36 protein-coding genes are annotated in these 43,758 nt (G+C 65.1%); 26 read left to right on the top strand and 10 right to left on the bottom strand.

Features of this window, described 5'->3' with window-relative positions; translation table 11 throughout:
* Nucleotides 1-198 precede the first annotated feature (198 nt).
* Both E3T34_RS04425 and E3T34_RS04430 read right to left on the bottom strand, forming a co-directional pair.
* Complete coding sequence (locus E3T34_RS04425; protein WP_134342287.1) at nt 199-1,629, bottom strand: FAD-binding oxidoreductase; 1,431 nt, start codon at nt 1,627-1,629, stop codon at nt 199-201.
* A gap of 83 nt (nt 1,630-1,712) precedes the next feature.
* Complete coding sequence (locus E3T34_RS04430; protein WP_104170391.1) at nt 1,713-3,203, bottom strand: helix-turn-helix transcriptional regulator; 1,491 nt, start codon at nt 3,201-3,203, stop codon at nt 1,713-1,715.
* Nucleotides 3,204-3,389: 186 nt separating this feature from the next.
* On the opposite strand from E3T34_RS04430, the gene aceB reads away from it, so the two are divergent.
* Nucleotides 3,390-5,072, top strand: a complete 1,683-nt coding sequence (aceB, locus tag E3T34_RS04435; RefSeq protein ID WP_134342288.1) for a malate synthase A — start codon at nt 3,390-3,392, stop codon at nt 5,070-5,072.
* A 109-nt stretch (nt 5,073-5,181) separates the two neighbouring features.
* The gene (locus E3T34_RS04440; RefSeq protein ID WP_134342289.1) at nt 5,182-5,745 is read left to right on the top strand and encodes an N-acetyltransferase; all 564 of its coding nucleotides are present in this window, start codon (nt 5,182-5,184) and stop codon (nt 5,743-5,745) included.
* On the opposite strand, the gene E3T34_RS04445 is transcribed toward E3T34_RS04440, so the two are convergent.
* The 3 genes from E3T34_RS04445 to E3T34_RS04455 form a co-directional block, all read right to left on the bottom strand.
* Nucleotides 5,742-7,169, bottom strand: a complete 1,428-nt coding sequence (locus tag E3T34_RS04445) for a deoxyribodipyrimidine photo-lyase (protein WP_134342290.1) — start codon at nt 7,167-7,169, stop codon at nt 5,742-5,744. The two genes, E3T34_RS04440 and E3T34_RS04445, sit on opposite strands and share 4 nt — an antisense overlap.
* On the bottom strand, nt 7,166-8,230 hold the full coding sequence (locus E3T34_RS04450) for an NADP-dependent oxidoreductase (protein WP_241977336.1): 1,065 nt from the start codon (nt 8,228-8,230) through the stop codon (nt 7,166-7,168). The genes E3T34_RS04445 and E3T34_RS04450 overlap by 4 nt, the downstream gene beginning before the upstream one ends.
* A gap of 418 nt (nt 8,231-8,648) precedes the next feature.
* Entirely contained in the window at nt 8,649-9,305 is a 657-nt protein-coding gene (locus tag E3T34_RS04455) for a YqaJ viral recombinase family protein (RefSeq protein WP_369827964.1), read from the bottom strand.
* Between the two features lie 196 nt (nt 9,306-9,501).
* Between E3T34_RS04455 and E3T34_RS04460 the strand changes: the two genes are divergently transcribed.
* The 4 genes from E3T34_RS04460 (at nt 9,502) to rplL (ending at nt 13,145) form a co-directional block, all read left to right on the top strand.
* Entirely contained in the window at nt 9,502-10,251 is a 750-nt protein-coding gene (locus tag E3T34_RS04460; RefSeq protein ID WP_104100770.1) for a response regulator transcription factor, read from the top strand.
* Nucleotides 10,248-11,756 (top strand): cell wall metabolism sensor histidine kinase WalK, encoded by a 1,509-nt coding sequence (locus tag E3T34_RS04465; RefSeq protein ID WP_241977337.1) that lies wholly within the window; start codon nt 10,248-10,250, stop codon nt 11,754-11,756. Before E3T34_RS04460 ends, E3T34_RS04465 begins: the two co-directional genes overlap by 4 nt.
* A gap of 437 nt (nt 11,757-12,193) precedes the next feature.
* A complete protein-coding gene (rplJ, locus tag E3T34_RS04470; RefSeq protein ID WP_104100771.1) occupies nt 12,194-12,709 on the top strand; it encodes a 50S ribosomal protein L10 in 516 nt (171 codons plus the stop codon).
* A gap of 52 nt (nt 12,710-12,761) precedes the next feature.
* Entirely contained in the window at nt 12,762-13,145 is a 384-nt protein-coding gene (gene rplL, locus E3T34_RS04475) for a 50S ribosomal protein L7/L12 (RefSeq protein WP_104100772.1), read from the top strand.
* Nucleotides 13,146-13,281: 136 nt separating this feature from the next.
* Here rplL and E3T34_RS04480 read toward each other — a convergent pair whose 3' ends face one another.
* Nucleotides 13,282-14,316, bottom strand: a complete 1,035-nt coding sequence (locus E3T34_RS04480; RefSeq protein WP_104100773.1) for a LacI family DNA-binding transcriptional regulator — start codon at nt 14,314-14,316, stop codon at nt 13,282-13,284.
* A 313-nt stretch (nt 14,317-14,629) separates the two neighbouring features.
* Here E3T34_RS04480 and E3T34_RS04485 point away from each other — a divergent pair, with 313 nt between their 5' ends.
* The 6 genes from E3T34_RS04485 to E3T34_RS04510 all read left to right on the top strand — a co-directional run bounded on the left by E3T34_RS04485 (nt 14,630) and on the right by E3T34_RS04510 (nt 22,817).
* The gene (locus E3T34_RS04485) at nt 14,630-15,946 is read left to right on the top strand and encodes an ABC transporter substrate-binding protein (protein WP_104100774.1); all 1,317 of its coding nucleotides are present in this window, start codon (nt 14,630-14,632) and stop codon (nt 15,944-15,946) included.
* Nucleotides 15,947-16,101: 155 nt separating this feature from the next.
* Nucleotides 16,102-17,235, top strand: coding sequence for a carbohydrate ABC transporter permease (locus tag E3T34_RS04490; RefSeq protein ID WP_134342291.1), 1,134 nt, complete (start codon nt 16,102-16,104; stop codon nt 17,233-17,235).
* Entirely contained in the window at nt 17,232-18,206 is a 975-nt protein-coding gene (locus E3T34_RS04495) for a carbohydrate ABC transporter permease (protein ID WP_104100776.1), read from the top strand. The genes E3T34_RS04490 and E3T34_RS04495 overlap by 4 nt, the downstream gene beginning before the upstream one ends.
* A gap of 102 nt (nt 18,207-18,308) precedes the next feature.
* Entirely contained in the window at nt 18,309-20,249 is a 1,941-nt protein-coding gene (locus E3T34_RS04500; protein WP_104100777.1) for an ABC transporter ATP-binding protein, read from the top strand.
* 10 nt (nt 20,250-20,259) lie between these two features.
* Nucleotides 20,260-21,624, top strand: a complete 1,365-nt coding sequence (locus E3T34_RS04505; RefSeq protein WP_134342292.1) for a cystathionine beta-synthase — start codon at nt 20,260-20,262, stop codon at nt 21,622-21,624.
* A 41-nt stretch (nt 21,625-21,665) separates the two neighbouring features.
* On the top strand, nt 21,666-22,817 hold the full coding sequence (locus E3T34_RS04510) for a cystathionine gamma-synthase (protein WP_134342293.1): 1,152 nt from the start codon (nt 21,666-21,668) through the stop codon (nt 22,815-22,817).
* Nucleotides 22,818-22,841: 24 nt separating this feature from the next.
* Here E3T34_RS04510 and E3T34_RS04515 read toward each other — a convergent pair whose 3' ends face one another.
* Together E3T34_RS04515 and E3T34_RS04520 are read right to left on the bottom strand one after the other, a co-directional pair.
* The gene (locus E3T34_RS04515) at nt 22,842-23,807 is read right to left on the bottom strand and encodes an aldose 1-epimerase family protein (RefSeq protein WP_134342294.1); all 966 of its coding nucleotides are present in this window, start codon (nt 23,805-23,807) and stop codon (nt 22,842-22,844) included.
* Nucleotides 23,804-24,718 (bottom strand): DeoR/GlpR family DNA-binding transcription regulator, encoded by a 915-nt coding sequence (locus tag E3T34_RS04520; RefSeq protein WP_134342295.1) that lies wholly within the window; start codon nt 24,716-24,718, stop codon nt 23,804-23,806. Before E3T34_RS04520 ends, E3T34_RS04515 begins: the two co-directional genes overlap by 4 nt.
* A gap of 85 nt (nt 24,719-24,803) precedes the next feature.
* Here E3T34_RS04520 and galT point away from each other — a divergent pair, with 85 nt between their 5' ends.
* From galT to mmsB, 9 genes are all read left to right on the top strand, one after another.
* Nucleotides 24,804-26,021, top strand: coding sequence for a galactose-1-phosphate uridylyltransferase (galT, locus tag E3T34_RS04525; RefSeq protein ID WP_134342296.1), 1,218 nt, complete (start codon nt 24,804-24,806; stop codon nt 26,019-26,021).
* Nucleotides 26,014-27,174, top strand: coding sequence for a galactokinase (gene galK, locus E3T34_RS04530; protein ID WP_134342297.1), 1,161 nt, complete (start codon nt 26,014-26,016; stop codon nt 27,172-27,174). The genes galT and galK overlap by 8 nt, the downstream gene beginning before the upstream one ends.
* Before the next feature lie 143 nt (nt 27,175-27,317).
* Nucleotides 27,318-28,337: a LacI family DNA-binding transcriptional regulator gene (locus E3T34_RS04535; protein WP_134342298.1), complete on the top strand. Its 1,020-nt coding sequence runs from the start codon at nt 27,318-27,320 to the stop codon at nt 28,335-28,337.
* Between the two features lie 262 nt (nt 28,338-28,599).
* Nucleotides 28,600-30,318 (top strand): ribulokinase, encoded by a 1,719-nt coding sequence (gene araB / locus E3T34_RS04540; protein ID WP_174843120.1) that lies wholly within the window; start codon nt 28,600-28,602, stop codon nt 30,316-30,318.
* The gene (locus E3T34_RS04545; RefSeq protein ID WP_134342299.1) at nt 30,315-31,025 is read left to right on the top strand and encodes an L-ribulose-5-phosphate 4-epimerase; all 711 of its coding nucleotides are present in this window, start codon (nt 30,315-30,317) and stop codon (nt 31,023-31,025) included. Before araB ends, E3T34_RS04545 begins: the two co-directional genes overlap by 4 nt.
* Nucleotides 31,025-32,542 (top strand): L-arabinose isomerase, encoded by a 1,518-nt coding sequence (gene araA, locus E3T34_RS04550; protein WP_134342300.1) that lies wholly within the window; start codon nt 31,025-31,027, stop codon nt 32,540-32,542. Before E3T34_RS04545 ends, araA begins: the two co-directional genes overlap by 1 nt.
* 113 nt (nt 32,543-32,655) lie before the next feature.
* Nucleotides 32,656-33,726, top strand: a complete 1,071-nt coding sequence (gene chvE / locus E3T34_RS04555; protein WP_194087713.1) for a multiple monosaccharide ABC transporter substrate-binding protein — start codon at nt 32,656-32,658, stop codon at nt 33,724-33,726.
* Nucleotides 33,727-33,889: 163 nt separating this feature from the next.
* Nucleotides 33,890-35,419: a multiple monosaccharide ABC transporter ATP-binding protein gene (gene mmsA / locus E3T34_RS04560; protein WP_134342302.1), complete on the top strand. Its 1,530-nt coding sequence runs from the start codon at nt 33,890-33,892 to the stop codon at nt 35,417-35,419.
* A 31-nt stretch (nt 35,420-35,450) separates the two neighbouring features.
* The gene (mmsB, locus tag E3T34_RS04565; protein ID WP_134342303.1) at nt 35,451-36,680 is read left to right on the top strand and encodes a multiple monosaccharide ABC transporter permease; all 1,230 of its coding nucleotides are present in this window, start codon (nt 35,451-35,453) and stop codon (nt 36,678-36,680) included.
* Nucleotides 36,681-36,757: 77 nt separating this feature from the next.
* On the opposite strand, the gene E3T34_RS04570 is transcribed toward mmsB, so the two are convergent.
* Nucleotides 36,758-37,567 (bottom strand): shikimate 5-dehydrogenase, encoded by an 810-nt coding sequence (locus E3T34_RS04570; RefSeq protein WP_134342304.1) that lies wholly within the window; start codon nt 37,565-37,567, stop codon nt 36,758-36,760.
* 454 nt (nt 37,568-38,021) lie between these two features.
* Between E3T34_RS04570 and nrdH the strand changes: the two genes are divergently transcribed.
* The 4 genes from nrdH (at nt 38,022) to nrdF (ending at nt 41,938) form a co-directional block, all read left to right on the top strand.
* Nucleotides 38,022-38,255: a glutaredoxin-like protein NrdH gene (nrdH, locus tag E3T34_RS04575; protein WP_035880942.1), complete on the top strand. Its 234-nt coding sequence runs from the start codon at nt 38,022-38,024 to the stop codon at nt 38,253-38,255.
* Between the two features lie 86 nt (nt 38,256-38,341).
* Nucleotides 38,342-38,746, top strand: coding sequence for a class Ib ribonucleoside-diphosphate reductase assembly flavoprotein NrdI (gene nrdI / locus E3T34_RS04580; protein WP_134342305.1), 405 nt, complete (start codon nt 38,342-38,344; stop codon nt 38,744-38,746).
* Nucleotides 38,747-38,751: 5 nt separating this feature from the next.
* A complete protein-coding gene (nrdE, locus tag E3T34_RS04585; RefSeq protein WP_134342310.1) occupies nt 38,752-40,884 on the top strand; it encodes a class 1b ribonucleoside-diphosphate reductase subunit alpha in 2,133 nt (710 codons plus the stop codon).
* 79 nt (nt 40,885-40,963) lie between these two features.
* On the top strand, nt 40,964-41,938 hold the full coding sequence (nrdF, locus tag E3T34_RS04590) for a class 1b ribonucleoside-diphosphate reductase subunit beta (RefSeq protein WP_104099273.1): 975 nt from the start codon (nt 40,964-40,966) through the stop codon (nt 41,936-41,938).
* 111 nt (nt 41,939-42,049) lie between these two features.
* Here nrdF and E3T34_RS04595 read toward each other — a convergent pair whose 3' ends face one another.
* Nucleotides 42,050-42,487 (bottom strand): DUF1801 domain-containing protein, encoded by a 438-nt coding sequence (locus tag E3T34_RS04595; protein ID WP_134342306.1) that lies wholly within the window; start codon nt 42,485-42,487, stop codon nt 42,050-42,052.
* A 198-nt stretch (nt 42,488-42,685) separates the two neighbouring features.
* Here E3T34_RS04595 and E3T34_RS04600 point away from each other — a divergent pair.
* Nucleotides 42,686-43,758: hypothetical protein (locus E3T34_RS04600; RefSeq protein ID WP_198412261.1), on the top strand; the 1,073-nt coding region annotated here is incomplete at its 3' end.

Genomic DNA, 43,758 nt, shown 5'->3' on the forward strand with positions numbered 1-43,758 from the left:
ATCACCCGACGCCCTCATCGCCCTGGCCATGCTCAGCCTCGGCGGCCACAAACCCGCACTCCCCGGCCGGGATTAACCCACGGAAGCAGCAGGAGAGCCCAAATCTCCGTCGAATTCGTTCGGGTCGCGGACGCTGCCAGGGTTCCGAGCGCTCCGAGCGCTATCGAGCGCGCCGAGCGCCCCGAGCGCTATCGAGCCCTACGAGTCGAAGCCGAGGCCCAGGGCGTCGAGCGTCTTCAGGATGATGTTGCGGCGGCCTCGGTTGTGGTCGGCGCGGTCGAGTGACCAGCGCGTGGTCTGGATGCCCATCGAAGCGAGGGGCTCCGGTGGGAACGGGAGTGGCCGCCCGCGCACCATCTCCAGCTGCGTGCGCTCGGTCCTGCGCTCCGCCAGTTGGTCGAGCATGACCTTCGCCGCGAAGTGCGTCGCGGCCACGCCCAGACCGGTGAACCCGGCGGCGTAGCTGATCCGTCCGCCGCGGGCCGTGCCATAGAACGCGCAGAACTGGGTCGACGTGTCGATGGCGCCGGCCCACTGGTGGCTGAAGCGCAGCCCGGCCAGCTGCGGAAATGTGGTGAAGAAGTGGCCGGCCAATTGTTGGAAGCTTTCCGGCCGGTTCTCATAGCCGCTCCGCACTCGGGCTCCGTAGTGGTAGATCGCGTCGTAGCCGCCGAAGAGTATGCGGTTGTCTGCGCTCAACCGGTAGTAGTGGAACTGGTTGGCCAGATCGCTCAGCCCCTGCCGCTTCTGCCAGCCGATGGCGGTGAGCTGATCGGGCGACAGCGGCTCGGTCATCAGCACGTAATCGTAGACCGGCACCGTGGACAGGCGGTTGCGGGCCAGCAGCGAAGGGAACACGTTGGTCGCCAGCGCGGTCTTCGTCGCCCGCACCACACCCGACTCGGTGCGGAGCCGGGTGCCCTGCGCCGGAGTGAGTCCCTGCGTGTCCAGGTTCTTCACCGGGGTGTGTTCGAAGATCTCAACCCCAAGTTCGGTGGCGACCCGGGCGAGCTCGGTAGCCAGCTTACCCGGGTGCACGAGCGCGTTGCTTCGCTTGTGCCAGATGCCGGCCAGGTACGTGGGGGAGCCGACCTCGGCGCGCAGGGCCGCGGCATCCAGGAACACGCTGTCGGTTCCGGTCGGTTCCTCGCGCAGCCAGTCGACCTGGTGCTCCTCGACGGCCAGGTCGATGGCGCCGGTGCGCTCGAAGTCGCACTTCAGCCCGAGCTCGGTGACGGCCCGCTCGATCTCGTCGAGGTTCTTGAGGCCGAGTTCGGTGAGCCGGTCGATCTCCGTCGGCCAGCGGCGTCGGCCGTTCTCCTCGCCGTGGGTCAGGCTGGCCTCGCAGAAACCGCCGTTGCGGCCCGACGCAGCCCAGCCGATCGTGCGCGCTTCGAGCAGCACCACGCGAGCGCCCGGGTTCTCCTGCTGAGCGAGCACGGCGGTCCAGAGTCCGAGGTAGCCGCCGCCGACGATGGCGAGATCACAGTCGAGGTCGGCCGTGAGGGTCGGGTAGCCGGTCTGCGGAGACACGTCGTCCAGCCAGAACGGCGCGGAGCGGGTGTCGGCGAGGGCGCCCGCGATGACGGATGCGGCGGGCCTGGCCCGCTCGAAAATGGTCGTGCCCACGGATCGTCCTTTGTTCGGCGCGGCTCTGCTACTCGTTCATCATCTCAGGCGCGGTCCCCGTCGGCCATGTGCCCGCCCCGCTCTCATCTCACCGGCGCGTGCGACTCCAGAAACTGGAACACCTCGGTCTGGTCGACGCCGGGAAAGGTGCCCGTGGGCAGGGCCGCGAGCAGGCTGGTGGGCGTGCGCGCGGCCGGCCAGGACTGCCCGGACCAGCGCTCCGAGAGCTCCTCGGGCGCGCGGCGGCAGCACGACTCGTCGGGACAGGTGGACACGGCCCGGTTGTTGGTTTCGCGGCCACGGAACCACTTCACGTGCGTGAACGGCACGCCCACACTGACGGAGTAGTCGCCCTCTTTGGCCTTCTCGATGCGCGAGGTGCACCAGAAGGTACCGCTCGGGGTGTCGGTGTACTGGTACCAGGGGCTGAACCGGTCGGCGACGTGGAAGACGGTGCGCGCGGTCCAGTTGCGGCAGACCGTCGAGCCCTCGACCGCGCCGAGCGCGTCGCTCGGGAAGCGCACCGAATCGTTTTCGTACGCCTTGATCATGGTGCCGGACTCGTGCACCTTCATGAAGTGCACCGGGATGTCGAGCCGCGCGGTGGCGAGGTTCGTGAACCGGTGCGCCGCCGTCTCATAGGACACCGCGAAGGCGTCCCGCAGATCCTCCATCGAGATACGTCGAAGGTTCTTCGCCTCGGTGAGGAGTTTCACGGTGTCTTTTTCGGGCAGCAGGATGGCCGCGGTCAGATAGTTGGTCTCTACCCGCTGAGACAGAAATTCCGCATAGTTTCCGGGCTCCTCGTGTTCGCAGAGCAGGGTGGCGAACGCTTGCAGAATGGGGGAGCGGGAGTCGCGGGACGCCGACTGCTCGGTGGGCAGGTAGATGCGCCGGTTGCGCTTGTCCGTCACCGAGCGGGTCGAGTTCGGAAGGTCGCCCACGTAGTGCAGCGAGTAGCCGAGATGGGTCGCCATGTCGGCCACCACCTGGTGGGAAACCGGCCCGCCGGTGTGGCCGACCGCGGCGAGCAGGCGCTGCGCCTGTGCCTCGAGCTCGGGAAAGTAATTGTCCCGGGCCCGCATGGTGGCTCGCAGCTCCACGTTCGCTCGCCGGGCCTCCTCCGGGGTCGCCGCCCGCTCCCGGTGCAGGCGCAGGATCTCGTTGTGCAGGCTGAGCAGTGTCTGCAATGTTTCGTCGCTCGTTCCCCGGCCAACACGGATATGCGGCAGTCCGAGGGCGGTAAACACCGGGCCCCGCTGAGCGCGCTCGACGGCGATTTCCAGCGCCGCCCGCTCGGACGGGGCATCCGTTTTCAATAGGTCGTCGACCGTGGTGCCGAGCGCGGTCGCGATGGTGCGCAGCATCGACAGGCGCGGCTCGCGCTTGCCGTTCTCGATCATCGACACCTGAGAGGGTGCCCGGTCGATGGCGGCCGCAAGGGCGTCCAGAGTCATGCGCCGGTTCGTGCGCAGTTCACGGATGCGCCGCCCCAGGGTGAGCGCATCGAGCCCTGCCTCCTCGGGAGGAGCCGCGGACAGGGAGGAGCGGAAGGCGGGATCGACGGTGACCATGCCCCATGCTCACATACTCCGGGGATAACTTCTCGTAGCCAGAAGAAATGCTGTTCTTCTGTTATGCCGGCGACGGCGTGACCGGGTCTCCTAGTCCACAGTGGGAGTCAGGCAAGCAATGGCGCTTTCCCCAGGCGGCGCCAGTCACGCAGCCCTCCCCGTTCAACTTCCGAAGGAGCTCAGCCCATGAACACCCCGCCCCTGGCGACATCCGACCAGGTCCAGGCCGCCAGTCTGACCACGAACACCGGCAGTTTTGCCACCATCGAACCGCACCTCGAGATCACCGGCGATCTCGGTCCGCGCTATGAGGAGATCCTCACGCCGGAGGCGCTGGTATTCCTGGCCGAGCTGCACGACCGGTTCGCCGGTCCGCGGCAGGACTTGCTGGCGACTCGACTGCGCAAGCGCGTGGATGCCTCCAATGGGCGCGACCCGGGATTCCTCACCGAGACCGCGCACATCCGTCGTGACCTCACCTGGACGGCTGCCGGTGCGGGTCCCGGGCTGGTCGACCGCCGGGTGGAGATCACCGGGCCGACCGACCGCAAGATGGCCATCAACGCGCTGAACTCGGGCGCGAAGGTCTGGCTGGCCGACCAGGAAGACGCCACCAGCCCCACCTGGGCGAACGTCGTCGAGGGCCAGCTGACCCTGTTCGACCAGGTGCGCGGTCAGCTGAGCTTCACCAGCCCGGAGGGCAAGCAATACGCCGTCACCGGCGACGCCACCGGCGCCACGCCCACCATCGTGATGCGCCCGCGCGGCTGGCAGCTGGTGGAGAAGAACCTGACGTTCGTCGATCGCGCGAACCGCCGGACGAACGCGTCCGGCAGCCTCGTCGACTTCGGGCTGTACTTCTTCCACAACGCGCAGCACCTGATCGAGGGCGGCAGCGGGCCGTACTTCTACCTGCCGAAGCTCGAGAGCCATGTCGAGGCCCGTCTCTGGGACGATATCTTCAGTCACTCGGAGGACCGCCTCGGCATCGAGTACGGCACCATCCGGGCCACCGTGTTGATCGAGACGATCCAGGCCGCCTTCGAGATGGAGGAGATCCTCTACGAGCTGCGTGACCATTGCGCAGGCCTGAACGCCGGACGTTGGGACTACATCTTCAGCATCATCAAGACGTTCCGCACCCGCGGGAGCCGGTTCGTCTTCCCCGACCGCAAGCAGATCACGATGACCGTGCCCTTCATGCGTGCCTACACCGAGCTGCTGGTGTCGACCTGCCACCGGCGCGGTGCGTATGCCGTCGGCGGAATGAGCGCGTTCATCCCGAACCGGCGCGACCCGGAGGTGACCCGGCGTGCCCTCGAGGCGGTGGCCGCCGATAAGAAGCGCGAGGCCACCGACGGCTTCGACGGCACCTGGGTGGCGCACCCGGACCTCATCCCGACGGCCCAGGCCGAGTTCGACCGCGTGCTCGGCGACCAGCCGAACCAGCTGCACCGCACCCGCGCCGAGGTGAGCGTCACGGCCGCCCAGCTGCTCGACGTGGAGTCCGTCGGCGGGCAGATCACCGAGGCCGGCGTTCACGACAACCTCACGATCGGGTTGCGCTACATCGAGTCCTGGCTGCGCGGCGTCGGCGCGGCGGCCATCGACAACCTGATGGAGGACGCCGCGACCGCGGAAATCTCCCGCTCACAGATCTGGCAGTGGATCCACCTGGGCTCGATCACCGCCGAGGGCATCCGGATCGACGGAACCTGGGTCGAGGAACAGCTCGTCGACGTTTACGAGGCACTCGAGCGCACGCCCGGAGACCGGTTCGACGACGCGCTCGAGGTGTTCCGGGCATGCGCGCTCGAGCCCGAGTTCCCGACGTTCCTCACCGTGGGAGCGTACGCCCGTTACCTGTAGCTCCTGGCCGCGTAAGCGCGCACTCAGCCCGTTCAGCACTACTGAGGGGGCATCGTGCGCGCTCTCGCATGCAGTGGTGGGCTGGTGGGGGCGTCGATAAGCTGGATCGGTGATCGAGATTCGCACGGCGACGGCGACGGATGCCGCGGCGCTGGCCGAGCTGGCCGTCGCCACCTTCGTGCTCGCCTGCCCGCCACACACCTCGGCCGAGGCCATCGCCGCGTTCCTGCGTGACGTGCTCGCGGAGGGCAACTTCGACGCCTACCTGGCCGACCCGGACCGGCTGATTCTCGTGGCCGAAGTGGCCGGGGAGGCCGGGGAGGCCGGGGCGGCCGGGGCGGCCGGGGTCATGCTCGGCTACACGATGCTCGTATTCGCCGAGCCGGCCGATGACGATGCGCGGGCGGCGGCCACGATCCGACCCACGGCGGAACTGAGCAAGTGCTACCTGCGCGCCGAGACGCACGGCCGCGGGGTGGCGGCGGCCCTGATGAACGCGACCCTGGACGCCGCCCGGGCGCGGGGCGCGGCCGGCAGCTGGCTGGGCGTGAACCAGGAGAACGCGCGGGCCATTCGCTTCTACGAGAAGAACGGGTTCGTCACGGTCGGCGAGAAGCGCTTCCTGGTGGGCGAACGGTACGAGGACGACTTCGTGCTGGAGCGGGCGCTCTAACCGGTGCCCTCCGCCCCGGCCGCGCGGGCCGCGATCGACTGCTCCTTCATCCCCTTGATCTGTTCGTAGGCGGCGAGGGCCGCCCGTCTCGTCTCGCCGAGGTCGACGATCGGGGCCGGGTAGGCATCCGTGCCGTATTCCGGCACGTTCTGACGGATATACTCCGCGTTTGGATCGAACTTCTTCGCCTGCAGCTCCGGGTTGAAGACCCGAAAGAAGGGGGCGGCGTCGGCGCCGGACCCGGCCACCCACTGCCAGCCGAACGGGTTGCTCGCGGCGTCGGCGTCGACGAGGGTGTCCCAGAACCACTGCTCTCCGAGCCGCCAGTCGATCAGCAGGTTCTTGATCAGGAACGATGCCGTCACCATGCGCACTCGATTGTGCATGCTGCCGGTGCGCCAGAGTTCTCGCATGCCGGCGTCGACGAGCGAGATCCCGGTGCGGCCGCGCTGCCAGGCTTCGAGCACGCGCTGGTCAAGTTTCGGCCAGGGGAAAGCGTCGAATTCGGGCCGCAGGTTGACGGTGGCGAGGGTGGGGTTGGTGAACAGCACGTGGTAGCTGAACTCCCGCCAGCCGATCTCGGTAAGGAATCGGGTCGCACTGGCCTGGGCGGGCCCGGTGAGGCCGATCCTGGCCCGCTCGGTTGCATGCCAGATCTGGAATGGACTGATCTCGCCCCAGCGCAGGTGCGGCGACAGACGCGAGGTGACCGCCTGGGCCGGCTCGTCGCGCTCGTCGCCGTACCGAGTGAGGGACTCGCTCAGGAAGGTCTCGAGCAGGCGGTGAGCGGAGTCCTCGCCGGGCTGCCAGGCGCCCCGCAGCCCGGCCGCCCAGTCGGGCCGGGTCGGCAGGAGGCCCCAGCCGGCGAGCGCGTCGGAGGGGATCTCTCCGGGGAAGCCGGGGATCGACTCGGGTGCGGGGTAGGGTGCGCGCGGCGGCGGGCCGGCCGTGCACGCCCGCCAGAAGGGGGTGAACACCGAGTAGGTGCCCCCCTGGCCGGTCTGGATCGTCCACGGCTCGAACAGGAGAGCGCCGGCAAAGCTGCGGGCCTCCGTTCCGGCCGCGGTGAGGCCCGACTTGATCCGGGTGTCCACCTCGCGCTCGGCGGCGCCGTAGCGACGGTTCCAGAATACGGCGTCGGCGCCGACGGATGCCGCGAGCGCCATGATCATGTCCTCGGCCGGCCCCCGGCGCAGCGTCAACCGGCCGCCCAGGCGTTCCAGCGAGTCGGCCAGCGCTGTCACGCTCCCGTGAAGCCACCACCGGGCCGCGCCACCGAGCGGCCGGACCGCAGGGGACTCCTCGTCCAGCACGTACACGGCCACGATCGGCTTGCCGCGTTCGAGCGCGGCCTGCAGGGCCGGGTTGTCCGCGAGGCGCAGGTCGTCGCGGAACCAGACGAGGGACGGGCCGTCGCCGCTCACGAGCGAGGCCCGGCAGAGTCGGAGCCGGCAGCGGTCGAGGCAGAGGCAGTGGCAGAGTCCGCAGAGGAGCCGGTCGGGTCATCCGTCACCCGCAGCACGATCTTGCCGCGTGTGTGTCCCTCCTCGATCAGGCGGTGCGCCGCCGCGCCTTCTGCGAGGGGGAACACCCGGTCCACGTGCACCCGCACGGCGCCGTCGTCGATGAGTTCGGTGATGACGTCGAGGGTGTGCCCGGAGGGCGCCACCTTGAATCCGGTGGCACGGATGCCCGCGGCCGCGGCCTCCTCCGCCATGGTCGGCCAGCTTCCGGTCGGCGCGTTCACCAGGATTCCGCCGGGGCGCAGCACGCCGAGCGACCGAGTGCCGGTGTTGTCGTGAACATTGCCGACCAGGTCGATCACCGCGTCCAGCCCGGAGAGCACCTCGTCGAACCGGGTCTGGGTTTGGTCGATGACGACGTCGGCGCCGAGCTCTCGCAGGAAATCAAGGTTGCGGGTCGACCCGGTCGCGGTCACGTGGGCGCCGAAGGCCTTGGCAAACTGCACGGCGAAATGGCCGACCCCGCCGCTGCCGGCGTGAATGAGCATCCGTTGCCCGGGAGCCGCCGCGGCCAGGTCCACGACCATGCCCCACGCGGTGAGCGCCGCTACCGGTACAGCGGCCGCCTCGACGTGGCTGAGTCGCACGGGCTTGCGGGTGACGTTCAGGCTGGAGACGGTCACCAGCTCGGCGTAGCTGCCGGGGGTGCGGGGCACGCGGGCGATGCCGAAGACCGCGTCGCCGGGCTGCAGCGGGAACGCCTCGTAGGGCGCGCTGACCACGACGCCGCTGAAATCGAGTCCGAGCACGGTCGGGTAGCCGCGGATGGCCTTCGTGACGCCGCCGCCGGCCCTGGTTTTGGCATCGATCGGGTTGACTCCGGCGGCGACGACCCGCACGAGGAGTTCATCAAAAATCGCGATCGGGGCGTCCACCTCGGCCAGGTGCAGCTCGTCGGCCGGGCCGGGGCGGTCGATCACGAGGGCGCGCATGGTCGGTGAGTGATTCGTGGCGTTTCCCATCTGCCCATTCTCTCGTGGGTTGCGCGCCGCCGGGGCACAACCGGGACAAACCGGCACATCCCGGTGTCCCTCGAATTGGGGGTGCAAGAGGCCGAATCTGGTGGCGGCGAGGTCTGGCTGGAAGGGGGGCCAGGCGCATAGTCTGTCCACATAAAGGGGGACCGACCCCGGTGTGTGGAAGAGTCCCTGGTTTCCCGCATCCGGTCTCTCTTGGGTTCGGATCATCCCCCCACCGAGCCAGTACTCAGCACTCCGCCCGGCTCATCTGAAAAAGTCGTACCGCACCCGAAGCGGCGCGAACTTGCTCGATCAGTAGTGGCGTGACGCCGAGGGGAAAGCCGCCTGCGACACCCGGCAAGCGGCTTTCCCGCGGGCATCCGCGCGCTGCGAAACCGGTGGACGACCGGTGGACGACCGGTCAGGCCTGCGCGGGCGGTGGACCCGAGGTGGTCTGCTGGTTGAGCAGGGCGATCAGGTTGTTGGCGTACCCCACCAGGATCGCGATCTGGTCTTCGTCACGGTCGATCCACCGGCACTCGGGCTCGGCATTCACGGGGACGAAGTCCTGGTGCTGTTCCCAGACGAGCAGGGTGCGTTCGGCGCCGAGCACGTACTGCTGCCACCACACCTGACGCAAGTACGAGCGCGGGATGCTGCGCCAGGCCTTGCTCGTCGTCTTGATCTCGGCCAGTTCAAGGCCGCCGGCACCCTGGCCTGAACCGGTGCCGACGCCGTCGGGGGTGGCCAGGTGCCGCCGGTGGTGGGCCGCGTGGAACAGGGCCGTGCTGGGCTCGATGCCGTAGCGGCCGAGCACCCAGGCCGCGATCTCGGGCTCCCGGGCGCGCCCGTGGTCCGTGAAGCTGTTGCCGTTGAAGCTGCTGCCGTTGAGCTTGTCGTAGACGGCGGTCTGCAGCGATTTCGGGGTGGCGAGCTTGGCGACATCCGTGGCCGTGATCCCCTGGGCGCGGGCCCGCAGCCAGGTCACCCGGTCGGTGGAATCGGCAACGATGCGCCGGAGGTGCGCCGCGGCGACCAGGGGCGCCACCGGCCGGGCATCGACGGGCGACGGATGCACCTCCTCATCGAACAGGGAGAGCAGCTGGTTCGTCACTGTTCCATTGTGCCTGTTCGCCGGGCCTGCCCACGCCGGGCGGCATCAGCCGTCGCGCTATGGCTGCGGGGCGACAGCGGACGGATGACGGTTTCGCGTCACAGCAGAGACCAAGACTGCGCATAGCCGATTCATAGCCAACACTCGGATACTGGTAATCATGAGCACTAGCGAGAACGAGCGAGTGGTCCGCGCACCGCGCCTGACCAGGGCGGACGGCAGCGCCATCCGGGTGCTCGTGGTCGACGACGAACCCACGCTGACCGATCTGCTCCAGATGGCGCTGCGCTATGAGGGCTGGGAGGTGCGCACGGCCGGCGAGGGGCGTCAGGCGCTCACGATCGCCCGCGAATTCCGGCCGGATGCGATCGTGCTCGACATCATGCTGCCCGACCTCGACGGCCTGCAGGTGTTGCAACGCGTGCGGTCGGACGGCCACGAGACGCCCGTGCTCTTCCTCACGGCCAAGGACTCCCTCGACGACCGGCTCAAGGGGCTGACGGCCGGCGGCGACGACTACGTCACCAAACCGTTCAGCCTTGAAGAGGTCGTCGCCCGGCTCCGCGGGCTCATCCGCCGGTCCACCCTCACCGTGGCCGACTCCCTGGATCCCCGCATTTCGGTCGGCGACCTCACCCTCGACGAGGACAGCTACGAGGTGTTCCGCGGGGGAGACGCGATCGAGCTGACCGCCACCGAATTCGAACTGTTGCGCTTCCTGATGCGCAACCCCCGGCGGGTGCTCAGCAAGGCCCAGATCCTCGACCGGGTGTGGAGCTATGACTTCGGCGGCAAGTCCTCCGTCGTCGAGATCTACATCTCCTATCTGCGCAAGAAGGTCGACGCCGGCCGCGTGCCGATGATCCACACGGTGCGCGGCGCCGGCTATATGTTGAAGACCGCTTCGTGACCCCGAATTCTCCCCGCGAGCCGGGCGCTCGCCGGCGACGCGCGCCGTGGACCCTGCGCCGGCGGCTGGTGCTCGCCGTCGTCGGCCTCCTCGCCCTGGTCAGTATTGGTATCGGGATGGTCAGCGTCGCCATTCTCCGTGCCTCCCTGATCGACGGCCTCGACCAGCAGCTGCAAAGCGCGTCGGACCGGTCAGGCGCCGTGATCGACGTGCGCCGGGATGCGGACGACGAGGGCGGCAACGGGGCACTCTTCACACCGACGGCGCAGATGATTCTGTCCGGTCCGGCCCAGCAGCCTGGAACGCTGGCCCTGGTCTACGACGGCTCGACCGTCACGGCCGGCTACACGGAGGAGGAGAGCGGCGAGATCGCCAAGCTGACCGGTGAGCAGGTGCAGTTGCTGGCCGAACAGATGCGGGAATCGACCGCGGTGACGGTGCATCTCGGCGAAGACGCCGGCAGCTACCGGGTCAGGGCCGACACGACCCGCAACGGCACCCTTTACCTGGTGGGCCTGCCGCTCTCCGGGGTGCAGAACACGGTCACCCAGTTGGGCATCATCATTGCGGTGGTCTCCCTGGTCGGCATCCTCATCGTCGCGATTCTGGCCACCTGGATCGTGCGGCTCGCCCTGCGCCCGTTGGTGCGCGTGACCGAGACGGCGGCGCGGGTGTCCGAGCTCCCCCTGGACCGTGGGGAGGTCTCGCTCGTCGACCGGGTACCGGCCGCCGACACCGACCCCCGCACCGAGGTCGGCCGGGTGGGATCGGCGCTGAACCGCATGCTCGACCACGTGGACGTGGCGCTCGAAACACGTCAGGCCAGTGAGCGCAAGGTGCGCCAGTTCGTCGCCGACGCCAGCCACGAGCTGCGCACGCCGCTGGCGTCGATCCGCGGCTACGCCGAACTCACCCGCCGCTCCGACCAGGAACTGCCGCCGGACGCGCTGCATTCCCTGGGGCGGATCGAGTCGGAATCGGTGCGGATGACCGGCCTGGTCGAAGACCTGCTGCTCCTCGCCCGTCTCGACGAAGGCCGGGAGCTGGTCAGCAGCCTGGTCGACCTGACCAGCCTGATCGTGGACGTCGTCAGCGACGCCCACGCCGCCGGCCCGGGACGGGTGCTGGGCCTGGAGCTGCCCGACGAGCCGGTGGAAATCGTCGGTGATGCCGCGCGGCTGCACCAGGTGTTCGCCAACCTGCTCGCCAACGCGCGTATCCACACGCCCCCCGAGACCACGGTCGACGTGGCCCTCGCGCGCCAGAACGACCGCGTTATCCTGACAGTGACGGATGACGGCCCCGGCATTCCCGAGAACCTCCGGGCCACACTGTTCGAGCGTTTCACCCGCGGCGACAGCACGCGCTACCGGGGAACGGGCAGCACGGGCCTCGGCCTGGCCATCGCCCACGCGGTCGTGGCCGCGCACCAGGGCGAGATCGAGGTCGAGAGCCGCCCCGGTTTCACGTGCTTCCTCGTCTCCCTCCCCGTCGCGCTCGCCTGATCCCGTCCCGTGCCGGTGCGTGGTCTGCCCGGTTCGCCATGCGAATTCGACGGAGATTTTGCTCCAGAACAAGGTTTTGAACCCGAAACCGGCCATTTCGGGCAAAATCTCCGTCGAATTGGTTCAGGGTCGGGTTCAGGAGTCGCAGGCGGGCAGCGGGCAGCAGGCAGCGGGAGGCGGGTTCGGGGATGCAGTGAACGGATGCCGATTTGCACCGGCCTCCACCATCCCGTATCGTGGGCGAAAGCCAAAGACCGCCGGTTATTGCCGTGTAGAAATGCACTGGCAATCGAAGGTTCATTCACGTGAACGGCCCGCGCAGGATTCGAAGTCAGACTGCATTCTTCCGGAATGCGTTCCCAGCTCCGGCGCCTGCGCCGGAGCTTTTTTCATGTCTGCTCCCCGGGCTACCGGCACATGAAACCAAGAGGAGCGCCATGGCGAACAAGGAAGCAACGGTCGCCGAGCTTACGGAGAAATTCCAGAGCTCGACCGCCGTTCTGCTCACCGAGTACCGCGGTCTCACTGTTGCGCAGCTCAAGTCGCTGCGCGTTTCCATCAGTGCGGACGCCACGTACGCCGTGGTGAAGAACACGCTGACCAAGATTGCGGCGAACAACGCCGGCATCACGTCGTTTGACGACGAGCTTGTCGGTCCGTCCGCAATCGCATTCGTTCACGGAGACCCTGTCGCCGTTGCGAAGACCCTGCGTGCCTTCACCAAGGCAAACCCTCTCCTGGTAGTGAAGGGTGGTTACTTCGACGGTAACCCGCTCACCGCCGCAGAGGTAGGCAAGCTCGCCGACCTCGAGTCCCGCGAAGTGCTGCTGGCCAAGCTGGCCGGCGCATTCAAGGCCTCGCTGTTCGGAGCCGCATATCTGTTCAACGCACCGCTGTCGAAGGCTGTTCGCACCATCGACGCGCTGCGTGAGAAGCAGGAGTCCGCGAACTAGGCATCTGCCTGGCATCGCGGTGAGTAACTAAGAAACTATAGGGAGAAAAATCATGGCAAAGCTTTCCACCGAGGAATTGCTCGAACAGTTCAAGGGCCTCACCCTCATCGAACTCTCCGAGTTCGTCAAGGCGTTCGAGGAGACCTTCGAGGTCACCGCCGCTGCACCGGTCGCCGCTGCCGGCGCTGCCGGTCCCGCCGCCCCCGTTGAAGAGGTCGAAGAGCAGTCCGCTTTCGACGTCATCCTCGAGGCTGTCGGCGACAAGAAGATCCAGGTCATCAAGGTTGTGCGCGAGCTCACCAGCCTGGGCCTCGGCGAGGCCAAGGCCGTCGTCGATGGCGCGCCGAAGGCCGTCCTCGAAGGCGTTTCCAAGGAAGCCGCTGAAAAGGGCAAGGCTGCTCTCGAAGCTGCCGGCGCCACCGCCGTCCTCAAGTAGTCGGGGCCCCGCGAGGGGTTCTCTGCTTCTCGTAGAGGCGTGACGGCGCAAGCCGTCCACACAGAGAAGGCGTCGCATCCATCGGATGCGGCGCCTTCCGTCGTTATGCCCGTTCCGTCAGGCCCGACGCACGGTGTCAGCCCCCGTGGGTGAGCCGTGGGCCGCTGGTGCTCGAGCGGATGACCAGGTTCGTGGGCAGCCGGGTCAGGTGATCCTCGTCGCCGTGCTGAGTGGGGTTCTCCAATTCCGTCAGGAGGGCCTGCACCGCGAGCCGGCCCTGTGTGCGCGGGTGCTGCTCGAGGGTGGTCAGACGGAACATATCGGCATACGGATGTCCGTCGATCCCGATCACGGACAGGTCGGCCGGCACCTGGATGCCCAGTTCCCTGGCGGCGACGATCAAACCGATCGCGATCTCGTCGCTCGCGGCGAAGACCGCGGTGGGGCGGGTGCGCGGGTCGCCGAACACGGCGAGGCCCACCTCGTAGCCGCCCGGCATCGTGAACTCGCAGGCGTAGAACAGGCCCGAGCGTTCGGTGGGCAGGCCGGCGGCGCTCATGGCGGCGTAGAAACCGGTGAGCCGGTTGCTGTGCACCTGGAAGTCCATCTCGTCTTCTTTGCTGCCGCCGATGTGCACGATGTCCGTGTGCCCCAGGCTGAGCAGGTGCTCGGTGGCGAGCCGGGCCGCGGCAACGTCGTCGATGGCGATCGTGTCCACGCCGCGGATGGGTCCGCCGATTCCGACCAGCGGGCGGCCCAGACGGTGCAGCAGGGTGACCTCCTCATCGCTGAGCGCCACACCGACCGAGATCACTCCGTCGAAGCGTTTGCGCGCGAGGAAGTACTCGAAGACCCTCTCCCGTTCGGGTGAGGGTGCCGGCAGGTTGTAGAGGGTCATGTCGTACCCCTTGTCCAGCAGCGCCTGTTCCATGCTCTCCAGAACCTCGGAGAAAAACCAGCGGCTGATGAACGGGATGATCACGCCGATGCTCTTGGTTCGGCCGGTGACGAGGCTGGCCGCGTTGGGTGAAGCGACGTAACCGATCTCCCTGGCTGCAGCGATGACCTTGATCCGGGTCTGCTCCGACACATAGCCACGACCGCTCAGGGCACGGGAGGCTGTGGCCTTCGCGACGCCGGCGAGGCGTGCGACATCCGCAATTGCGCTCATTCCAGCCTCCGCCCTTGGACCCGTTTCCAACACTGTACAGCTCTGGCAGGCCCGCTGGAACCGGTTCCATTATATCCGCCGGAATGCGACACGTCCCGCGGGACGAACTTTCGAAGGTGTCGTGGCGGGAGTGCGATCTTTGCCATTCCGTGACAAATCTGGTCTTGCGATTCGGCCCGGCGTACCGTACCTTGTGGTGTGGAACCGGTTCCTTATCTGATCGTTTTCGGCACAGAAGCTGTTCCTGCAGCACCTGGGTGTTTGTCCGGGGATATCCCCGGCGCATCTTCATCAAACTCAACGAGGAGGAAAAATGCGGTCATTCCACCGCCGAATCACAGCACCCATTGCCATTGCGGCGATCGCCGGTCTGACCTTGGCCGGCTGTTCCGGTGGCCCCGGCAGCACGAACACCGACTCCGGAGCTGAAGGCGACGGCGTCGTCTCCGTCTACGGCACCATCGGTGACACCGAGGCCAAGCTCCTCGAGAAGTCCTGGGCTGCCTGGGAAGAAGAGAACAACATCGACATCCAGTACGAGGCGTCGAAGGAGTTCGAGGCTCAGATCGCCATCCGCGCCCAGGGTGGCAGTGCTCCCGACATCGCGATCTTCCCGCAGCCCGGACTGATGGCTGACCTTGCCAGCCGCGACTTCCTCAAGCCTGCCCCGAAAGCCGTCGAAGACAACGTTGACGAGTTCTGGTCCAAGGACTGGAAGGCCTACGGCACCGTCGGGGACACGTTCTACGGCGCGCCACTGATGGCCAGCGTCAAGGGCTTCATCTGGTACTCCCCGGCTAAGTTCACCGAGTGGGGTGTCGAAGTTCCCGAGACCTGGGACGAACTCCTCGCCGTGACGAAGACCATCCAGGAGAAGACCGGCAGCGCCCCGTGGTGCGCCGGATTCGGCTCGGGCGACGCCACCGGCTGGCCGGGCACGGACTGGGTCGAAGACCTCGTCCTGCGTCAGGCCGGAGCGGAGACCTACGACAAGTGGGTTGCCAACGAGATCCCGTTCACGGACCCCGCAATCAAGGCCGCCTTCGACTCCGTCGGAGAGATCCTGCTGAACCCTGCCAACGTCAACGCCACGTTCGGTGATGTCCGCTCGATCAACAGCACCCCGTTCGGTGACGTGGCCACGCCGCTCGCCGCAGGAACCTGCGCGCTGCACCACCAGGCATCCTTCTTCGACGGCTTCATCACGGATGCCGGCGGAGAGGTCGGTCCCGACGGTGACGTCTGGGCCTTCATCACCCCGGCCGAAGAGGCCGGCAGCCAGGCCGTGACCGGTGGTGGCGAGATCGTCGCCGCATTCGCGGATGACGCCGACACCCAGGCCGTTCAGACGTACCTCTCCAGCGACGACTGGGCGAACAGCCGGGTGAGCCTCGGTGGAGTCATCAGCGCCAACTCGGGTCTTGACCCGGCCAACGCGAAGAGCCCCATCCTGCAGGAAGCCATCAAGATCCTTCAGGACCCGGAGACCACCTTCCGCTTTGACGCCTCCGACCTGATGCCCGGCTCCGTGGGCGCCGGCACCTTCTGGAAGGGAATGGTCAACTGGATCAACGGAGCCCCGACCGACGAGGTTCTCACCAGCATCGAAGCCGGCTGGCCCTCCAGCTAGTTCAATTCGGAACCAACGCATCTAACAGCACCACAACCGTGCGGGTCGTCCTCCTGAAAAGGGGCGACCCGCACTCCCCTGCTGGTGTACCGTGGCGGTAGTTTTCCGCCCCACCAGCAAACTGTGAGCCCGCAGTCGTACTCGAGAGGTTTCATATGTCGGCGTTCCTTGCCTGGCTGGCTGACTTGCCGCCCCTGGTCCAAGTCCCCATCATCATCCTCGCGTTCGTCGCCCTGGTGGCCGCGATCCTGTTCGTCGTCGAGATAGCCCCGCGCAAGGGCACCGGCTACACCGTGATCCGTCTCGCCGTCTGCGTCGCCGCCCCGCTGCTCATCCTGCTCGCCGCGGGATCGTACTGGTGGGCCATCGCCGCGGCCGCCGTTCTCGGCGGAGTCTTCTTCATCGTCGACTACCGCTCACGCTCCGGCGCCGGCTACCTCTTCCAGCTCTTCGGCTTCCTCGCTCCGGCCATCCTGCTCCTCATCGTCGGACTCATCATCCCGACCATCCAGACCACGGTGCAGGCGTTCATGAACTCCCGCGGAACCGAGTTCATCGGCCTCGACAACTTCGTCTGGGTGTTCACCCAGCCGGAGGCCATCCGCACGGTGCTCAACACGATCGTCTGGGTGCTCATCACTCCGCTCGTGTCTACGATCGCCGGCCTGGCCTATGCGGTCTTCATCGACAAGAGCCGCGGCGAGAAGTACTTCAAGATCATGGTCTTCATGCCCATGGCAATCTCTTTCGTCGGGGCGTCCATCATCTGGCGCTTCGTCTACACGGCCCGGCCGGCCGACCAGAACCAGATCGGCCTGCTCAACCAGGTTGTGGTGTGGTTCGGCGGCCAGCCCGTCGACTTCCTCGCCAACGCACCCTGGAACACGGTCTTCCTGATCGTCGTGCTGATCTGGGTGCAGACCGGATTCGCCATGGTCGTGCTCTCCGCCGCCATCAAGGGCGTGCCTGCCGAGCAGATGGAGGCCGCCGAACTCGACGGCACCAACGCCTGGCAGAAGTTCACCAACGTCACGGTGCCCGGCATCCGCGGCGCCCTCGTCGTCGTGTTGACGACGATCTCCATCGCCTCCCTCAAGGTCTTCGACATCGTCCGGACCATGACCGCAGGCGCCAACGACACCAGCGTCATCGCGAACGAGATGTACACGCAGTTCAAGAACTTCGAGCAGGGCCGGTCCGCCGCCTTCGCCGTGATCCTGTTCCTGCTCGTGCTCCCGATCGTCGTCTACAACGCCCGCCAGATTCAGAAGCAGAGGGAAATCCGATGAGCGCGATTCTTCCGGTTGAGCTCCCCGTCGACAAGAACACCAAGAGCCAAACTCGCCGAGGCGAGCGCCGTCAGGAGTTCGCGGCGGCCAAGCGCACCAAGAAGCGGTTGACCAGCCGAGGCGCCACGATCGCGGCGCTCGTGATCGCCGTGCTCTGGACCGTTCCGACCTTCGGGCTCTTCGTCTCCTCCTTCCGCCCGGCGCAGGAAGTACGCACCACCGGCTGGTGGACGCTCTTCTCGAACTGGGGTCTGACCATCGACAACTACAGCGATGTGCTCCAGGCCGGCAACAGTCAGCTGAATCTGGCCGGTGCGTTCATCAACTCGATCGCGATCACCCTGCCGGCCACACTGCTGCCGCTGATCATCGCCAGCCTCGCGGCCTACGCATTCGCCTGGATCGACTTCCGCGGCAAGAACGTGCTGTTCATCGCGGTTTTCGCGCTGCAGATCGTTCCGCTGCAGATGGCCCTCGTGCCGCTCTTGCAGTTCTTCTCGCGGGGTGAGGTCTTCGGCTTCCCGGTGGTCTCCTCGATCAGCGACGCCGGCGGCTACTCGCAGGTGTGGATCGCGCACACGATGTTCGCCCTGCCGCTCGCCATCTACCTGCTGCACAACTTCGTGTCGGAGATTCCCGCCGACGTCATCGAGGCGGCGCGGGTCGACGGCGCCGGTCACGGGCAGATCTTCTTCCGCATCGTGCTGCCGCTGACCATGCCGGCGATCGCATCCTTCGCCATCTTCCAGTTCCTCTGGGTCTGGAACGACCTGCTCGTGGCGCTGATCTTCGCCGACGGTGCGGTGGCGCCGATGACCAAGCTGCTAGCCGAGATCACCGGTACCCGAGGCCAGGACTGGCACCTGCTCACGGCCGGCGCGTTCATCTCGATCCTGGTTCCGCTGATCGTGTTCTTCTCCCTGCAGCGCTACTTCGTGCGCGGCCTGCTGGCCGGTTCGACGAAGGGCTAGCCGCATCAGCGACTGTGCCCGTTCCGCCGCTGGCGCCCACCCGGGCCGCCGGTGTTCGGAACGGGCACATTTGTGTGCCGCGCGGGAGTTTAGAGTGAAGTCATGAGTGGAATGCACGGTGGCGGCGGCGGTCGACGGGGGCGGGTCAGTGGCGCGGATGTCGTGGCGCAGCGGGCCGAGAACGCCGAGGCCCCGCGCATCCCGAATTTGCTTCGCCGGATCATCGGCCTGTTCGCGCCGCACCGCGCGAAGCTCACGGTCACCGTGGTTCTCGTATTCATCAGCGCGGCGCTCTCCGTCGTGCCGCCCCTGCTCGTGCAGCGGGCCTTCGACGAGGGGCTCTTCCCGCCCGGCGGCAGCCCGGACGTGCAGCGTCTCGCCGTGCTCGTGGGGGTGATGATCGCCATCTACCTGGGGACGCAGTTGCTCGGCGTCTGGCAGGCCTGGCTCACCGCCACGGTCGGCAACTCGGTGATGGGTGCCCTGCGGGTGCGCCTGTTCACCCACTTGCAGGCGATGGAGCTGAGCTTCTTCACTCGAACGAAGACGGGCGTCATCCAATCCAGGCTGCAGAACGATGTCGGCGGCGTCGCGAGCGTGCTCACCAACACCATCTCCAGTCTGCTCGGCAACGTCGTGACCGTGATCGCGGCGCTCGTCGCGATGCTCCTGCTGAGCTGGCAGCTGGCGATCGTCGCCATCATCCTGATGCCCGTGCTCGTCTTTGCCCAGCGCCGAGTCGGCCAGGTGCGGGCCCGCATCGCGTCCAGGACGCAGGAGTCGCTCTCGGACATGACGGCGATCACGCAGGAGACGCTGAGCGTATCCGGCATCCTGCTCTCGAAAAGCTTCACCCGCCAGAAGACCGAGATCCATCGGTATGCCGACGAGAATGCCAACCAGGTCGAGTTGCAGATCAGCCAGCAGATGAGCGGCCAGTGGTTCTTCGCCACGGTGAGCATCTTCCTCTCCAGCATCCCGGCGATCGTCTACCTCGTGGCCGGTCTGCTGATGGGCAGTGGAACGACCGACATCACGGCGGGCACGATCGTGGCCTTCACGACCGTGCAGTCACGGCTGCTGTTCCCGCTGCTCGGCCTGATGCGCGTTGCCCTCGACCTGCAGACCTCAAGCGCCCTGTTCGCCCGCATCTTCCAGTACCTCGACCTCCGGCCCGCGATCCGCGACGCCCCCGACGCCGCCCCCGTGCCGGCCCGCGGCGAGGCCGTCGGCCGGGTCGCCTTCGACGGGGTCACCTTCGCCTACCCGGATGCCGGCGCGGAATCGCGCCCCACCCTGGACGACGTTTCCTTCACGATCGAGCCGGGCCAGTTCGCGGCCTTCGTCGGCCCGTCCGGGGCAGGCAAGACCACCGTGTCCTATCTCATCCCGCGCTTCTACGAGGCCTCGGCCGGGCGGGTACTCTTCTCCGGCGTCGAGGTGCAGGGCCTCCAGCAGCAGTCCCTCGTCTCCCACATCGGCATCGTCAGCCAGGAGACCTACCTCTTCCACGCGACCATCGCCGAGAACCTCCGCTACGCGAAACCGGAGGCGACGGATGCCGAGCTCGAGGCCGCGGCCCGGTCGGCGAGTATCCACGACACGATCGCATCCTTCCCCGCCGGCTACGACACCCTGGTGGGGGAGCGCGGCTACCGGCTCTCCGGCGGCGAGAAGCAGCGCATCGCCATCGCGCGGGTGCTGCTCAAGGACCCCGAGGTGCTGATCCTCGACGAGGCCACCAGCGCCCTGGACGCCATCTCCGAGCGCGTCGTTCAGGCGGCCCTGGACACCGCTTCCCGCGGGCGTACGACCATCGCCATCGCGCACCGGCTGTCGACCATCGTGTCCGCCGACGTCATCTTCGTCGTCGACGCCGGCCGGATCGTAGAGAGGGGCACCCACGCCGAACTGCTCAAAGACGATGGCGTCTACGCGCGGCTGTACTCGGAGCAGGTCACGTCGCCGACGCCCACGGCCCCCACTCCGCTCACGCCGATAGAGTTGACCCGGCTCGAATCCGTGACGAAGAACCCTCGATGAAGGACTCTCGATGAAAATTGCCGACACCGTTCTCGACCTCATCGGTGACACCCCCCTGGTCAGGCTGCACAAGGTGACGGCTGACGTCAGCGCCACCGTGCTGGTCAAGCTGGAGTACCTGAACCCGGGCGGCTCCGCGAAGGACCGCATCGCGGTGCGCATCATCGATGCCGCCGAACGGGACGGCTTCCTGCTTCCCGGCGGCACCATCGTCGAGCCGACCTCGGGCAACACGGGCGTCGGCCTCGCTCTCGTTGCCCAGCAACGCGGCTACAAGTGCGTGTTCGTGCTGCCGGACAAGGTGGGCGAGGACAAGCGCAACGTGCTCACGGCCTACGGCGCGGAGATTGTGGTGACCCCGACATCCGTCGCCCCCGACCACCCTGACTCCTATTACAGCGTGTCCGACCGGCTGGCCCGGGAGATCCCGGGGGCTTTCAAGCCCAACCAGTACTTCAACCCGAACGGCCCGCTCAGCCACTACGAGACGACCGGGCCCGAGATCTGGCGCGACACCGACGGCACGATCACCCACTTCGTCGCGGGCGTCGGCACCGGCGGCACCATCACCGGTACCGGACGGTACCTGCGCGAGGTCTCGGGAGAGAGCGTGCGCATCATCGGCGCCGATCCGGAGGGCTCGGTGTACTCCGGTGGCACCGGCCGGCCGTATCTGGTCGAGGGCGTGGGCGAGGACTTCTGGCCGGGCGCCTACGACCCGGAGGTCGTGCACGAGGTGATCGCCGTCTCCGACGCCGACTCCTTCGCGATGACCCGCCGGCTCGCCCTCGAAGAGGGCATTCTGGTCGGAGGTTCGAGCGGCATGGCCGTCGTCGCCGCCCTGCGCGCGGCGAAAACCCTCGGCGCCGACGACACCATCGTCGTGCTGCTGCCCGACGGCGGGCGCGGCTACCTGGGCAAGATCTTCAATGACGGCTGGATGCGCAGCTACGGTTTCAGCAACGCGCCGACCGGTCACACGGTGGGGAACCTGCTCGGAGCGAAGAGCGGGGGCCTTCCCGCGTTCGTCTACGTGCACCCGGGCGACACCGTGCACGACGCGATCGAAACCATGACGAGGGGCGGTGTGTCGCAGTTGCTCGTGCTGAGCGCCAAGCCCCCCGTCGTCATGGGCGAGGTACTCGGCGCGGTCGATGAACGTGCCTTGATGGGCCTCGTTTTCTCCGGCGACGCCAAGCTCACCGACCGGGTCGGTTCAATCGTCGGCGATGCGCTGCCCCTGATCGGTGTGAACGAGCCGGTTGCCGCAGCGCGAGCCGCGTTCGCCGAGCACGACGCGCTGCTCGTGACCGACGGTGGCAAGCCGCTCGGCGTCATCACCCGGCACGACCTGCTCAGCTATCTGAGCGTCTAACTTACAGTTCTATTCATACGCAGACCAGCAGGGAGCCCGCAATGGCCAACACCCAGAAGTTCGACACGATCGCCATCCACGCCGGTCAGGAATTCGACCCGACCACCGGTGCCGTCATCCCGCCGATCTACCAGACCTCCACCTATGTGCAGGACGGCATCGGCAACCTGCGCGGCGGCTACGAGTACAGCCGCGGCGGCAACCCCACGCGTACCGTGCTGGAGAGCCTGCTCGCCGCGCTCGAGGGCGGTAAGCACGGCCTGTCGTTCGCGAGCGGACTTGCCGCGGAAGACACTATTTTGCGCGCAATCCTCAAGCCTGGCGACCACGTCGTACTCGGCAACGACGTCTACGGCGGAACCCACCGCCTCATCAACAAGGTGCACGCCGCGTGGGGCGTGCGCAACAGCACGGTGGAGATGAGCGACCTGGTTGCGGTCGAGGCGGCCATCCGCCCGGAGACAAAAATTCTCTGGGTCGAGACACCGAGCAACCCGCTCATGAAGATCAGCGACATTGCGGCCCTTGCCGAGATCGCGCATCGCCACGGCGTGGTCGCGATCGTCGACAACACTTTTGCGTCACCTGCGCTGCAGCATCCGCTGGAATTTGGCGCTGACGTGGTCGTGCACTCGACCACAAAATATCTCGGCGGACACTCCGACGTGCTCGGCGGCGCCCTCATCATCAACGACGACGAGCTGCACGAGAAGGCCCAATTCTTGCAGTTCGCGGCTGGCCCGGTCTCGGCTCCGCTCGACGCCTGGCTCACCGTGCGCGGCATCAAGACGCTCTCGGTGCGGATGGAGCGCCACTGCAAAAACGCGCAGGCCATCGCCGAGTATCTCGACGGCCACCCGGCGATCGAGCAGGTTTTCTACCCGGGGCTGCCCAACCACCCCGGCCATGAGCTGGCCACAAAGCAGATGTCCGGCTTCGGCGGCATGATCTCCATCGCGTTCGCCGGTGGCGCCGCGGCGGCGCGCGGCTTTGCTGAAGCCACACACCTGTTCCAGCTGGCCGAGTCGCTCGGCGGCGTCGAGTCGCTTGTGAACTACCCCTCCGAGATGACGCACGCCTCGGTGCGCGGCACCGAACTGGAGGTGCCCGACAATATCGTGCGTCTGTCGGTCGGCATCGAAGACGTCGACGACCTCATCGCCGACCTCGAGAGCGCCCTGCCCCGCGGATAGCGGGGCCACATGGCCAGGTACCGGTTAGAGCGCACTGATGTTCCACGACGCCTTGGTCGTCTCGCCGGGCCGGATAGAGATCAGGTCGATCGTGGAGTTGAAGGCGTCCGGTGGGCAGGTCATGGGTTCTACGGCAAGCCCAAGTCGTGATTTCGCCGGGGCGGGAAGGTCTGCGGTATGAATCTGCACCCACGGGCACTCGATGCCCCAGGTCATCGCAACCCCTGAGCCGGAGGGATCGATCAGGCGTACCGTCGCGGTATCCGAAGCATCCCACACGAGTGCGGTGAAGGCGTGGTCGATCGCCGTCCCGGCGATGGGCCGCGGTGTCCGAAAGTCGAAGGCACCATTCGATTCAGTTTCAACGCGTTCGATACCGGCGGGCGCGAGTCGATCTTCGGTGACCGTCATCACTTCGTTGGCCGGGAGGTGCAGGGTCCAGTCGTCGACGCGACCCGGACCAGCTACCAGGTAGGGGTGCGGCCCGGTTCCAAACGGTGCTCGTTCTGAACCCAGGTTGGTCGCCGAGACCGTCGTTGATAGTCCACGCTCGCTGATCGTGAACGTCACTTCAATTGCCAGACGAAAGGGGTAGCCGTCCTGCGGCTCGATCGTGGCACCGAGTGTGACGGCACGGTCGGTCTGATGCACGGCAGCGAAGTCGAGCCAGCAGACCAGCCCGTGCAGGGCGTGCCCCCTGTCCGGTTCGTTGAGCGGAAGGCGGTATTCGACGCCGTCGTGCGTGTAGCGGCCGTCCACTATCCGGTTAGGCCAGGGGGCCAGGGTCGCGCCTCGATAGTTCGGTCGCAGGGCATCCGCTTCGAAGGGAACAATGAGGTCTCGCCCGTCATATTGAAGCGTTCTGACGCTGGCCCCAATGCTCGCGATCACCGCCGAGTACCCGGAATGGGAGATGGTGAACTGCGTACCAGAACGGGGGCGATCGCGAACGGTCGCCTGGGTTCGGTCGAGAGTGGTGTCGTTGTTCATGACTTTGTGGCTCCTGTGTCGGTTTCTGGTGTGGTCGGCGACTCCGGTTGCAGAACGCCCAGGCCGGCCTCACGCAGGGGGGCGAGCGCTGGGGTGGCGGCGGCAGCATCCGTTATCAGTGTGTGGAACGACCGGAGAGACCCGACTTGGCCGAGATGGACCTGGCCGAGCTTGGAGGCGTCGGCCACCACGATTGACCGGGTCGCTGCGGCGAGCATGAGCTTCTTGATGCCCGCCTCTGGGAGATTGATGTTGGTGACGCCGGCTTCGGCGTGCACGCCATTGCAGCCGATGAAGGCGAGGTCGGCATGCACCTGGCTGAGCACCGTAGCGGCGAGCGGCTCGACGAGTGAGTGCTGGCGCGGGCGCAGAGATCCCCCGGTGACGATTACGGTGAACCGCGGGATGGCCGGTTCAAGCTCGAGCGCGATGCTCAGCCCATTGGTGATGATGACGACGTCGGTGAGGTCCGATCGAGCCACCAGGGCACGGGCGACCGCGAGAGTGGTCGTGCCAACGTCAAGGATTACGCTCTGCCCGTTCGAGACGAGGCCGGCCGCGAGGGCGCCGATCTGTTGTTTCGGCCCCACGGATGCTGCCAGTGCCTGTTCAAAAGACGATTCAAACGGTGGTCGCTCCGCGTAGTCGCGTCGCTGCACTACTACCGCCCCACCGTGCACGCGTTGCACCGTGCCGTCAGCTTCCAGCGCATCGAGGTCGGACCGGGCGGTGACGCCGGAGACCCCGAAGGCCTCGCGGACTTCGCTGACCCGCACGAAGCCCCGCTCATCGATGAGTCGGTGGATCTGCTCTCGCCTGACCGGACCGGGCAGCGCGTCGCGGTCCGACGACGTTGCAGGAGGGCGGGCACGTGCCGTCGACGGTGAGGCGGTCGGGTCAGCAGAAGTCATATATCCATCTTCGCTTAGTTATACATTTCTTTCAATACGAAAGTATTAGTTTCTATTGCGACAATCCGTTATTGTAGGGATCGCCATGACACACGCAGACTTCGTCGCCGATACCGGTATTTCCCGCCAGCGCCACACCCTTGCCGATGGGCGCGACCTCATCTATTTCGACGACCCGGACACGAAACTTCTGGAGCACAAGGCCCCCGACCTGCGGGAGCTCGATCCGCGCCCCGCCACCGCCCGTATGCGGCAGGATCCATTGACTGCGGAATGGGTGTCCATCGCGGCAGCCAGGCAGAACCGGGTGTTCCTGCCGCCCGCCAACCTCGATCCGCTCGCTCCATCGACGCCGGAGAACCCGTCCGAGGTGCCTAGCAACTACGATGTCGCCGTCTTCGAGAACAAGACACCCTCTTTCGGCCCGCTACTAACGGATGCCGACGCTCCCGTCGACCTCACCGACCTGTCGACGATTGGACTGGGACGCACCCGCACGTCCGTCGGACGCTGCGAAGTCGTCTGCTTCAGCCCCGAGAGCGAAGGCTCGTTTGCCAGCCTGTCGGTCACCCGCGCCCGTACCGTGATCGAGGCCTGGGCCGACCGCACGCACGCACTGTCGAACTTACCCGGCATCGAGCAGGTCTTCCCCTTCGAGAACCGCGGCGAGGCCATCGGTGTGACCCTGCGGCATCCGCACGGGCAGATCTACGCCTACCCCTACGTCACGCCCCGCACCCAACGGGTAGTGGCCTCGCTGGAGTCCTATGGACCCACGCTGTTCGCGGATATCCTGGCGCACGAGCAGGCCGGTGAACGTATCATCGTGCGGGGCTCCCACTGGACCGCTTTTGTGCCGTTCGCAGCGCGCTGGCCCATCGAGGTGCACATGCTCCCGCATCGCCACGTTCCGGATTTTGCGGGCACGACCCTCGCCGAGCGCGACGAGCTCGCGGTTCTGTACCGACGGCTGCTCCGTGGGATCGACGCCATTTATACGACACCGACGCCCTACATCGCGGCTTGGCATCAGGCCCCCGTTCACGCTCGGCGGTCGGAGATCAGGCTGATGCTGCAGGTGACGAGCCCCCGTCGTGCGGAGGACAGGCTGAAGTACCTCGCCGGGTCGGAGGCAGCGATGGGAGCCTGGATCGGTGATGTCACCCCCGAACAGGCGGCAATCACGATTCGCGCGGCGATCGACCGAGCCGATGCAGCGGATGCATCCGCGTCCGGCTCCACCACGCCCGATCGTACCGAATCGACGACCCCGACCACCCGTGAGGTATCTGAGCATGCATGACCTGACCCGCACCGCGCTCGCCGGATTCGAAGCCCGATTCGATTCGCCGGCCGCCGGCCTCTGGTCGGCTCCCGGGCGGGTGAACCTGATCGGTGAGCACACCGACTACAACGAAGGTTTCGTTCTCCCCTTCGCGATTGACCGGCGAACAATCGTCGCGCTTGCGCCCCGCGAAGACCGACTGATTCGAGTCGCAAGTACCTTCGCCGAGGAGACCGTCGAACTCGGCCTCGACGAGCTCGTTCCCGAGAATTTGCACGACTGGTCGGCCTATCCGCTCGGCGTCGCCTGGGCGCTCGGCCAGATCGGCGCTCCGCTCGACGCCGTGACCGGATTCGACGCGTACATCGTTTCCGACGTACCGATCGGAGCTGGCCTGTCGTCGTCGGCCGCGATCGAAAGCGCCGTCGCTGTCGCGCTCAACGACCTGTGGCGGCTTGGCCTCGATCAGCGAGCCCTCGCCCGAGCTGGCCAGCTGGCCGAAAACAGGGTTGTTGGCGCGCCGACGGGCATCATGGACCAGTCCGCGTCACTGTTCGGCAGCCCGGACGCCGCAGTGTTCCTCGACTGCAGAACCCTCGTCTCCGAGATTGTTCCGCTCGGCTTCGACTCGGTCGACCTCGATCTGCTGATCATCGACACCAAGGTGAGCCATGCCCACTCGACCGGCGGCTACGCCTCTCGTCGGGCATCCTGCGAACGGGGTGCGCGCCTCATGGGCGTGTCATCCCTGCGTGACTTGACTCTGCACGATCTCGATCGGGCCGCCGTCGTGCTTGATGATGAGACTTTTCGCCGGGTGCGGCACATTGTGACTGAGAACCAGCGGGTGCTCGACACCGTGCAGACACTCCGCGAGCAGGGACCGACCCAGATTGGCGCATTGCTGGATGCCTCGCACCTATCGATGCGGGACGACTTCGAAATCTCGGTGCCCGAATTGGATCTCGCCGTCGAAACTGCCCGCGCAGCCGGCGCGATCGGCGCACGGATGACCGGGGGCGGCTTCGGCGGCGCCGCGATCGCCCTCACCCCTCGCGACGCTCTTCCGACCGTGATGGCCGCTGTCAGTGCCGCCTTCGCCAGCCGCGGCTATGCGGCGCCGGTCATGTTCGTGGTGCGGGCGGCGGGCGGGGCGCACCGCGAGCAGTAACCACCGGGGTGCTGCCACACCGGGGAATCCGCGCGGTGTCTGGCGCACGGTTACAGCATTGTGACTGTCACATTCGGCGGCGGTCGGGGCATAATGAGGGTGGATCACAATTGTGACCGCTCACATCTCAGCGGGGTGTTGTCGTGTCGATTGAAGTACCCAAGGCGCGCGCGCCGAGCATCCGTGACGTTGCGCGCGTAGCAGGGGTCTCCTACCAGACCGTGTCTCGGGTGCTCAACGACCATCCGAGCATTCGGGATTCCACCAGAGCTCGCGTGGTGCAGGCTATGAAGGACCTGCACTACCGCCCGAACAGGGCTGCTCGAGACCTCTCGCGGGGGCGTTCGCGCACCATCGGGGTGCTATCCGCCTCGAGTGCCGAATACGGTCCGGCGAGCAGTATCGCGGCGATTCAGGATGCTGGTCGTGACGCCGGATACCTCGTCAATATTGCGAATATTGCCGGGGACAAACCCGAATCTATCCAGGGGGCTCTCGACCACCTGTTGAACCAGGGCGTTGAGGGCATTGTCGTGATCGCCCCGCAGGAACGTGTCTTCGCCGCTCTGCAGCGTTTGTCGATCGATGTGCCGTTCGTGACGCTGCAATCCGAGGGCAACCGCGGGAACCGCACGCTTTTCGTCGACCAGATAGCCGGGGCACGGCTGGCCACCCGCCACCTCATCGAACTGGGACACCGCCGCATCTTTCATCTGGCGGGCCCACAGAACTGGATCGAGGCCGAAGCCCGGATGCACGGGTTCCTGGAAGAGATGGGAGCCAGGGACGTTCCCACCACGGCCCCCATTCTCGGCGATTGGACCGCCAACTTCGGTTACCAGGTCGGGCGGGAACTGCTGCGAGTGCGCGACTTCACCGCGATATTCTCATCCAACGATCAAATGGCACTCGGGCTTATGCATGCCCTGCACGACGCCGGATTGAGCATCCCGGGCGACGTGAGCATCGTGGGCTTCGACGACATCCCGGAAGCTGCGCACTTTTGGCCGCCCCTGACGACAGTGCGGCAGGATTTTGCCGAGCTGGGACGCCGGTGCATCGCCGTCTTGCTGTCCGAGATTGCTGGAGAAGGCACCGTGCATCCCGACACCCTCGTTCCCGAGCTGATCGTGCGCTCGTCCACGGCGGCTCCGTCGTTTTGAAGCGGGGCTCGTGCATGGGCAGGTTTCGCGTTCAATTCTGGAGGAATATCTCCGTTACGGAAACGTAACCTTGCGTACTTGACACGCGAATCATGTCTACCGCTACTATGACAACTACGATGTGAACGGTCACATTTCGTGGAAGAGTCTCACCCGGCGCCGGCGACAAGTCGCCACTGTCGGATTGTCAGAGCACACCGCGACCTGGATCGAACACAGCACGGCCATCGACAAGGGAGTCACATTCGTGAGTAGTGAGCAGGTGTCCGCGCAGCTCGAATCGTATGTGATCGGCGTCGACTACGGCACCCTCTCCGGCCGGGCCGTTGTCGTGCGTGTGTCGGATGGCGTCGAATTGGGCTCCGCCGTTCTTGATTACCCGCACGCCGTGATGGACACGACGCTCACCGCGACCGCGACCGCGACCGCTTTGCCGCCCGAGTGGGCCCTGCAGGTACCCCAGGATTACGTCGCGGTGCTGAAAAGCGCCGTTCCCGCCGCGGTTCGAAATGCGGGAATCGACCCCACCCGTGTTATCGGCATCGGCACCGATTTCACGGCCTGCACGATGGTGCCGGTGATCAGTGACGGCACCCCGCTGTGCGAGTTGCCCGAATATGCGTCCCGCCCGCACGCCTACGTGAAGCTGTGGAAGCACCACGCGGCCCAATCGCAGGCTGACCGCATCAACGACCTTGCCTTCGAGCGCGACGAGAGCTGGCTGCCGCGTTACGGGGGCCTCATCTCGAGCGAGTGGGAATTCGCGAAGGGTCTGCAGCTGCTGGAGGAAGACCCCGAGCTGTACGCCCGCATGGACCACTGGGTCGAAGCGGCAGACTGGATTGTCTGGCAGCTGACCGGCGAGTATGTGCGCAATGCCTGCACGGCTGGTTACAAAGGAATCTTGCAGGATGGTGCGTACCCGAGCGAAGAGTTCCTGGGCGCATTGAATCCTGCTTTTGCCCGGTTTGCCGTGGACAAGGTGGCGCATCGGATTGGCCAGCTCGGCGCATCCGCTGGCACCCTGACGGCCGTGGCCGCCGCGTGGACCGGTCTGCCGGAAGGCATTGCGGTTGCCGTGGGCAATGTCGACGCGCACGTGACTGCCCCCGCAGCGCAGGCCGTGAATCCCGGCCAGATGGTCGCCATCATGGGCACCAGCACCTGCCACGTTATGAACTCTGACCGCCTCGCCGAGGTTCCCGGCATGTGCGGCGTCGTTGACGGCGGCATTGTCAGCGGGCTCTACGGCTACGAGGCCGGCCAGAGCGGCGTGGGGGACATTTTCGCCTGGTACGTGCGCACCCAGGTTCCCGCGCGATACCACGACGAGGCGGCCGCGGCCGGCCAGAGCGTGCACCAGTACCTGACCGACCTGGCCAAGGATCAGCCCGTCGGCGGGCACGGGCTTGTTGCACTCGACTGGCACAGCGGCAACCGATCGGTGCTGGTCGACCACGAACTTTCCGGACTGGTTGTGGGTACGACGCTCACGACCCGCACGGAAGAGGTCTATCGAGCCCTCCTGGAGGCGACGGCCTTTGGCACCCGCACCATTGTCGAGACGTTCCAGGATTCCGGCGTGCCGGTGACCGAGTTCATCGTGGCGGGCGGACTGCTCAAGAACGCGTTCCTGATGCAGACCTACAGCGATATCCTGCGCTTGCCGATCTCGACCATCGCAAGCGACCAGGGCCCGGCACTCGGCTCCGCGATCCACGCCGCCGTCGCGGCGGGGGCCTACCCCGACGTGCGCGCCGCTGGCGAGAAGATGGGCAAGCTCAATAAGAACGTGTACCTGCCGAACGAGGCGGCGGCATCCGCTTATGACCTGCTCTATGCGGAGTACACGCAGCTGCATGACTACTTCGGTCGTGGTGAGAACGATGTGATGCACCGGCTGAAGGCGTTGAAGCGTAGCGCTATTGCTGCTGCTGCAGCGGATGCCGTGGCCCCCGCAAGCCTGCCGGTGCTGTCATGAGCACCTTCGGGCCTCAGATCGAGGTTGCAATCGCCCGCGTGCGGGCCGACATCGCCCGGCTGCACGGTGAGCTGACCAGGAACGCCCTCGTCGTGTGGACGGGTGGCAATGTCTCTGGTCGGGTGCCCGGCGCCGACCTGTTCGTGATCAAGCCCAGCGGTGTTGACTACGCCGACCTTGCGCCCGAGAACATGATCCTGTGCGATTTCGACGGACAGGTCATTCCCGGCACCCCGGGAAGTGATCGGTCCCCCTCGAGTGACACCGCGGCCCACGCATACGTGTACCGGCACATGCCGGACGTCGGCGGCGTTGTGCACACGCACTCCACCTACGCCACGGCGTGGGCCGCGCGGAGCGAAGCGATTCCGTGCGTGATCACGGCGATGGCCGACGAATTCGGCGGCCCGGTGCCGGTGGGCCCGTTCGCCATTATCGGTGACGACTCCATCGGGCGGGGCATCGTGGAGACCCTGACCGGGCACCGCTCCCGCGCGGTGCTGATGGCGAACCACGGCCCGTTCACGATTGGCAAGGACGCCCGCGACGCGGTGAAGGCCGCTGTCATGGTCGAAGATGTCGCTCGCACCGTGCACCTGGCCCGTGCGGGTGGGCCGCTCGTTGCTATTCCGCAGCCGGCGGTTGATTCTCTGTTCGACCGGTACCAGAACGTCTACGGACAAGCGCCCCAAGGAGAACTTCAGTAATGGCTGCCCTCAACACCACCCTTGACCACGTCGAGGTCTGGTTCCTCACCGGAAGCCAGAACCTTTATGGCGAAGAGACCCTGCGCCAGGTGGCTGAGCAGAGCCAGGAAATCGCCCGGGCCCTCGATGCGTCGAGTGACGTCCCGGTGAAGATCGTCTGGAAGCCCGTGCTGACGGGCTCCGAGTCCATCCGCCGCGCCGCACTCGACGCGAACGCCGACGACTCCGTGATCGGCCTCATCGCCTGGATGCACACCTTCTCACCGGCGAAAATGTGGATTGCCGGCCTCGACGCCCTCACCAAGCCGCTGCTGCACCTGCACACCCAGGCGAATGTGGAACTGCCCTGGGCCGAGATTGACTTCGACTTCATGAACCTCAACCAGGCAGCCCACGGTGACCGGGAGTTCGGCTACATTCAGACGCGCCTCGGTGTAACCCGCAAGACCGTTGTCGGCCACGTGTCGAACCCGGCCGTGTCGGGCAGTATCGGATCCTGGACCCGTGCCGCTGCGGGCTGGGCCGCAAGCCGGAGCATGAAGCTTGCCCGGTTCGGCGACAACATGCGTTACGTGGCCGTGACCGAGGGTGATAAAACCGAGGCCGAGTTGCGCTTTGGAGTGCAGGTCAATACCTGGCCCGTCAACGAACTGGCCGAGGTCGTCGACTCCGTCTCCGACGCTGCGATCGACGTGCTCGTGGCCGAATATGCAGAGCTCTACGATGTGGCACCCGAGCTGCGCGTTGGCGGAGACCGCCATGCGTCGCTTCGCTACGGTGCCGCGCAGGAACTCGGCCTGCTGTCTTTTCTCGAAGAGGGTGGATTCGGCGCGTTCACGACGAGTTTCGAAGACCTGGGCGCGCTGCGACAACTGCCCGGGCTGGCCGTGCAACGCCTGATGGCGCAGGGTTACGGTTTCGGAGCGGAGGGCGACTGGAAGACCGCAGTGCTTGTGCGTGTCGCCAACGTTATGGGTGCTGGCCTGCCAGGCGGTGCCAGCCTGATGGAGGACTACACCTACGACCTCACGCCAGGGGCGGAACTCATCCTCGGGGCCCACATGCTCGAGGTGAACCCGGCACTTTCATCGGCCAGGGCGAGCCTGGAGATCCACCCGCTCGGTATCGGAGGCCGTGAAGACCCCGTGCGCCTGGTATTCACGGCGGATGCCGGGCCTGCCGTGGTCGTTGCCATGAGCGACATGCGCGACCGCTTCCGTCTGGTCGCGAACGTCGTCCAGGTTGTCGAGCCGACTCAGGCCCTCCCGAAGCTGCCCGTGGGGCGCGCCGTCTGGCGCCCCGAACCCGACTTCGCCACCTCCGCGGCCGCATGGCTGACCGCCGGCGCCGCCCACCACACCGTGATGTCGACATCCGTCGGTATCGAGGTGTTCCACGATTTCGCCGAGATCGCTCGCACTGAGCTTCTCGTGATCGATAAGACCACCACCCTGCGCGATTTTAGCCGCGAAGTGCGTTGGAATCAGTCCTACTACCGACTGGCGCAAGGCATGTAACCGTTCCACAATCCTGCAATTGCGCATCAATGACGATAAATCGAATGAAAGGTAACACAGTGAAAAAGAACGTAATCTTCGCCGTCGTGGCTGCGGGTGCCCTCGTGGTATCGATGGCAGCCTGCTCAGCGGGCGGCACCGGCAGCGGCACCGACGGAGGCGGCGATAAGGGACTCATCGGCGTGGCCATGCCGACCAAGAGCTCCGAGCGTTGGATCGCCGACGGTAACGCCGTCAAGAGCCAGCTCGAGGAACAGGGGTTCACCGTTGACCTCCAGTACGCCGAGGACGATATCCCGATGCAGGTCTCGCAGATCGAGAACATGATCACCAAGGGCGCGGAAGCCCTGATCGTGGCCTCGATCGACGGTACGACGCTCACCAGCGTGCTGCAGGATGCTGCTGATGCAGACATTCCTGTTATCGCCTACGACCGCCTCATTCGCGACACCGAGAACGTCAACTACTACGCGTCCTTCGACAACTTCAAGGTCGGACAGCAGCAGGCCTGGTCGGTTCTGAACGGCCTTGGCCTCGTCGAACTCGACGGTACTCCCATTGAGGGCGCGCCCGCCGGTCCGTTCAACCTGGAGCTGTTCGCCGGTTCGCTCGATGACAACAACGCGTTCTTCTTCTTCGACGGTGCCATGGATGTCTTTCAGCCGCTGATCGACGACGGCGTGCTCGTGGTCAAGAGCAACCAGACCGACATCGAGCAGGTTGCAACCCTGCGCTGGGCCGGAGAAGAAGCTCAGGCTCGCATGGAGGACCTTCTCACCGCTCAGTACTCGGACGGCACCGTGGTCAACGCAATCCTGTCCCCGTATGACGGTATTTCCCGTGGCATCATCTCGGCCCTCGAGGGGTCGGGCTACAGCGTCGGAGACGGCTGGCCCGTCATCTCCGGCCAGGACGCCGAGATCGACTCGGTGAAGGCGATTAACTCGGGTGAGCAGTACGGCACTATCTTCAAGGACACCCGCGAACTCGCCTCCGTCGCCGTGGACATGGCCGTCGCGTTGCTCAACGGCGACGAGCCCGAGGTCAATAACACCGAGGACTACGACAACGGAGTGAAGGTTGTTCCGTCGTTCCTGCTCGACTCGGCGATCGTGGTCAAAGACAACATCCCGGCCCTGCTCATCGACTCGGGCTACTGGACCGAAGCAGAAATCAACGGCTAGGTCCTTCCCGGTTTCACCGTTCCACACCACGCAGAACGGCCGGCGGGGAGTCAGCTGCTCCCCGCCGGCCGCTCAGCCGTTTCAATTCTCCGGCTGGCGATTTGTATATTTTCGCTCCAGACCGGTATTGCCCATTCAATAAAGGAATGAAGAAGGTGCTCACGTGACCACGAACATCCTTGAGATGCGCAGCATCACCAAGACGTTTCCCGGCGTAAAAGCGCTCTCCGAGGTGACGCTCGACGTCGGTCGCGGCGAGGTGCATGCCATCTGCGGCGAAAACGGTGCGGGAAAATCGACCCTGATGAAGGTGCTCAGCGGTGTCTACCCGCACGGTACCTACACGGGAGACATCGTCTTCGAGGACGAGATCGTCGAGTTCAAGAGCATCAGCGACTCCGAGGCCAAGGGGATCGTGATCATCCACCAGGAGCTCGCCCTCAGCCCCTACCTGTCCATTGCCGAGAATATCTTCCTGAACAACGAGCAACGAGGCGCATTGGGTCTCATTGACTGGAACAAAACCAACTTAGAGGCTGCGAAGCTTCTCGCGCGCGTGGGGTTGAGAGAAAACCCGACGACCCGCATCATGGACATCGGCGTCGGCAAGCAGCAGCTCGTCGAAATCGCCAAGGCACTCTCAAAGCGGGTGAAGCTCCTGATTCTGGATGAGCCAACGGCGGCGCTCAACGATGATGACTCGGACCACCTGCTCGACCTCATTCTGCATCTGAAGGGGCAGGGCATCACCTCGATCATCATTAGCCACAAACTCAACGAGATTAAGAAAGTCTCCGACTCCGTCACGATTATTCGAGACGGCCGGGCCATCGAAACCATAGCCAAGGTCGATGTCACCGAAGAGCGCATCATCAAAGACATGGTTGGTCGCGACCTCGAACACCGCTACCCGGATCACACGCCCGACATCGGGGCGGAGATACTTCGAGTGGAGGATTGGACCGCCTACCACCCGCAAGACACCACACGAATGATGGTAGACCACGTCAATATCAACGTGCGCGCCGGCGAGATCGTGGGAATCGCCGGACTCATGGGAGCGGGACGCACCGAATTCGCAATGAGCCTCTTCGGGCGTTCCTACGGCAGTCGCATCACCGGCAAAGTATTCAAGCACGGCACCGAGATCAAGACCCGTACCGTGACCGAAGCCATCGATAACGGCATCGCGTATGCGACCGAGGATCGCAAGACCTACGGCCTCAACCTGATTGAGGACATTAAGCGCAACGTATCGATGGCGGCGCTCCACCGGCTCGTGAAGAACGGCCTGGTGAACGACAACGAGGAGTATCAGGTCGCCAACGAATACCGCACCAGCATGAACATCAAGGCTCCAAACGTGCTCGTGAAGACCGGCAAGCTTTCCGGTGGCAATCAGCAAAAGGTGGTGCTGTCGAAGTGGATCTACTCAGATCCCGACGTGTTGATTCTCGACGAACCCACTCGCGGTATCGACGTCGGGGCGAAATACGAGATCTACACCATCATCAACAAACTTGCCGCGGCGGGCAAGGGCGTTATTGTCATCTCCTCGGAGTTGCCGGAACTGCTGGGAATCTGCGACCGAATCTACACTCTCGCCGAGGGCGCCATCACCGGGGAGTTCCCGATTGAAATCGCCACCCCGGAGACTCTCATCAAGCACATGACCATGGAAAAGGCCCGCTAGCGCCGGCGCTAGCGGATAAAGGAGAAATTCAATGAGTGATCAAAAAGCCACGCCGGCCGCGGGAGGCCTGGTCAATCCGAGTGAGAATAAGGCGGCATCCTGGCTCAGCCACGTGCTGGCCGACCTTGGGAAAAACGGTATATTCATCGCTCTGGTTCTAGTTGTGGTGCTGTTCACGGTTCTCACCGACGGTATCCTTCTGCGCCCGCAAAACATCTCGAACTTGATCGTGCAAAACGGGTACATTCTCGTTCTCGCGATCGGCATGGTGATGGTCATCGTCGCGGGCCACATCGACCTGTCGGTTGGATCGGTCGCGGCCTTCGTCGGAGCGTGCTCAGGCGTCTTTGCCGTGCAGTGGGGCCTGCCGTGGTGGCTCGCCATCGTCCTGTCTCTCGGCATCGGTGCCCTCGTGGGCGTCTGGCAAGGTTTCTGGATCGCCTACGTAGGCATTCCGGCTTTCATCGTGACGCTGGCCGGCATGCTCATCTTCCGTGGCCTCGCCCTGGTCGTGCTGGGAAACTCGAATATCGGCTCCTTCCCGGCCGAGTACCGTGCGCTCGGCAACGGATTTCTGACTGATGTGTTCGGCGAGTTCGACATCGACCCCCTCACCATCGGAGTTGGGGTGATCGCCGTGATCGCCGTGATCGTGCAGCAGGTGCGCACCCGTCGCGGCCGGGCCAAGTATGGCCAGGAGGTCGAGCCCTTCGTCTGGTTCGTGGCCAAGCTCGTGCTCATCACTGCGGCTCTGGGCTTCTTTGCGTACGCTTTAGCCAGCTACAAGGGAATCCCGGTCACCCTGATCGTGCTCGCCGTGCTCGTGCTGATCTACGGCGTAGTTATGAACCGCACGGTATTCGGTCGTCACATCTACGCGATTGGTGGCAACCGCCACGCTGCGGAACTCTCGGGTATCAAGAACCGCAAGGTGGATTTCTACCTGTTCGTGAACATGGGAATTCTCGCGGCCCTCGCGGGACTTATCTTCACCGCCCGCCTCAACCTGGCCGGGCCGAAAGCCGGTGACGGTTTCGAGCTCGAGGCCATCTCCGCTGCATTCATTGGTGGTGCGGCCGTACAGGGCGGCATCGGCACGGTGGGCGGCGCCATCATCGGAGGCTTGATCATTGGTGTGCTCAACAACGGCATGTCGATTCTCGGCATCGGTATTGAGTGGCAGCAGGCAGTGAAGGGCCTCGTGCTGCTTCTCGCCGTAGCCTTTGACGTCTACAACAAGCGCCGCTCCGGCGGTCGCTGACAGCAGTGCATTAGCCACGTCACACACAGGACAGGCCGGAACGCGCGAGCGTTCCGGCCTGTCCTGTGTCACACCGATTAGTCGCGGGAAAACGCCGCAGCTCGTTGGATCTGGTCGGGGGTCGGTCGAATGCCCGTGTAGAGAACGAACTGCTCCTCCGCCTGTAGCGCCACGACTTCGGCGCCGGTGATGACGGGCTTGCCGGCCGCTCGGGCAGCGCGAATGAGCTGCGTTTCCGAGGGGGAGGCGACGACATCGAAGACCACGAGCGCAGCCGCAATGGTTTCGGTACGAAAGGACAAGCGCGCTTCATCGGGCGCCATTCCCTGCGGGGTGACGTTGATTAGGAGGTCAGCTGTCAGAGCGCCGACGCGTGGTGCCCAGGCGTAGCCGTAGAGAGCGGCGAGAGCTGGTCCGGTGACTTCGTTGCGCGCGACGATCGTACCGCTCTGAAATCCCGCGTCGCGTAGCGCGGCCGTGACGGCCTTGGCCATGCCGCCGCTGCCGCGAACCAGAACCGAAAGCTCGGGGGAGATGTCATGCTGGGCGAGTAACCGGCGAACAGCGGTGTAGTCGGTGTTGTAGGCACGCAGTCGACCATTGTCGTTCACGATGGTGTTCACCGAGTCGATCGCGAGCGCCGAGGCATCCATCTCGTCGACGAGAGCAATTACGTCTTCCTTGTACGGCATCGACACCGCACAACCGCGGATGCCCAGCCCTCGAACGCCTGCGATAGCATCGGCGAGATCGACCGGGGCGAACGCCTTGTAAATGTAGTTGAGACCGACTTCCTCGTAGAGATAATTGTGGAACCGAGTACCGATATTGCTGGGCCGCGCCGACAGCGAGATGCACAGGGTCATGTCTCTATTAAGAATGGGCATGGATATAGTGTGGCGGGTATCGGCGATGGGACCGGCCGGGCGATGTCCGATATTCTCCCGTCAATGCCCATGGTGGGCTCGTGGCCGACACCGCCGCGACACGCCGCCCGCAATTCCACAGGCAAATTCAGTGCCGTCGGCTGCCCTGTGAATAACTGCCTCGGACACCGCGGAATTCGGGCGGTTTCGAGCCGGGGGACTGTGCGTAACATGTGGAATGTCGGTGGATAACTACATAATTGTAATTACTGCATGTAGTGGCTCTATCGAACTCGGATCACAAGATGTAGTATTGGAACTCTAGTCAGGCCCTACGGCTTGGCGCCAAACTTGCTCACCGTGCTTCCTGGTTGACGGCGGAATATTCTCGCCAACCGCAAGGTTCTATAGAACATACTTGCGAAGCAGGCCGAACAGATTTACCCTTGAACTGCCAATAAGAAAGGCCATAACCATGGCAATCACCGTTTACACGAAGCCCTCCTGCGTGCAGTGCACGGCCACCTACCGTGCCCTCGACAACAAGGGCATCGAGTATGAAGTGCTCGACCTCTCGGTCGATGAAAATGCCCTGGAGGCCGTCAAGGCCCTCGGCTACCTGCAGGCGCCCGTCGTGATCACCGACGAAGAGCACTGGTCGGGTTTTCGTCCCGACAAGATCAACGCACTCGCCGCTCGCCTCGCGTAGTTCACTCCGCCCCAGCACCCAGCACCCAGCACCCATCCGGCCGCACTCGCCCGGATGCCTGGCCCAATCAGAATCGCTAACTGTAGATGACTGACATCGTGTACTTTTCGAGCACGTCGGGCAACACCCGTCGGTTCGTCGAAAAGCTCGGTCGGCCGGCGGCGCGCATACCTCTCCATGCGCGCGAGGAACCACTCGTCGCCGAGGAGCCGTTCGTGCTCTGCGTGCCCACCTATGGTGGCGGCAGCGAGGGCGGGGCCGTGCCCAAGCAGGTCATCAAGTTTTTGAACAACGAGACCAATCGGTCGTTGATCCGCGGCGTCATCGGTGCCGGCAACATGAATTTTGGTACGGCCTACTGCCTGGCCGGCGACATCATCGCCGCCAAGTGCAAGGTGCCGCACCTCTATCGCTTTGAAGTATTTGGAACTCCGGATGATGTGCGCATCGTTCACGACGGATTGGAAGAATTTTGGAAGCAACAGCCGTGAAGACCATGGCTCACCCGGCTCCCGGCCTGGCGATGGATTATCACTCCCTCAACGCCATGCTCAACCTGTACGGCCCGAACGGGGAAATCCAGTTCGAGAAGGACCGCGAGGCTGCGCGGGAGTTCTTCCTGCAGCACGTCAACCAGAACACGGTGTTCTTCCACACGTTGCGCGAACGCCTCGACTACCTCGTCGAGAAGGAATACTACGAGCAGGCCGTGCTCGACCAGTACTCGTTCGAGTTCATCACCGACCTCAACAAGCTGGCGTACTCGAAGAAATTCCGCTTCCAGACCTTTCTCGGCGCGTTCAAGTACTACACCTCGTACACGCTGAAGACGTTTGACGGAAAACGGTACCTCGAGCGTTTCGAAGACCGAGTCGTGATGACCGCGCTGGGCCTCGCTCAGGGTGACGAGCAGCTCGCGATCTCCCTCGTCGAGGAGATCATCGCCGGGCGTTTCCAACCGGCCACCCCCACCTTCCTGAACTCTGGGAAGGCGCAGCGCGGGGAGCTCGTCTCCTGCTTCCTGCTCCGTATCGAAGACAACATGGAGTCGATCTCCCGCGGCATCAACTCGTCGCTGCAGCTGTCGAAGCGGGGCGGCGGCGTCGCGTTGCTGCTCAGCAACATCCGTGAGTCCGGTGCACCGATCAAGCAGATCGAGAACCAGTCCAGCGGCATCATCCCGGTGATGAAGCTGCTCGAAGACTCCTTCAGCTACGCCAACCAGCTCGGTGCCCGTCAGGGTGCCGGCGCGGTCTACCTGCACGCGCACCACCCCGACATCATGCGCTTCCTCGATACCAAGCGTGAGAACGCCGACGAGAAGGTGCGCATCAAGACGCTGTCCCTCGGCGTGGTCGTGCCCGACATCACGTTCGAGCTGGCGAAGAAAGACGAGGACATGTACCTGTTCTCGCCCTACGACGTCGAGCGCGTCTACGGGGTGCCGTTCGCCGACATCTCCGTCAGCGAGAAGTACCACGAGATGGTTGACGACCCGCGCATCAAGAAGTCCAAGATGAAAGCCCGCGACTTCTTCCAGACGCTCGCCGAGATCCAGTTCGAGTCCGGCTACCCGTACATCATGTTCGAGGACACCGTCAACGCGGCGAACCCGATCAAGGGTCGCGTCAACATGTCGAACCTCTGCTCGGAGATCCTCCAGGTCAATACCCCGACCACCTACAACGAGGACCTGTCGTACGACCAGATCGGCAAGGACATCTCCTGCAACCTCGGGTCGATGAACATCGCCCTGTCCATGGACTCGCCCGACTTCGGCAAGACCGTCGAGACCGCCATCCGCGGCCTCAGCTCGGTGTCGGAGCAGAGCCACATCTCCTCCGTGCGCTCGATCGAAGACGGCAATGACAAGTCGCACGCCATCGGCCTGGGCCAGATGAACCTGCACGGTTACCTCGCCCGGGAGCGTATCTACTACGGCAGCGAAGAGGGCATCGACTTCACCAACATCTACTTCTACACGGTGCTGTTCCACGCCCTCCGCGCCTCGAACAAGTTGGCCATCGAGCGCGGCAATGCGTTCGTCGGCTTCGAGGAATCCACCTACGCCTCCGGCACGTTCTTCGACAAGTACACCGACCAGATCTGGGAGCCGGCCACCGCGCGCGGCGCCGAGCTGTTCGCGCAGGCCGACGTGCACATTCCCACGCAGGCAGAGTGGGCCGAGCTCAAGGCATCCGTTGTGGAGCACGGCATCTACAACCAGAACCTGCAGGCCGTGCCGCCGACCGGGTCGATCTCCTACATCAACAACTCGACCGCATCGATCCACCCGATCGCGTCGAAGATCGAGATCCGCAAGGAAGGCAAGCTCGGCCGCGTCTACTACCCGGCGCCGTTCATGACGAACGACAACACCGGGTTCTACCAGGATGCCTACGAGATCGGCTACGAGAAGGTTATCGACACCTACGCCGCTGCCACGCAGCACGTCGACCAGGGCCTGTCGCTGACGCTGTTCTTCAAGGACACCGCCACCACCCGCGACATCAACCGCGCGCAGATCTACGCGTGGAAAAAGGGCATCAAGACCATCTACTACATCCGTCTGCGCCAGATGGCCCTCGAGGGCACCGAGGTCGAGGGTTGTGTTTCCTGCGCTCTCTGAGTGAGTTTGCCCCGAGCTCCCCGAACCCGAGCTCTCCGAACGCTGAATCGCCTATGCACCGCCGACTAAGGAACAACCAATGATTGACAAGCTCAAGCTCGTCTCCCACGTTGACGCGATCAACTGGAACAAGATCGAAGACGAAAAAGACGTCGAGGTCTGGAACCGCCTCACGAACAACTTCTGGCTGCCGGAGAAGGTCCCGCTGTCAAACGACGTGCAGTCCTGGGCCACGCTCACCCCGGCGGAGCAGCAGCTCACCCTGCGCGTGTTCACGGGGCTGACCCTGCTCGACACGATCCAGGGCACTGTGGGTGCCGTGTCGCTGATTCCGGATGCGATCACGCCCCACGAAGAGGCCGTCTACACGAACATCGCATTCATGGAGTCCGTGCACGCCAAGAGCTACTCTTCGATCTTCTCGACCCTCGCGTCGACGAAGGAGATCGACGAGGCGTTCCGCTGGTCGACGGAGAACGTCAACCTGCAGCGCAAGGCCGAGATCGTGATGAAGTACTACCAGGGCGACGACCCGCTCAAGCGCAAGGTCGCCTCGGTTCTGCTCGAGTCGTTCCTGTTCTACTCGGGCTTCTACCTGCCGATGTACTTCTCGAGCCGCGCCCGCCTCACCAACACGGCCGACCTCATCCGTTTGATCATCCGGGACGAAGCTGTACACGGTTACTACATCGGTTACAAGTTCCAGAAGGGGCTCGAGGCGTCGTCGCAGGAGCGCCGCGATGAGATCAAGGATTACACCTTCAATCTCATGTTCGAGCTTTACGAGAACGAGATCCAGTACACGCAGGACCTCTATGACGAGCACGGCCTGACCGAGGACGTCAAGAAATTCCTGCACTACAACGCCAACAAGGCGCTGATGAACCTCGGCTACGAGGCCATGTTCCCGAAGACCGTCACCGACGTGAACCCGGCCATCCTGGCCGCGCTCTCGCCGAACGCCGACGAGAACCACGACTTCTTCTCCGGGTCGGGCTCCTCCTACGTCATCGGCAAGGCCGTCAACACGGAAGACGCCGACTGGGACTTCTAGTCCCGATCGTGTGACCGCACCGCCGACGTCGACAGTTCCGGTCGAGGTCGCCCGCTATGCCGGGCGAACTCGACCGGAACTGTCTGTTTCGACGGGGTGCGGGCCGGCCACCTACTCCGTGGCCGCCGCCGGCGCGGGGTCGTCGCCCCGGGACCAGGCGATCGCGACCAGCCGACGCAGAACACCGAGGTCGATGTCGTCGAGCTTCTTCACGTAGACGCACCCCGCCCCCTCCGTGTACGCGCCGAGCCGCGGGAGGAGCGCGGCGCCCTCGGGGAGGTCTTTGAGCCCGTAGATCGACAGTTGCGCCTTGCGCGGAGAGAACCCCGTCTTCGGCCAGTCTCCGCGGGTGCGCGGGTTCGCGGGCGACACGTAGCGGTAGCTGCCGTAGCCCACGATCGATGGACCCCACAGGACAGGGTCGGCGCCCGTCACCTCGCGGAAGAGCGCGTCGAGGGCCTTGCCGTCCGCGCGGCGGCGGGCGGGCGTCGCGGCATCCAGGAAGTCCTCGACGGAGGCATCCGTCGGCTGCGTCTTGATTTCGGCCATGGCGCCATTATGGCGCGGGCACCCCTGACCGGGCATGTGTGCCGAGGTTCTGACGCGTTTAGGGATTCAAACGGTCCTGGGACCATGCGTTTAGCTGTTTGAACGCCCCCGCCGTTCCCGAGGATCCGGCGCAGACATACCTTCGTGGGAGGGATGGCCCACCCGAGGGTTTTCCCGCCGAGCGCAGGGGCAGCCACCATGAAACGAATATTGAAGCGAACGGGTATCGCAACGACGATCACCGCCATCACGGCGGTGAGCGTCCTGGCCTTCGGTGGGGTTGCCTACGCGGACATCATTCAGGACAGCATCGAGGGTTCGGCCAGTGTCACCCTCGTTGCGGGATCGGAAACGGCCGGAAGCGCCACGATGAGGCTCAACGCCAACGGCAAGAGTGACGGCGACATCGGATGCAACATCGATGCGGGTGATAGCCCGCTGAAACTCACCGTGGTCGCACCCTCCGGCGTCACGGCCAGCCCCAACCCCGTGGTCATCACGAACTGCACCGACGATTTCCCGGTCAGTTTCACAGCGGGCACCGCTGCCCAGAGCGGTACCGTGACGGTCCTCATCCTGGCGCAGCCGGCCGGCGGCGGAGAATTCAAGAACCAGGTCGGTATCCCCATTAGCATCACCCAGCCGGTTCCGACGAACACCGCGCCTTCGGTCTCGGTCAACGGGGTGAGCAACGGGGCCAGCTATGAAATCGGTACCGTGCCGACCGCCACCTGCCTGGTGGTCGACGCCGAAGACGTCAACCCCACGGCCGCCTCCGTGACCACCGGGGCGCTGTCGAATGGCCTCGGCACCCAGACCACGACCTGCGACTACACCGACGCCGGCGGGCTCAACGCCCCAACGGCGACGGTGACCTACACGGTCGTCGACACGGTCGACCCGACCATCGGGTACACGCTCAACCCGGTAGACCCCGACGGTACCAATGGCTGGTACACGACGGACTCGGGCGTCCTGGTCCACTTCGCGTGTGAAGACGTCGGAGGATCCGGCATCGCCACGTGCCCGGCCGACGTGATCCTGATGGACGGTGCGGACCAGTCGGTGACGGGTACCGCGACCGATAATGCCGGTAATACCGCGTCCGTGACAGTGTCCGGGATCACCGTCGACACCGTCGACCCGACGATTTCGTACACGCTCGACCCGGCCGACGCGAACGCCAACGGCTGGTACACGAGCTTCGTCACAGTCGACTTCACCTGCACGGATGTCGGCGGGTCCGGCATCGCCGCCTGCCCGGCCGACAT

It is taken from the genome of Cryobacterium sp. TMT1-62 (genome assembly GCF_004403145.1).
In the GTDB taxonomy this organism is placed as follows: domain Bacteria; phylum Actinomycetota; class Actinomycetes; order Actinomycetales; family Microbacteriaceae; genus Cryobacterium; species Cryobacterium sandaracinum.

Bases quoted from the DNA above. Each gene is read 5' to 3' on its own strand.
- E3T34_RS04430 (WP_104170391.1), bottom strand. From the start codon at position 3,203: ATGGTCACCGTCGATCCCGCCTTCCGCTCCTCCCTGTCCGCGGCTCCT.
- aceB (WP_134342288.1), top strand. From the start codon at position 3,390: ATGAACACCCCGCCCCTGGCGACATCCGACCAGGTCCAGGCCGCCAGT.
- E3T34_RS04450 (WP_241977336.1), bottom strand. From the start codon at position 8,230: ATGGGAAACGCCACGAATCACTCACCGACCATGCGCGCCCTCGTGATC.
- E3T34_RS04460 (WP_104100770.1), top strand. From the start codon at position 9,502: ATGAGCACTAGCGAGAACGAGCGAGTGGTCCGCGCACCGCGCCTGACC.
- rplJ (WP_104100771.1), top strand. From the start codon at position 12,194: ATGGCGAACAAGGAAGCAACGGTCGCCGAGCTTACGGAGAAATTCCAG.
- rplL (WP_104100772.1), top strand. From the start codon at position 12,762: ATGGCAAAGCTTTCCACCGAGGAATTGCTCGAACAGTTCAAGGGCCTC.
- E3T34_RS04480 (WP_104100773.1), bottom strand. From the start codon at position 14,316: ATGAGCGCAATTGCGGATGTCGCACGCCTCGCCGGCGTCGCGAAGGCC.
- E3T34_RS04485 (WP_104100774.1), top strand. From the start codon at position 14,630: ATGCGGTCATTCCACCGCCGAATCACAGCACCCATTGCCATTGCGGCG.
- E3T34_RS04490 (WP_134342291.1), top strand. From the start codon at position 16,102: ATGTCGGCGTTCCTTGCCTGGCTGGCTGACTTGCCGCCCCTGGTCCAA.
- E3T34_RS04495 (WP_104100776.1), top strand. From the start codon at position 17,232: ATGAGCGCGATTCTTCCGGTTGAGCTCCCCGTCGACAAGAACACCAAG.
- E3T34_RS04500 (WP_104100777.1), top strand. From the start codon at position 18,309: ATGAGTGGAATGCACGGTGGCGGCGGCGGTCGACGGGGGCGGGTCAGT.
- E3T34_RS04505 (WP_134342292.1), top strand. From the start codon at position 20,260: ATGAAAATTGCCGACACCGTTCTCGACCTCATCGGTGACACCCCCCTG.
- E3T34_RS04510 (WP_134342293.1), top strand. From the start codon at position 21,666: ATGGCCAACACCCAGAAGTTCGACACGATCGCCATCCACGCCGGTCAG.
- E3T34_RS04515 (WP_134342294.1), bottom strand. From the start codon at position 23,807: ATGAACAACGACACCACTCTCGACCGAACCCAGGCGACCGTTCGCGAT.
- E3T34_RS04520 (WP_134342295.1), bottom strand. From the start codon at position 24,718: ATGACTTCTGCTGACCCGACCGCCTCACCGTCGACGGCACGTGCCCGC.
- galT (WP_134342296.1), top strand. From the start codon at position 24,804: ATGACACACGCAGACTTCGTCGCCGATACCGGTATTTCCCGCCAGCGC.
- galK (WP_134342297.1), top strand. From the start codon at position 26,014: ATGCATGACCTGACCCGCACCGCGCTCGCCGGATTCGAAGCCCGATTC.
- E3T34_RS04545 (WP_134342299.1), top strand. From the start codon at position 30,315: ATGAGCACCTTCGGGCCTCAGATCGAGGTTGCAATCGCCCGCGTGCGG.
- araA (WP_134342300.1), top strand. From the start codon at position 31,025: ATGGCTGCCCTCAACACCACCCTTGACCACGTCGAGGTCTGGTTCCTC.
- chvE (WP_194087713.1), top strand. From the start codon at position 32,656: ATGGCAGCCTGCTCAGCGGGCGGCACCGGCAGCGGCACCGACGGAGGC.
- mmsB (WP_134342303.1), top strand. From the start codon at position 35,451: ATGAGTGATCAAAAAGCCACGCCGGCCGCGGGAGGCCTGGTCAATCCG.
- E3T34_RS04570 (WP_134342304.1), bottom strand. From the start codon at position 37,567: ATGCCCATTCTTAATAGAGACATGACCCTGTGCATCTCGCTGTCGGCG.
- nrdH (WP_035880942.1), top strand. From the start codon at position 38,022: ATGGCAATCACCGTTTACACGAAGCCCTCCTGCGTGCAGTGCACGGCC.
- nrdI (WP_134342305.1), top strand. From the start codon at position 38,342: ATGACTGACATCGTGTACTTTTCGAGCACGTCGGGCAACACCCGTCGG.
- nrdE (WP_134342310.1), top strand. From the start codon at position 38,752: ATGGCTCACCCGGCTCCCGGCCTGGCGATGGATTATCACTCCCTCAAC.
- nrdF (WP_104099273.1), top strand. From the start codon at position 40,964: ATGATTGACAAGCTCAAGCTCGTCTCCCACGTTGACGCGATCAACTGG.
- E3T34_RS04595 (WP_134342306.1), bottom strand. From the start codon at position 42,487: ATGGCCGAAATCAAGACGCAGCCGACGGATGCCTCCGTCGAGGACTTC.